Annotated in this window: 57 protein-coding genes and 1 pseudogene (2 of these 58 only partly in view); 31 read left to right on the top strand and 27 right to left on the bottom strand. The window is 54.0% G+C overall.

What is annotated here, in order from left to right; all coding sequences use genetic code 11:
• Together K0H80_RS17020 and K0H80_RS17015 are read right to left on the bottom strand one after the other, a co-directional pair.
• Window positions 1-144, bottom strand: partial view of a TOBE domain-containing protein gene (locus K0H80_RS17020; RefSeq protein ID WP_144202655.1) — the 5' portion only. It extends 66 nt beyond the left edge of the window; 144 of the gene's 210 nt are visible here — the first part of the coding sequence; its start codon is at window positions 142-144; its stop codon lies beyond the left edge, outside the window.
• A gap of 88 nt (window positions 145-232) precedes the next feature.
• Window positions 233-1129: a DMT family transporter gene (locus K0H80_RS17015; protein ID WP_220072362.1), complete on the bottom strand. Its 897-nt coding sequence runs from the start codon at window positions 1127-1129 to the stop codon at window positions 233-235.
• Between the two features lie 177 nt (window positions 1130-1306).
• Between K0H80_RS17015 and K0H80_RS17010 the strand changes: the two genes are divergently transcribed.
• From K0H80_RS17010 to K0H80_RS16985, 6 genes are all read left to right on the top strand, one after another.
• The gene (locus K0H80_RS17010) at window positions 1307-1807 is read left to right on the top strand and encodes a MarR family winged helix-turn-helix transcriptional regulator (protein WP_220072361.1); all 501 of its coding nucleotides are present in this window, start codon (window positions 1307-1309) and stop codon (window positions 1805-1807) included.
• A 407-nt stretch (window positions 1808-2214) separates the two neighbouring features.
• The gene (nirK, locus tag K0H80_RS17005) at window positions 2215-3393 is read left to right on the top strand and encodes a copper-containing nitrite reductase (RefSeq protein ID WP_220072360.1); all 1179 of its coding nucleotides are present in this window, start codon (window positions 2215-2217) and stop codon (window positions 3391-3393) included.
• Window positions 3394-3478: 85 nt separating this feature from the next.
• A complete protein-coding gene (locus K0H80_RS17000) occupies window positions 3479-4315 on the top strand; it encodes a hypothetical protein (RefSeq protein WP_220072359.1) in 837 nt (278 codons plus the stop codon).
• A 15-nt stretch (window positions 4316-4330) separates the two neighbouring features.
• The gene (locus tag K0H80_RS16995) at window positions 4331-4969 is read left to right on the top strand and encodes an SCO family protein (RefSeq protein WP_220072358.1); all 639 of its coding nucleotides are present in this window, start codon (window positions 4331-4333) and stop codon (window positions 4967-4969) included.
• Between the two features lie 20 nt (window positions 4970-4989).
• Window positions 4990-5442, top strand: coding sequence for a copper chaperone PCu(A)C (locus K0H80_RS16990; protein WP_220072357.1), 453 nt, complete (start codon window positions 4990-4992; stop codon window positions 5440-5442).
• A gap of 122 nt (window positions 5443-5564) precedes the next feature.
• Complete coding sequence (locus K0H80_RS16985; protein WP_011867127.1) at window positions 5565-6341, top strand: Crp/Fnr family transcriptional regulator; 777 nt, start codon at window positions 5565-5567, stop codon at window positions 6339-6341.
• On the opposite strand, the gene K0H80_RS16980 is transcribed toward K0H80_RS16985, so the two are convergent.
• The 3 genes from K0H80_RS16980 to K0H80_RS16970 form a co-directional block, all read right to left on the bottom strand.
• A complete protein-coding gene (locus K0H80_RS16980; RefSeq protein WP_220072356.1) occupies window positions 6325-7530 on the bottom strand; it encodes a GGDEF domain-containing protein in 1206 nt (401 codons plus the stop codon). The genes K0H80_RS16985 and K0H80_RS16980 overlap by 17 nt on opposite strands.
• Window positions 7531-7707: 177 nt before the next feature.
• The gene (locus K0H80_RS16975) at window positions 7708-9639 is read right to left on the bottom strand and encodes a bifunctional diguanylate cyclase/phosphodiesterase (RefSeq protein ID WP_220072355.1); all 1932 of its coding nucleotides are present in this window, start codon (window positions 9637-9639) and stop codon (window positions 7708-7710) included.
• 254 nt (window positions 9640-9893) lie between these two features.
• Window positions 9894-12542, bottom strand: a complete 2649-nt coding sequence (locus tag K0H80_RS16970) for a DUF6242 domain-containing protein (RefSeq protein WP_220072354.1) — start codon at window positions 12540-12542, stop codon at window positions 9894-9896.
• A 461-nt stretch (window positions 12543-13003) separates the two neighbouring features.
• Between K0H80_RS16970 and K0H80_RS16965 the strand changes: the two genes are divergently transcribed.
• Together K0H80_RS16965 and K0H80_RS16960 are read left to right on the top strand one after the other, a co-directional pair.
• Complete coding sequence (locus tag K0H80_RS16965) at window positions 13004-14449, top strand: MBL fold metallo-hydrolase RNA specificity domain-containing protein (protein ID WP_220072353.1); 1446 nt, start codon at window positions 13004-13006, stop codon at window positions 14447-14449.
• Between the two features lie 78 nt (window positions 14450-14527).
• The gene (locus K0H80_RS16960) at window positions 14528-15769 is read left to right on the top strand and encodes a cation:proton antiporter (RefSeq protein WP_220072352.1); all 1242 of its coding nucleotides are present in this window, start codon (window positions 14528-14530) and stop codon (window positions 15767-15769) included.
• Here the strand turns inward: K0H80_RS16960 and K0H80_RS16955 are convergent.
• The gene (locus tag K0H80_RS16955) at window positions 15766-16935 is read right to left on the bottom strand and encodes an MFS transporter (protein ID WP_220072351.1); all 1170 of its coding nucleotides are present in this window, start codon (window positions 16933-16935) and stop codon (window positions 15766-15768) included. The genes K0H80_RS16960 and K0H80_RS16955 overlap by 4 nt on opposite strands.
• Before the next feature lie 445 nt (window positions 16936-17380).
• Window positions 17381-18394, bottom strand: coding sequence for a class I SAM-dependent rRNA methyltransferase (locus tag K0H80_RS16950; RefSeq protein WP_220072350.1), 1014 nt, complete (start codon window positions 18392-18394; stop codon window positions 17381-17383).
• Window positions 18395-18499: 105 nt separating this feature from the next.
• On the opposite strand from K0H80_RS16950, the gene K0H80_RS16945 reads away from it, so the two are divergent.
• Window positions 18500-19135: an alpha/beta fold hydrolase gene (locus K0H80_RS16945; RefSeq protein ID WP_220072349.1), complete on the top strand. Its 636-nt coding sequence runs from the start codon at window positions 18500-18502 to the stop codon at window positions 19133-19135.
• Here K0H80_RS16945 and rarD read toward each other — a convergent pair.
• The gene (gene rarD / locus K0H80_RS16940) at window positions 19055-19981 is read right to left on the bottom strand and encodes an EamA family transporter RarD (protein ID WP_220072348.1); all 927 of its coding nucleotides are present in this window, start codon (window positions 19979-19981) and stop codon (window positions 19055-19057) included. The two genes, K0H80_RS16945 and rarD, sit on opposite strands and share 81 nt — an antisense overlap.
• Window positions 19982-20365: 384 nt before the next feature.
• On the opposite strand from rarD, the gene mnmC2 reads away from it, so the two are divergent.
• The 3 genes from mnmC2 to K0H80_RS16925 all read left to right on the top strand — a co-directional run bounded on the left by mnmC2 (window position 20366) and on the right by K0H80_RS16925 (window position 23273).
• On the top strand, window positions 20366-21076 hold the full coding sequence (mnmC2, locus tag K0H80_RS16935; protein WP_220072347.1) for a tRNA (5-methylaminomethyl-2-thiouridine)(34)-methyltransferase MnmC2: 711 nt from the start codon (window positions 20366-20368) through the stop codon (window positions 21074-21076).
• 163 nt (window positions 21077-21239) lie between these two features.
• Window positions 21240-22814, top strand: coding sequence for an FG-GAP repeat domain-containing protein (locus tag K0H80_RS16930; protein WP_220072346.1), 1575 nt, complete (start codon window positions 21240-21242; stop codon window positions 22812-22814).
• Between the two features lie 246 nt (window positions 22815-23060).
• Window positions 23061-23273: an intracellular growth attenuator family protein gene (locus K0H80_RS16925; protein WP_144202689.1), complete on the top strand. Its 213-nt coding sequence runs from the start codon at window positions 23061-23063 to the stop codon at window positions 23271-23273.
• Window positions 23274-23408: 135 nt separating this feature from the next.
• On the opposite strand, the gene K0H80_RS16920 is transcribed toward K0H80_RS16925, so the two are convergent.
• From K0H80_RS16920 to K0H80_RS16850, 15 genes are all read right to left on the bottom strand, one after another.
• Window positions 23409-23657: a hypothetical protein gene (locus K0H80_RS16920; protein WP_220043413.1), complete on the bottom strand. Its 249-nt coding sequence runs from the start codon at window positions 23655-23657 to the stop codon at window positions 23409-23411.
• A 119-nt stretch (window positions 23658-23776) separates the two neighbouring features.
• A complete protein-coding gene (locus K0H80_RS16915; protein ID WP_220043412.1) occupies window positions 23777-25039 on the bottom strand; it encodes a sensor histidine kinase in 1263 nt (420 codons plus the stop codon).
• Window positions 25040-25050: 11 nt separating this feature from the next.
• Window positions 25051-25734 carry a response regulator transcription factor gene (locus K0H80_RS16910; protein WP_011867113.1) on the bottom strand — a complete coding sequence of 228 codons (684 nt, stop codon included), beginning with the start codon at window positions 25732-25734 and terminating at the stop codon, window positions 25051-25053.
• Window positions 25735-25838: 104 nt separating this feature from the next.
• Window positions 25839-27206, bottom strand: a complete 1368-nt coding sequence (gene mgtE, locus K0H80_RS16905; RefSeq protein ID WP_220043411.1) for a magnesium transporter — start codon at window positions 27204-27206, stop codon at window positions 25839-25841.
• A 100-nt stretch (window positions 27207-27306) separates the two neighbouring features.
• Window positions 27307-27582, bottom strand: a complete 276-nt coding sequence (locus K0H80_RS16900; protein ID WP_011867111.1) for an HPr family phosphocarrier protein — start codon at window positions 27580-27582, stop codon at window positions 27307-27309.
• Window positions 27575-28423, bottom strand: coding sequence for an RNase adapter RapZ (rapZ, locus tag K0H80_RS16895; RefSeq protein ID WP_144202698.1), 849 nt, complete (start codon window positions 28421-28423; stop codon window positions 27575-27577). Before rapZ ends, K0H80_RS16900 begins: the two co-directional genes overlap by 8 nt.
• Complete coding sequence (ptsN, locus tag K0H80_RS16890; protein WP_011867109.1) at window positions 28420-28863, bottom strand: PTS IIA-like nitrogen regulatory protein PtsN; 444 nt, start codon at window positions 28861-28863, stop codon at window positions 28420-28422. The genes rapZ and ptsN overlap by 4 nt, the downstream gene beginning before the upstream one ends.
• 2 nt (window positions 28864-28865) lie before the next feature.
• Window positions 28866-29153, bottom strand: coding sequence for a ribosome hibernation promoting factor (gene hpf / locus K0H80_RS16885; protein WP_011867108.1), 288 nt, complete (start codon window positions 29151-29153; stop codon window positions 28866-28868).
• Window positions 29154-29183: 30 nt separating this feature from the next.
• The gene (locus K0H80_RS16880) at window positions 29184-30671 is read right to left on the bottom strand and encodes an RNA polymerase factor sigma-54 (RefSeq protein ID WP_220043409.1); all 1488 of its coding nucleotides are present in this window, start codon (window positions 30669-30671) and stop codon (window positions 29184-29186) included.
• 134 nt (window positions 30672-30805) lie between these two features.
• On the bottom strand, window positions 30806-31537 hold the full coding sequence (gene lptB, locus K0H80_RS16875; protein ID WP_011867106.1) for an LPS export ABC transporter ATP-binding protein: 732 nt from the start codon (window positions 31535-31537) through the stop codon (window positions 30806-30808).
• On the bottom strand, window positions 31534-32079 hold the full coding sequence (gene lptA / locus K0H80_RS16870) for a lipopolysaccharide transport periplasmic protein LptA (RefSeq protein ID WP_144202702.1): 546 nt from the start codon (window positions 32077-32079) through the stop codon (window positions 31534-31536). The genes lptB and lptA overlap by 4 nt, the downstream gene beginning before the upstream one ends.
• Window positions 32066-32623, bottom strand: coding sequence for an LPS export ABC transporter periplasmic protein LptC (gene lptC / locus K0H80_RS16865; RefSeq protein WP_220072345.1), 558 nt, complete (start codon window positions 32621-32623; stop codon window positions 32066-32068). Before lptC ends, lptA begins: the two co-directional genes overlap by 14 nt.
• Window positions 32620-33171, bottom strand: a complete 552-nt coding sequence (gene kdsC / locus K0H80_RS16860; RefSeq protein WP_220072344.1) for a 3-deoxy-manno-octulosonate-8-phosphatase KdsC — start codon at window positions 33169-33171, stop codon at window positions 32620-32622. The genes lptC and kdsC overlap by 4 nt, the downstream gene beginning before the upstream one ends.
• 1 nt (window position 33172) lies before the next feature.
• On the bottom strand, window positions 33173-34150 hold the full coding sequence (locus K0H80_RS16855; protein WP_220043407.1) for a KpsF/GutQ family sugar-phosphate isomerase: 978 nt from the start codon (window positions 34148-34150) through the stop codon (window positions 33173-33175).
• A 33-nt stretch (window positions 34151-34183) separates the two neighbouring features.
• Window positions 34184-35143 carry a calcium/sodium antiporter gene (locus K0H80_RS16850; RefSeq protein ID WP_220072343.1) on the bottom strand — a complete coding sequence of 320 codons (960 nt, stop codon included), beginning with the start codon at window positions 35141-35143 and terminating at the stop codon, window positions 34184-34186.
• A 234-nt stretch (window positions 35144-35377) separates the two neighbouring features.
• On the opposite strand from K0H80_RS16850, the gene K0H80_RS16845 reads away from it, so the two are divergent.
• From K0H80_RS16845 to K0H80_RS16810, 8 genes are all read left to right on the top strand, one after another.
• Complete coding sequence (locus tag K0H80_RS16845; protein WP_220074017.1) at window positions 35378-36187, top strand: ATP-binding cassette domain-containing protein; 810 nt, start codon at window positions 35378-35380, stop codon at window positions 36185-36187.
• The gene (gene mlaE / locus K0H80_RS16840) at window positions 36174-36959 is read left to right on the top strand and encodes a lipid asymmetry maintenance ABC transporter permease subunit MlaE (RefSeq protein ID WP_144202706.1); all 786 of its coding nucleotides are present in this window, start codon (window positions 36174-36176) and stop codon (window positions 36957-36959) included. Before K0H80_RS16845 ends, mlaE begins: the two co-directional genes overlap by 14 nt.
• Window positions 36960-37030: 71 nt before the next feature.
• Window positions 37031-37504, top strand: a complete 474-nt coding sequence (mlaD, locus tag K0H80_RS16835) for an outer membrane lipid asymmetry maintenance protein MlaD (RefSeq protein ID WP_011867098.1) — start codon at window positions 37031-37033, stop codon at window positions 37502-37504.
• Between the two features lie 11 nt (window positions 37505-37515).
• Window positions 37516-38169: an MlaC/ttg2D family ABC transporter substrate-binding protein gene (locus K0H80_RS16830; protein ID WP_220072342.1), complete on the top strand. Its 654-nt coding sequence runs from the start codon at window positions 37516-37518 to the stop codon at window positions 38167-38169.
• The gene (locus tag K0H80_RS16825) at window positions 38169-38462 is read left to right on the top strand and encodes an STAS domain-containing protein (protein WP_220072341.1); all 294 of its coding nucleotides are present in this window, start codon (window positions 38169-38171) and stop codon (window positions 38460-38462) included. Before K0H80_RS16830 ends, K0H80_RS16825 begins: the two co-directional genes overlap by 1 nt.
• A 15-nt stretch (window positions 38463-38477) precedes the next feature.
• Window positions 38478-38729 carry a BolA family protein gene (locus tag K0H80_RS16820; RefSeq protein ID WP_220072340.1) on the top strand — a complete coding sequence of 84 codons (252 nt, stop codon included), beginning with the start codon at window positions 38478-38480 and terminating at the stop codon, window positions 38727-38729.
• A gap of 15 nt (window positions 38730-38744) precedes the next feature.
• Window positions 38745-40004: a UDP-N-acetylglucosamine 1-carboxyvinyltransferase gene (gene murA, locus K0H80_RS16815; protein WP_220072339.1), complete on the top strand. Its 1260-nt coding sequence runs from the start codon at window positions 38745-38747 to the stop codon at window positions 40002-40004.
• A gap of 169 nt (window positions 40005-40173) precedes the next feature.
• Window positions 40174-40314, top strand: coding sequence for a hypothetical protein (locus K0H80_RS16810; protein ID WP_220074044.1), 141 nt, complete (start codon window positions 40174-40176; stop codon window positions 40312-40314).
• Window positions 40315-40419: 105 nt separating this feature from the next.
• Here the strand turns inward: K0H80_RS16810 and degS are convergent, their stop codons facing one another.
• Window positions 40420-41499 carry an outer membrane-stress sensor serine endopeptidase DegS gene (degS, locus tag K0H80_RS16805; RefSeq protein WP_220072338.1) on the bottom strand — a complete coding sequence of 360 codons (1080 nt, stop codon included), beginning with the start codon at window positions 41497-41499 and terminating at the stop codon, window positions 40420-40422.
• 137 nt (window positions 41500-41636) lie between these two features.
• Complete coding sequence (degQ, locus tag K0H80_RS16800) at window positions 41637-42989, bottom strand: Do family serine endopeptidase DegQ (RefSeq protein ID WP_144202716.1); 1353 nt, start codon at window positions 42987-42989, stop codon at window positions 41637-41639.
• 310 nt (window positions 42990-43299) lie between these two features.
• Here degQ and zapE point away from each other — a divergent pair, with 310 nt between their 5' ends.
• The 8 genes and pseudogenes from zapE to rlmB all read left to right on the top strand — a co-directional run bounded on the left by zapE (window position 43300) and on the right by rlmB (window position 51432).
• Entirely contained in the window at window positions 43300-44406 is a 1107-nt protein-coding gene (zapE, locus tag K0H80_RS16795) for a cell division protein ZapE (protein ID WP_220072337.1), read from the top strand.
• A gap of 273 nt (window positions 44407-44679) precedes the next feature.
• On the top strand, window positions 44680-45111 hold the full coding sequence (gene rplM / locus K0H80_RS16790; RefSeq protein ID WP_011867090.1) for a 50S ribosomal protein L13: 432 nt from the start codon (window positions 44680-44682) through the stop codon (window positions 45109-45111).
• Between the two features lie 15 nt (window positions 45112-45126).
• The gene (gene rpsI, locus K0H80_RS16785; protein ID WP_011867089.1) at window positions 45127-45519 is read left to right on the top strand and encodes a 30S ribosomal protein S9; all 393 of its coding nucleotides are present in this window, start codon (window positions 45127-45129) and stop codon (window positions 45517-45519) included.
• Between the two features lie 106 nt (window positions 45520-45625).
• Window positions 45626-45814, top strand: coding sequence for a DUF2065 domain-containing protein (locus K0H80_RS16780; RefSeq protein WP_011867088.1), 189 nt, complete (start codon window positions 45626-45628; stop codon window positions 45812-45814).
• Window positions 45815-45880: 66 nt separating this feature from the next.
• Window positions 45881-47176 carry an adenylosuccinate synthase gene (locus K0H80_RS16775; RefSeq protein ID WP_011867087.1) on the top strand — a complete coding sequence of 432 codons (1296 nt, stop codon included), beginning with the start codon at window positions 45881-45883 and terminating at the stop codon, window positions 47174-47176.
• Window positions 47177-47578: 402 nt separating this feature from the next.
• Window positions 47579-48145 (top strand): annotated as a pseudogene (locus K0H80_RS16770) (tetratricopeptide repeat protein); the annotation flags it as partial.
• 57 nt (window positions 48146-48202) lie between these two features.
• Window positions 48203-50677, top strand: a complete 2475-nt coding sequence (gene rnr / locus K0H80_RS16765) for a ribonuclease R (RefSeq protein WP_220072335.1) — start codon at window positions 48203-48205, stop codon at window positions 50675-50677.
• Between the two features lie 14 nt (window positions 50678-50691).
• Entirely contained in the window at window positions 50692-51432 is a 741-nt protein-coding gene (gene rlmB / locus K0H80_RS16760; protein ID WP_220072334.1) for a 23S rRNA (guanosine(2251)-2'-O)-methyltransferase RlmB, read from the top strand.
• 567 nt (window positions 51433-51999) lie between these two features.
• Here rlmB and K0H80_RS16755 read toward each other — a convergent pair.
• On the bottom strand, window positions 52000-53733 hold the full coding sequence (locus K0H80_RS16755; RefSeq protein WP_220072333.1) for a DUF262 domain-containing protein: 1734 nt from the start codon (window positions 53731-53733) through the stop codon (window positions 52000-52002).
• A 659-nt stretch (window positions 53734-54392) separates the two neighbouring features.
• Entirely contained in the window at window positions 54393-55136 is a 744-nt protein-coding gene (locus tag K0H80_RS16750) for a DUF481 domain-containing protein (protein ID WP_220043398.1), read from the bottom strand.
• Window positions 55137-55358: 222 nt separating this feature from the next.
• On the opposite strand from K0H80_RS16750, the gene rpsF reads away from it, so the two are divergent.
• The 3 genes in view from rpsF to rpsR are tightly spaced (at most 12 nt apart) and all read left to right on the top strand, a layout consistent with a single transcriptional unit that may run on beyond the window.
• On the top strand, window positions 55359-55766 hold the full coding sequence (rpsF, locus tag K0H80_RS16745) for a 30S ribosomal protein S6 (RefSeq protein ID WP_011867080.1): 408 nt from the start codon (window positions 55359-55361) through the stop codon (window positions 55764-55766).
• Between the two features lie 8 nt (window positions 55767-55774).
• Window positions 55775-56080, top strand: coding sequence for a primosomal replication protein N (gene priB / locus K0H80_RS16740; RefSeq protein ID WP_144202728.1), 306 nt, complete (start codon window positions 55775-55777; stop codon window positions 56078-56080).
• Between the two features lie 12 nt (window positions 56081-56092).
• Window positions 56093-56207 carry the 5' portion of a 30S ribosomal protein S18 gene (rpsR, locus tag K0H80_RS16735; protein ID WP_011867078.1) on the top strand. The gene runs 113 nt beyond the window's last position, so the window shows 115 of its 228 coding nt (coding positions 1-115); its start codon is at window positions 56093-56095; its stop codon lies off the right edge, out of view.

Raw genomic sequence — 56207 nt, 5'->3', positions numbered from 1 at the left:
ACCCAACTGCTCACATGATTTCTTGGTGACCACAGAGGTGATCTCAACGCCCGGAGCTAGCTCGATCACCACTTCGTTGTTTACCGAACCTTCTTCGATTGCCTTGATCTTACCGGTAAGGTTGTTGCGTGCGCTAATTTTCATATTAATTTATCTTCCTGTTAATTAATGAAAAAGCCATGGTAACCCTTAGTGTAAATTGGGGAAACTCAAACATAGATATTTGTGAAGCCTATTGGAGTTTAGCCTGAGCGACACGCCTGCGTTCACCTATCAAGCCTATGATTTGCGGCATCAATGAGGCGGCGATCATGGCCAACATCAGCAGGTACTGATGCGGCGTGAAAGATTCGCCCAGTAGTACCATGCCAGAGACGATACCCGCCACTGGGTTTGCGATGCCGCCAAAGGTAAAGTCCACCACGCTCATCCGCTGCAACAGCCAGACATACATGATATAGCCCAGTACGGTATTGAGCAGGATGATCCAGCCGATGCCGACAAGGTTGTTCGGGCTGAGTTGGCTAAGCGCATTGCCATAGCCTTGTGGTGCCAGCCAGGCATGCACGCCTGCCGCCAGGCTCAGCAGCACGCCGCCGATGATCAGCTGCCAGGTCAATACCGTCCACCAATGCATGCGATCCCCAAGGGCCTTAGTGATGCCGCTACCGACTATGATGCAGCTGATGGCCGCCAGCATGGCGAGCAGACCTATGGGGTTGAGGCTGATGGAGTTGGGGTTAAACAGTAGCCAGGCCAGGCCGATCAGCACCAGGCCGAAGAAACCCTGGGTCAGGCCGGGGCGCCGCCCATGAAACAGCCACTGGTAGAGCATGGCAAATACAGGCACAGAGATCATACCGACGCCCGAGATGGCCGAGGGCAGGGTGAGGGCCATGACGAAGATCAGGCTGAAGAAGGCGGCGATATTGATAAAGCCTAAGCGAATCAGCAGGCTCCACTCCTGACGCTTTGGCAGGCTGGGCCTGATCGCCAGCAGGATAAGGCCGGCCGGCAGCGCTCGCAAGGCACCAAGCAACAGAGGAGGCCAGTCCGGCAGCGTATATTGGGTCACCGCGTAGGTGGTGCCCCAGAAGAAGGCGGGGATCATGGCTAGCAGTACATTCATATTTATCTCAACAAAAAGTATCTTTACGTGAAGATATAAGTCTGCACCTTTTGATTCTGCTTGTAAAGTATCTAAGGATTAATTATCTTTACCTAAAGATAAATGCCTGTGGTTACCGTTTCCTCTATGGTCGTGACCATTGAGCCTGACACCACTCTATGTGTTCTCGGAGAGCAGATGAACTCAAATCAACTCGACGGCGTCGATCGCCTAAGGGCCCAATGGGCCAAGGAGAAGCCGCAACTGGATACCCTGCCGATGGCGATCCTCGGCCGCATGATGCGCATCTATAAACATCTGGAAACAGAGGTTAGTGCCTGTCACAAGCAGTTTGGCATCAGCATGGGGGAGTTCGATGTGCTGGCGACCCTGCGTCGCTCGGGGGAGCCCTATCGTCTGACGCCCTCGGATCTGCTGGCGGCCATGATGCTCACCTCGGGTGCCATGACCAACCGCGTCGATGGCCTGGAGAAGAAGGGGCTGGTGTCCCGCAGCCATTGTCAGGAAGACAGGCGTAGCGTCAGTGTCGGCCTGACCGAGGCGGGGCTCGCGTTGATCGATGAGGCGATAGAGGCCCACGTGGCGGCCCAGCAGGCCCTGACCAATCGTCTGTCGCCCGATGAGAAACAGCAGCTGGATGCGCTGTTTAAACATTGGCTGCAGGCATTCGAGTCTTAACTTTATCCTTCTTCTGTCGGTAGAGACCAACCTGAATCTGCCGACTTTTTCACCGTCTGGCTTTCTCATTTCTGTAAACTTATCATTACAAATGGTAAGGCTTGCTGGGGCTTTCCCGGTCACTTTGACAGCCTGAACCTCGCCGCCTATTGTCCTTTTAACCCCGCCGTCCCATCTGGGATAGCAGGGATTTTTTGCCTGTTTTTTAGCCTCATTTATCGCCTGAAATCCCCCGCTTTTCTCGGCTAATTTAGCCAATTTGAAATTTCTTGAGCGACTTGACCAAAGTCAATTTCAATCTGTGTCAAAGGCATAGTCTTAACTGCAACAAGGTAATAACACCTTCATCACAGTGGCTCTGGCAGTTTGAACCCCTTTGGTGAAATGCGCTAACAACGGAGTATTTTATGGAAAAGCAATCTTCTACCCCTGCAGTGAATGTCGATCAGCAACGTCGTAGCTTCTTGAGTGGTTCAGTCGGTTTGGGCCTGGTGGGCGCTGGTATGGCGGCCGGCTTGGTATCAACCAGTGCCTCGGCCACCACACAGACCAAGTCAGACCGTATGGCCAACTATAAGGCGGAGCAGCTTGAGCGCGTCACCTTAGACCTGGTGCCACCACCTATGGTGCCTAAGCATGATCAGGTCGCCAAGGGTAAGCCTAAGGTGGTGCAGGTGAAGCTGGTGGTAGAAGAGAAGCAGGTGGAGCTGGAAAACGGCACCAAGGCCTGGGTCTGCGCCTTCAACGGCAGCGTGCCTGGCCCGCTCATCGTCTGTCATCAACATGACTTCGTCGAGTTGACTCTGGTAAACCCTGCGACCAATGCCCTGGCCCACAACATCGACCTGCACGCCGCCACCGGCGCCCTGGGCGGCGGCGAGCTGACTCTGGTTTCTCCCGGCCAAGAGGTGACCTTCCGCTTCAAGGCGACCAAGGCGGGTACCTTCGTGTATCACTGTGCGCCGGGCGGGGTGATGATCCCTTGGCACGTAGCTATGGGCATGCACGGCGCCATCATGGTGCTGCCCCGTGACGGCCTGAAAGATGCCGAGGGCAAGCCAGTTAAATATGACAAGGCCTACTACATAGGCGAAGCCGACTTCTATGTGCCAAAGGATGCCAACGGCAAATACAAGGCCTATGACACTGTGATGGGTAGCATGAGTGAGGTGCTTGAGGTGATGAAGACGCTTACCCCATCTCACGTGGTGTTCAACGGAGCCGTGGGTGCCCTGACAGGTAAGAACGCCATGACCGCCAAGGTGGGTGAGTCAGTGCTCTTCGTACACTCTCAGGCGAACCGCGATACCCGTCCGCACATCATCGGCGGACACGGTGACTATGTCTGGCCAGCGGGTTCATTTACCGATGCGCCGCAGACCAACCTGGAAACCTGGATGGTCGCCGGGGGCAGTGCCTGCGCCGCCCTATACACCTTCCGCCAGCCAGGTCTCTATGCCTATGTGAACCACAACCTGATCGAGGCGATCATCAAGGGCGCAGCGGCTCACGTGAAGGTCGACGGCGAGTGGGATGACAACCTGATGGTGCAGCTCAAGAAGCCATCTAGCATAGCCACTGCCTAAGGGCTAAGCGCTAAGGGCTTAGGCAAAAGGGCTCGGGTCTAGGTGAGGCTCGAGCCAATTATCGTCGCAACGATGGGAGATGCAGATGCAAAGGTTACTCCTGATGGGATTGCTGATGATGCTGGGCGGGTTTGTTATGACCCCCAGCGCAGCGGCCGCCGAGGTGGACTACGGCCTGGAGGCAAATGTCTATCTCTGGTATGCCAACCTGGATATGGGCCAGACCGACAAGCGCTTGGCGCCAGAAAGCGATCTAGTGGACTACGCCGAGTATGCCGGCAGCCTACCAAGTCAAGGCGCTCATCACCTCATGTCCATCACCCCTATTGCCCGCAGTCAGGAGGGTGTCGAGGTAGAGGTGGAGACAGAGTTTCAGCTGGCCTCGCCAACCGAAGGTGAGAGCGAGGTGAAGGGGCAATATGTGGTGCAGCGCCTGAGCCTGGATAATCGAGGATTGGTGCGCAGCAGCGTCACTCTGGTCAACGAGTATGATGACTTTACTTCCCGCTATCGCCCCGCCGCCGAGATCAATCTGGTTCGCGTGGCGCTCTATCGCTGGACCGAGTCGCTAGACAGGCTTGGTGACGTGACTCTGCTCGGTCTGTTAGCTAAGAATGCAAGCTTTACCGGCCCCGAAGATGCTGGCCAGACCCCGAGCCAGTATCTCGCCTACTTGCACAGCCTGAATCACAGCGACAGCCGGCGGGTGATCAAGAACTACAGCCTGACGCCCGAGGCAGAGCAATACCGTTTGAGTTTCGAGTATCAGTGGACGGCCACCAACAGCGAGGGCGAGGTCGAGTTGGCGCGAATCGGCGTGACTATGCTGCTCGCCGTGACACCAGAGGGGGCTAAGGTAGTCCTGTACCGTGCCGAGTACCTGCCGCCGGTGACAGATCTTGGCGCCGAGGTGCGTTGTTAGGAGAAGGAATTGACTATGACACAAGTTAACCAAGGTAAGTTTCATCTGGCCCTGAGCCTCTGTGTGCTGCTGATCGGCAGCCTGATGAGCGCTGCTAGCATGGCGAACATGCCGATCCTCAAGGGGATTGGTGGCGATTTTAGCCTGCGCAGCAGCAAGGGGGGTGAGGTTCGTCTGTCTGACTTTCACGACAAGGTGGTGATGATGTTTTTTGGTTACACCAACTGCGCCGATATCTGCCCAACCACCATGGCCCACATTAGCCAGCTGATGAATCAGTTGCCGAGTGAGACCCGAGATCGCATTCAGGTGCTCTTTATCAGCATCGACAGCGATTACGACACGCCCAAGCACCTGAACAAATACCTCAGCTACTTCGACCCCAGCTTTATCGGCTTGGTGGATGAGCGGGAGAAGATAGATGAGGTCGCCGCGTTATTTAAGGCCGACTACACCAAGTTGGCCGAAGAGAAGGTGACTACTGAGTATAAGAAGCTGAGCCTGGAAGATAGCAAGGCGCCTAAGCGTCAGGGGTATCTCTATTCCCATACCGCCAAGATCTTCGTGCTCGATGGCAAACAGAGGGTGCGCGGTTTCTTCTACACAGGCACCCCTATAGACGAGATGCGTCAACAGATCGAGAGCCTGCTCTAATCATGAAAAAAGGAAATTATATGAAAGGTCGTTTCTGCTTATTTGTGTTGCTTTGTAGCTGTTTCGGTGCCGCCCAGGCCAGCGAGCTGATGGTACACGACGCCTGGATCCGCGGCATGCCGCCCACCTCTCGCGTAGTGCCCGTCTATCTCTCCCTACATAACCCGAGCGACAAGCCCTTGGTGCTCAAGGCGATCACTAGCCCACGCGGCGTGGTGGAGCTGCACCAGACGCTGATGGAGAATGAGGTGATGCGGATGCAAGGAGTGGAGGCGATACAGATCCCGCCCCATGGCATGGTGAAACTGGCGCCCGGCGGCTATCACGGCATGATGTCGGACTTTAAGACCGGCGTGCCGGCTTTGGGTGAAGAGGTGGCTTTGACACTTACCCTGGCGGATGGCGAGACCCTGTCGGTGATGGCCAAAGTCACGGCTCAGGGAGAGGCTCACGACCACAGCATGCACCACTAATTTAGCTTCACGCGCTTTTTGAATTTGATTCATCTTTAATACCTGTTCATTATGATCTAGATCACGACTTGTTATCAGGTTGTGATTTAGATTAACGGAGCGACAGGACTAAGGAAGGCGCGATGATAACAGATCCACAGATTAAGGCCTGCATTCACCAACACCACCTGTTTTCGGCACTGGGCGAAGAGGAGCTGTGTCGCCTGCTGGGGCAAGCCGCCAAGATCACCCTGGCCGCCCACGAAAATTTGTTCTATCAGGGCGATCTGGCCAAACGATTTTACCTGGTGATTCAGGGGCATCTGCAACTCTATCGCACCAGCCTGCAGGGTCAGGACAAGGTGATAGAGGTGGTGCGCGAGGGGCGCACCTTCGCCGAGGCGCTGATGTTTAGCCGTCAGGCCTCCTATCCTGTGTCGGCCCAGGCCGTGTCCCACTGCACCCTAGTCAGTTTCGACAGTGAAGGTTACCTCGCCATGCTCAGGGGCAATCCCGATGCCTGTATCGCCATCATGGCGGAGATGAGTGTCAGGTTACGCAAGGATATCAATGAGGTAGAGCTACTATCTGTGCAGAATGCCCAGTCGCGTCTGCTGCTTTTTCTGCTGCGCAACATGCAGAAGATCGGCGACAACCAGGGGCGGGTCGAGTTGGATATTCCTAAACGTGTGTTGGCATCGCGCCTGTCGATTCAGCCAGAAACTTTTTCCCGCCTGATGAAGAAGATGGTGACCGAAGGGATCATCGGCGAGTCTCGTGGTGCCATAGATATCAAAGATCTCGCTAAGCTCTATACCAGCGCCAACATGCCCCTTGCCAATCAGGCAATCCAGACCAGCGAGCCGCTCATTCGCTCGGGTAAGGCGCCCTGTCAGCAGATCGCTATTGAGATGGTGTAGCCTGAACCTGCTCTAGCCGTCGCTCTGCCGTGCAGCAGCGATCTCTGCCGGTCTCCTTGGCGCGGTACATCGCCTTGTCTGCCAGCGCCAATAGGCTGTCCGGTGTATCGCCGGTTGCCGTAGTGACTATGCCGAAGCTGGCGCTGATGGGGAGCAGGCTGCCCTGCCAGTTGAGGCTGGATTGTCTCAGGGCCTGCTGCAATTTCTGGGCGATGATCTCCGCCACCGCGCCATCTGTGCCGGGTAATACCAGCAGAAACTCCTCGCCGCCGAGTCGGCAGAAGATGTCCATGGCGCGGGTGACCTTACCTATCTGCTGCGCAGTCTTAACGAGCACGGCGTCCCCAGCAGAATGACCAAACTTGTCATTGATCTGTTTGAAGAAATCCAGGTCGAACAGGATCAGGCTATAGGCCTGTCCATCCCTGAGCCAACGCTGATGCAGCTGCTCCAGTTGCTGCTGCATGGCGCGCCGGTTCCATAGCCCTGTGAGGTAGTCCCTGTCTGCCTGTTGGCGCATCTTCTGCACCAGACGTGTGAGGGCGTTGCCCATCATGATCACGTTGATCCATAGGGTCATGACCACATACAGCCATAACATGGGGATGGCGTCGGCGCTCTGAATGCTGGCCAGGTGGGATTTTAGAGCAGGCTCGATGAGCAGCAACAGCGCCCTGAGGCCAAAAATGACGCCCATCAGGGCGATGGGACTCAATAGGATCACGGCGATGGGGCGTTTGACCGTGTGTTCCAGGGCGACCAGATTGTCCTTGGCCATCAGCAAGAAGGTGCTGGCGGCCATGAAGGAGAAGAAGATGCCCAGGGTATCGCTGGCTGCTATGCTAGGCGGCTGAGTTAGCATCAAGAGCCCCGTCAGGAGCAGTAAGGCGAGATCTATTTTGATGCTGCTTGGCAGGCGAAACAGGCGTTGGGTGCCGCTACGAAGCAGCACGAAACCGAGTAACAGCAGCATGTCTGCCCCCAACCAGTAGAGATAACTCGGCGTCTGATCCCTGAGTGTGGTGAGCAGCACTCCCATTAAGATCAACAGGTTGGCAAGGGAGAAATAGGTGCTGGCGCGGGGAGCGATGCGCAGCGGGTAGGCCATCAGGCCCCAGGCAAGGGTAGAGGTACTGGCGAGCAGGCAGATAAATAGCACCAAGAGCTCGGCAATGGGGTCAATATTCATAAGCGATCTTTTTATTTTTTTACACTATAAAGCAGCCGTGGCGTCGAGTGAAACTGTTTGTTACTAAATTGTTATGTTCGTCTTGTCCGTCAGCGGGCTCGCGCTTACCCGGCTTCTCGGCGCTGGGTGACTCGGTTTTGCCTTAATTGTTGGGTCTCAGCCGTGCTTAACTTAAATTTAGTCAGCGCTCAGATAGTCGCGTTCGAAGGTCTGCGCATCCACAGGCCTGCCATACAGATAACCTTGTCCGAAGTCGCACTCCTCCTGGCGGATAAAGGCATCCTGCGCCTGAGTCTCTACCCCTTCGGCGATCACGTTGAGTGTCAGCTTCTTGCCCATGGCGATGATCGCCCGGGTTAGCTCTCTGTCCTGTTCGTTCTTCTCTAGATTCGTGATGAAGCAGCGATCTATCTTCAGGGTATCGAAGGAGTATTTTTGCAGGTAGCTCAGGGAGGAGTAGCCGGTGCCGAAGTCGTCGAGGGAGATCCTCACCCCCAGGGCCTGCAATTGGCCAATGATATGCTGCGCCAGCTGCTCATCTTGCAGCAGCACGCCTTCGGTGATCTCCATTTCCAGGGAGGAGGCCGGCAGGCGGTAGAGGCTTAAGAGGTTGGCAATATAGTCGGCAAAATCGGTATCGCGAAACTGCAGCGGTGAGATGTTGATCGCCACCCTAAACGGCCTGCTGGGATCTTGGCTGCGCCACTTGGCGGCCTGTTCGATGGCGGTATGCAGCACGAAGTTACCGATGGCGATGATCTGACCATTGTGCTCAGCCAGGCTGATAAATTGATCCGGCGGTACATTACCCAGCTGTGGGCTGTGCCAGCGGAGCAGGGCCTCGGCACCGATAACCCGCTTGTGTTGCAGGCTAAACAGCGGCTGGTAATGCAGGCTCAGCTCCTGATGTTTGAGGGCATCCACCAGGTGCGACTCCAGCAGGCAGCGGCGCTCGATATTGGTTTGAGTGTGCTTGTTGAAGAAGCTGTAGGGCGTGGCCTCGGCCTTGCTGATGCTCATGGCTGCACCGGCTTTCTGCATCAGCTCAGAGGCCTCCTGGGCGTCCGTCGGCGCGACCGCGACCCCAATGCAACAGGGAATATTGATGCTGAACTCTGCCAGGGCGAAGGGAATATTGGCGGTCTGTATTATGCTGTCGATCAGGGGAAGCTCTAGGGGATTCTTGCCCCTGTGGGCGATGACGAACTCGGCGCCGGCGATGCGGGCAAACAGGGTATCCTTATCCAGGATGCGTTTGATGCGCTGGCTGAAGAGCTGCAGCACCTTGTCGCCGACCACATAGCCATAGCTCTCGTTGATCGACTTGAAGTTACGCAGGCCAAAGTAGATCACATAGGTAGACAGTTCATCGGGTTGGCTGAGTTGCTGTGAGAGCTGATTCACGAACCCCAGCCGATTGGCAAGGCCGGTCAATGGATCGTGATCCTTATGAAATTGCAGCGAATTCTCGATAACGGTACGTTGCTCTATCTCGCTCAATAGTTTCTTGTTAAGCCTGGTGAGTTCTAGGGTACGTTGCTGCACCTTGGTCTCTAAGACTTGGTTGAGATGGAAAAGTTTGGCGCTCTGATACAGGCTGGCGAGATTGGCATTGATGGCGTTTTGAAACCGCGCCAGCAGATGGCGAAAGGTGCGGCCGTAGTCCCTCTCCTTGTTATCCAGCATACACAGGGTGCCGAAGGGCTGGCCGTTGGGCCAGGTGAGCGGCAGGCCGCAGTAGGCGATCATCCCCAGCTTGATATCGGGATTGCGATCCCACTCCTTATCTTTTAGGGCGTTGGGCACGACCAGCTCGGCTTGGCGCTTGATCACTGTCTCGCAGTAGAGACCATGACCCAGGCTCTCTGTGTCATGGCGTTTATAGGGATTGTCTGGATGATGGCTGGTGGTGAAGACAGAGATATCTTTTTCCGTCACCCGCATGATCAGGATGGCCGGGGTGTCGACGATTTCCGACAGCAGATCTAAGGTTTGCTGCCAGCCGTTAAACATCTCATCCGGCACCGCAAGCTGGGCCGTGTTGACCTGAGTCTGGCTGAAGAGTGGGTCTTGCTCCAGCAATGAGAGAGCGTCTTGATAGGGCTTCATAGGGGATCCTGAAAAGCGCGTGTGCCATCCGTTTAACTAACTATAACCTAAAGATTTCATTCCTGTCTTTCGCTGGTTTGTTGTTTTTTTAATCAGCGGCAGGTTTAGGGCTATTTTTTGCTTTTCTTTTCGGTTTGCTTTAACGCAAAAGCTTACTTGGTTGGCGCGATGGCATAGGCTGAAAAATAAAAAAAAAGGCCCGATGAGTGGTTATCTCATCGAGCCTTTTCGTTCTTGCCGTTAGCCGCTTGGGCTTAGAAACTCAGCGTTTGCTGTAACGCTCGGCGCCATTCAGTGCCGTTAGTCGTCATCCAGACTTGGTTGGCGTTGATTTGAAGGTCTGGATCCTGAGGATGGGGCATCAATCCGCCTAAAATAATAAGTTGACCGCCGTGAACCATGGCGTGATAACCACGCTTAGCCTCGAAGGAAAAATTATCCATGGCCTTGGTCCAGCTGGTGCCATCTTGCGAATACCAGAGATCGGTTAAGGTTTGGTTAGCGCCATATCCGCCAAAGGCCCATAATTTACCGTCAAACTCGACGAGCTGGTGTATATGTCTCGCGCCTAATCCAGTGGTATCTGCCTGTTTTGTCCAGGTGATACCATCTGTGGTTGACCAGATATCACTGAGTTGAGCCGTTCGAGATAGGGTTTCGTGACCCGCTACCACCCATAGTTTTCCGCCAAAGCTGCTGATTTGGGTTACGGCGCGTGCGGGGAAATTATTGTTGCCTACATCTGTCCAGTTGATGCCATCTTCTGAGCGATATACGACGCCGTTTTGTGTGTCGATAGCCCATAATTTATTGTCGAATGGATAGACTGAGTATTGACCGTTTTGCGTGCCAACATTTGGTCCGGTGAGCGCCTCTTGGGTCCAGGTTTTACCATCGAGTGATGAGTAGCTACCACTTGCGTGCAAGGCCCAAATCTTACCTGAAAAAGTAAGTATCTTGCTGTCCGTTGGAAAGGGAAGCGTAGTGGAATCATCTAATGTCCAGCTGAAACCGTCAGTAGAGTGCCAACGAGTATTTACTTTCTCGAAATCTTCGTTGGTGCCAGAAAGCAGTTGTATCTCTCCCTGGTGACTGACTGCCTGAATGTCTGTCATGGCTGGTAGCTGAATATTGAGTGGCAGCCAATGCTTGCCGTCTGTCGTTTGCCAGTTGTCGTTGAGTATGATGCCATTCTCACTTCTGCCGCCAATAACGACCAGGGCATCATTATGTACCGCGGTGGTGAAGTATTTACGTACCCTATCTACCATGTAGGATTTTAATCCGAAGTTTGCGTCTGCAGTTGCTAACGTCCAAGAGGCACCGTCGGTGGAGGTCCATACATCATTTGGAAAGGCTGAACGATTTGGATCGAGCTGATCGATATAACCGCCTAGCAAAATTAATTGATTACCGATTTGCCTTACTTCATGGCGTTCTCTGCCCGAGAATCCGGCGTCATTTGATATTTTCGTCCAGTGAATACCGTCGTCTGAGTTCCAGATATCGGCTGTCTTCTGGATATCGTTTCTGCCACTAAATTGCCAAAGTTTATCTTTAAATTCGACAAAGGCTGCGCTTACTCTCTGGGTTGCATTTGAATCTGACGACTCCAGGTTCCAGGTTATACCATCGGTAGAGGAGTAGATCTCTTTGACATAGTCTCCGGCCTGAAAGTCATAACCGCCGTATATCCACATCTTGTCATTGAAAGTCGTCACCGAATAGCCGTTGCGCTCGCTAAAGCCAATATCGGCATTCACCTGCGTCCAATTGATGCCATCTGCTGAGTGCCATACATCGTTAAGCTTACTATTACTTCGTGTACCTACGAGCCAGATATGGTCTGCAAATGTATAAACTGCCATGGGGTGGCGTTCGCCAAAGGGAGCCTCATCAACCACTTTTTGCCAGATGTTGCCATCGCTCGATCGCCAGATACTGGCATCATTGCCTGTATAGTCATAGCCACCGATGAGCCAGAGATAGCCATCGAAAGAAACGGCCTTGGCCGAAGTTCGGCGAGTGAGGTTATTGTTGGCGACATAGGTTGCCTGACCAGCATGTTGGCCGTGGAAGACGTTATAGTAGGCATCACTCGTCGTGGTTAAGCTGCTGTCTATTAGCGGCTGTGTGGATAGCTTGTCTACCAGCCCGTTATCGCAGTTGCTGAAATTGTTAAAATCACAGTCGGCCTGAGTGGTACTGGCTAGTTGCAGAGGAGTATCTACATCAGTAAACACTTTTGTGTCATCGGTTCCTATCAGCAACTTGAGTGTTAGCGACTTTGGTGCGACAGAAGCAAAGAAACTGCTGCTGGCTTTAAGGTAGTTAGCGGTCTCGGCGATCTCGGCAAAGATCTGCGCCTCGCCTAGCGTATGCGCCGTCACCTGTCCACTGGTATCCACCGAGGCCACGGCAGGATCTTGGCTGCTAAAAGTGACGTTAGCAACATCGACATTGACGGGATTCAGATAAGTTTGATCGATAAAGAGCGCCACTGTGCCAGTGTTGTCAAAGGCGATAGCTCTCTCCGCCTTGGCGACATTGACTTGATAGGCGGCGGAGGCTGCCAGGTACTTGGCATCTTCGGCGATATGAGCGGTAATAGTGCTGGAACCCGCGGTTAATATCGCGACCAAACCATCATTGGAGACGGTGACGACTTCGGGGTTAGAGCTGGTATAACTTATGGCTCCAGTTCCTAAAAAACCTTGAAGCGAGTTGCTAAAGGCTTGGTCACCGTAGGTTTTCTCTATGGTGCCACTTTGACTAAAGCTGAGTGTTTGGTTGAGTTTGACCGCGGTTTTATCTGTTTCTGATGAGCCGCTTCCACCACCACAGGCGCTGAGTTGCGAGGCGAGTATAAGCAAGCAGCCTATACGCATTAATCCCTTAAGCATAGCGAATGTCCCTATCTTTTTGTTTGTTGTTATTTTGGGAAATGCCTGAGTGCATCCCCCTATCTTATCTCGTATTAGATTCGTTTTTACTTAATTAAGTCTTTGTACATCAATAAGATTTGTTGTCGATATGTTATTTGCTTGTTGTGTATTGGTCAATGATAAAGACACAAGAAAATAAGACTAAGGAATGAGAATATTCGCGTCTACTCGTAGTCAGGCTCATTAGCCTTTTTGGTGTGGGCAGAACCAGATTTATCGCTTCTGGGTTTGTGATTCTCTTTGAGACAACTGGTTGGAAGCTACTAAAAAGACTATCTTTTAACCATAAGCCGAATGATTTCTTTCATGCTCGTTTGGGCCAGGTATTCTCTTTGTCTTACCGCTTACGGGCACTCTAAGACCTTGTTACTCAAAGGATCTTATTATTCAAATGGCATTGTTATTCAAAGGACACTGTTATGCAGATGACGCTCTCTTTTCTCGGTGCGGCCCAGGAGGTGACGGGCTCCTGTCATCTTCTCGATATCTCGGGTCGTCAGGTGCTGCTCGACTGCGGCCTTATCCAGGGTGGTAAGCTCGATGCACTGCGCAATCACGAGCCCTTCCTCTTCGAGCCAACAGAGATTCATGCCGTGGTGCTCAGCCATGCCCATATCGATCACTCGGGGCGTCTCCCTCTGCTGGTCAAGTCTGGCTTTACTGGCCCTATCTATACCCATAAGGCGACGGTTGAGCTGTGTGAGGTGATGCTAAGGGATGCCGCCATGCTGCAGGTACGCGATGTGGAGCGCCTCAACAAGAAGCGGGTGAAGATGGAACTGCCGCCGCTGGAGCCCCTGTTCGACGAAGAAGATGTGGCGCTGGTGATCAAGCAGTTTGTTGCCCTGGATTATGGTCAGTCGGTACAGGTGGCGCCCCAGTTGACGGCTTGTTTAAGCGATGCCGGCCATATTCTAGGCTCGGCTGTGGTCGAGTTGTGGCTGGGTGAGGGAAGCGAGCGCAAGAAGCTGGTGTTTAGCGGCGATCTGGGGCGGGCGGGTATGCCGATCCTGGATGATCCTACGCTGATCGATGACGCGGATTTGGTGTTGATGGAGAGCACCTATGGCGATAGGTTACACCGCAGCTGGGACGATACCCTGGCGGAGCTCAGGGCGATCTTCGCCAAGACGATTAAGGAGAGCCGCGGCAATATTCTCCTACCCGCATTCTCCGTCGGGCGGGCTCAGGAGCTGCTCTATCTGTTTCACCTCTATGCCAAGGAGTGGGCGCTGTCCAACTGGCGTATCTGTCTCGACAGCCCCATGGCGATCAAGGCGACTCAGATCTATGTGGCCAACTATCAGCTGATGGATGAGGACTTTAAGCGCTTCACCCGTCTGTCGCCGGGCAAGCATCCGCTGCTCTCGAATGTGGATTTCATCGACAGCACCCAGGAGTCGATGGAGCTCAACGAGATCCATCAGGGCTTGATCATCATCGCCGGTAGCGGCATGTGCAACGGCGGCCGGATCCGCAGCCATCTAGAGCATAACCTGGCCAATCCCCAGTCGGATGTGATCATCTGTGGTTTCCAGGCCCTGGGTACGCCGGGACGCCTGCTGGTGGATGGCGCCGAGTCGCTTACCATACATGGTCGCGATATTCCGGTGAAGGCCAAGATACATACGGTCGGCGGGCTGTCGGCTCACGCGGATCAGGCCGAGCTTATCCATTGGTATCGACACTTTAAACACACGCCGCCGCTGATTCTGATCCATGGTGAGCGGGAGGCGCAGGAGCGGCTCAAGGCCGAGTTGGTACCAGAGGGAAGCCAGTCGCCCCATGTGGTGATCGCCGAGCGGGGCGATACCTTAGACCTTACCGCCTTGCCGGAGCTGGTTTGGCTGCTAGACCGAGATTAGTCCGTTTCAGCTAGAGCCATGGGGAATAATTTCTGCTAGCTTAAGCAGCAAGCCATCAGTCAGCCAAGGAAAGCCCCAATGGATGAACATATTGTCATACTTATCATTGCCTTAGTCGTGTTGCTCTACGGCTATATCTCTAAGTGGTTGGCGCGTTTCGACATCTCAGGCCCCATGGTATTTACCGCCTTCGGCCTGCTGTTGTCCCCCTTCGGCTTGGATGTGACTCAGGTGAAGGTGGATGCCGAATTTGTCACTATCATGGTGGAAATCGCCTTGGTATTGGTGTTGTTTAGCGACGCCGCCCTGCTGGATCTCAGGCTACTGAAGCAGTCATGGCAGCTACCGGCGCGCCTGCTGTTTATTGGCCTGCCGATCACGGTCGCGGCTGGCACCCTTGTGGCGGGATTCTTCTTTCCCGACCAACCCTTTCTCTATTTGCTGATGTTAGCCCTGCTGCTGACCCCGACGGATGCAGCCCTGGGTAAGGCGGTGGTCTCGGACCCTAAGGTGCCCAAGACGATACGCTCCACCATCAATGTGGAGAGCGGGCTGAACGACGGCATTATCTTCCCCGTGTTAATTACTGTGGTGGCCTTGATTATGAGCGGCCTGGAGCACGCCCAGGATCAACACTGGCTGGTCTATGTGATGCAGCAGATCCTGTTCGGCGCCCTGGTGGGCGGCGCCGTCGGCTATCTGGGCACCAAGTTGCAGATCTTCTGTTTCAAACGTGATGGCATGGTGGAGACCTACCTCAACCTGATCCCCATCGCCTTGGCGATATTGGCCTTTTATCTGGCGGAGGAGTTTTCGGGTAATGGGTTCATCGCCGCCTTCTTCGCCGGTCTCTATGCCGGTAATACCAGCGAGATGGCCAGGGGGCATATCGAAGACTTTGCCGAGAGCGAGGGGGAACTCTTGGTGTTGATAAGCTTCTTCATCTTCGGCCTGGCGTTTGTGCCAACCACGTTGCCCTATGTCACCATGGAGGTGATTATCTACGCCCTGCTCAGTCTGACCTTGCTGCGTATGTTGCCCGTGATGATCTCTCTGATAGGCACCAAGTTAGATCTGGCGACCCGTGCCTTTATCGCCTGGTTTGGCCCCAGGGGGATCGCTTCTATCCTCTATGTGCTGATCGTCGCCCATGAGATGGGCAGCATCAAGGGGTTCGAGACCCTCTATGCCGTGGTAACTGTGACCGTCTTGATGAGCATACTGGCCCATGGTCTATCGGCTCAGCCGCTAGCTAACTGGTATGCCAAACGCCATCGGCCTGCTGAGCCTGATACCGATGGCGAGGACAGTACTGCTTAGCTCTGCAGACGATCTGTCTGACCGTCGAGTTTCTGCAGGCTCTTGAGTAGCATGTAGAGGCAGGTGCTCAGCAGACAGATGGCCAGGTAGATCATCATGCCGTGGCGTTTATCGCTCAGGCTCAAGGCCAGCAGGGGGCCGGCCACAGAGCCCAGGCTATAGCAGAGCAACATCACCTCGGTCGCCGACACTATCTTGATGCTCGGCAGCCTGTCACAGGCCAGCGAGATGGCGATAGGGTAGAGGGCGAAACTGGCCGCCCCCAGGATGAAGTAGCTCAATCCCTTAAACATAAAGGCGCTGGTTTCTATGGCGCCGACCACACCGACCAAGCCCACCAGAGTGCACATGGCCATCAGCAGGCGCTTGTCCATCCGCGGCGAGAGATAGCTGATCAGTGGCTGCACCGCCATGCCACCTAAGATAATCGCCGCCATCAAGAGCCCCGTCTGGGTCGGCTCCTCTACCTGATTGTCGATATAGACGGGCATCAGGCCATAGATGGGGCCGAGCAGCAGGCCTGAGACCAGGCAGCCTATGATCGCCGGGCGACTCAGGTTGGCGCTCTCCTTGAGTGAGAGTCTCTGCTGCGCCTGGTGGGCCGGCTCTCCAGAGCGGATCAGCACTGGGGCCATTATGGCCAGCAGGAGCAGGACGATGACAAACAGATAGGGTAAGACACCTTGAGTGCCCAGTTCACCAATGGCCAGCTGACCGAGGGCGCTGCCGCCATAAAGCGCGGCCATGTAGATCCCCAGTCGTCTGGCACGCGCCTTGACGCTATCGGCCATCAGTAACCAGGATTCGATCACCACGAAGACGCCCGCGACGGCGAAACCCGCGAGCAGGCGCGCCGCGAGCCAGACGCCGGCACCAGGCAAGAGCAACATGGCTACTATGCTGGCGATTAGCAGGGAGAGAAATAGTACAAAGCCGCGTCTGTGGCCCATTTTGGCGATCAGGCGCTCTACCCTTAATGCGCCGAGCAGCAACCCCAGATAGAAGATGCTGGAAAGCCAAGGGGCGAGATCTGGCGACAGGCCGAAGTTGCCCAATGAAAGGGGGATCAGGCTCATCAGAAAACCAGAGGCGACGGCAAAGAAAGAGAGACCTATTACGGGTGCCGTAGGATTGTTCGATTTACAGTTATCGGCGACGTCTAACACCAATAATCTCCAAATTAAGTCGGGTAAATGGCGCCTTGGGAGGGAGTGTGTATTGGACTGCCATTTATTCACTGTTTAGCGGGAAGCGAAATGTAGTGCCAGTGAGGCGCTAAGTAAAGTGAATTTTAACGCTTGATGATTTTTTGATATAAAAGTCGCAGTAATAGCGCTAATTTTGCCCTAAAAAGTCATTCTGTGAATAATTAATTCACAGCTGTTCTTGTTGAGGGACTCTAGCGGTTAAGCCTAGCATGAGGCTTGTTTTAAACTTTTTGTGGCTGATATCCGGCGTTAATTGATAGTTTTTATGTTGCCAAATTGTTGTTTGTTGCCGTTATGTAGATAAAGGCCGTGAATTTTTAAGTTAACGGCCAAATTTTTACCACTTTTATCCTGTCTTTTCTAAACTGGCTAGGTTAACCAAGAACAGTTTGCAGGGATTCAGTTACTGATCTGCCAAGGTGAGCGCCACTATCTTAAGCGGATGATTGCCGTCGAAGGAGGGGAAGTCCTGGTGGCAGTGGATCCACTCGAAGCTGGCGACCTGCCGCCCTTGCTTCTCGACGCAGCGATTCAAGGCATCGAGCCATGCCTGACGCTCTACCTTGGCGACGTTGTTGCAGCAGACTATGGTGCCGCCCGCCTTGGTGGCCAGCATGGCGGGTTTGAACAGGCTCTGGTAGTCGTTGATCAGATCCACAGTGCCGAAGGGGCTCTTGGCGAAACGCGGCGGGTCGAGGAATACCAGGTCGAACTGACGCGACGTCAGTTTAGGGTAGCTGGGGAGTTTCTGGTTGCGGCGTCCACCCACCTTCATGCCCGCCAATTGGCGCATGGCGGGAAAGGCATCGCTCTGAATAAACTCACACCTGTCGCTTACCCCATTGAGTTCGGCGTTGCGACGGCCAGCGGCCAGGGCAAAGGAGGAGAAGTCGACGTTGGTGACAGATTCTGCACCGCCGACTGCGGCGGCTGTGCCTATGCCGCAGGTGTAGGAAAACAGGTTCAGCACAGACTTGCCTTGGCTGTTGGCCTTCACATATTCCCGGCCGACACGCATGTCGAGAAACAGCAGGGGATCTTGCCCTTCGTGGCGTAACTTACTGATGAAGCGGATGCCATTTTCCGTCATCTCCTGCTCGGCGCTGGCGAAGGCATCGAGCTCAGGCGTCAGCGGGTTGAGAATACGCGAGTTTTTATTGGATCTATCATTGTAGATGACGGGAAGATCTTGGGTCTGCTTGAGCACTTGGCCGAGGCTTTCCAGCTCCTCCTGGGTCAGACTCTGGTGAAACGATTGGATCAGCCAGGCGTCGCCATAGCGATCTATGGTGAGTCCGTGTATCCCCTCGACCGTGCCGTGAAACACGCGAAAACAGTTGGTGTTGGCGGCTTGTGCCGCGGCGAGTAGCTCGGTTCTTTGGCTGATCGCCTGGCGCAGCAGGTCGGCGTTCGACATGATCTTATGATCCCTAATCGGTGGTATGCTGGAGTGAGCGCGGATCATAGCAAATATTTGCCCCTTGGGGGCGATTAACTCAGACGTTAGCGAGAGGGCGAAGGAATGAAACTCGTGTTAGTCCATGGGATCTTTAATACCGGCCAGGTGATGGGATGGATGCGGCGCCAGTTTGAACGTCAGGGCTTTGAGTGCCTGACGCCGACCCTGGCTCCCTTCGATGGCAGGCGTGGGATAGCCTTTGCGGCGAAACAGCTGCAAAGCCATATCGAGGCAGCCCTGGCCGAGGATGAGACCATCTGCCTCATCGGTTTTAGCATGGGCGGCATAGTGGCCCGTTACTACCTACAGCATTTGGGGGGCGAAAAACGCACCAAGGCGCTGTTCTCTATTTCATCTCCTCATCACGGCAGTTATCTCGCCTGGCTGCCCTATCCGTCGCGGGCGATGCGTGAGCTGAGGCCAAAGAGTCAGTTGTTGTCTCAGCTCGCCGATTGCCAGGAGCGCCTGAAGGGGATTGCCCTCTACTCGTTTCGCACGCCCATCGATTTCACCATAGTGCCGAGTCGCAGCTCCCATTGGCCGGGGGCCGATAATCGGGTGATCTGGCGACCGCTACATCTGTCGATGATCTTCAGTCGCCGCGTGGTGGCAGAGATCCTAGCTGGGGTGGTGCAGTTGTCGCCGGGTGGCGAGACTGCGCCACAGACCGGGCAGGGCCTCCAGCGAGCAGAGGAGTAGCCCCACCCAGATCAGAGCGAAGCTCACCGCCTTGATGCTATCGAACGCCTCGTTAAACAGAAAGATCGCCAGCAGGAAGTGCATAGTCGGTTCTATGTACTGCAGCAGGCCGACCATGGAGAGGCTGGTGTGACGAATCGCCAGGGCGAAGAAGATCAGCGGTAGCAGGGTTACGGGCGCCGACCCCATGTAAAGCAGCAGTGTGCCCGTGCCACCCGAGAGCGCCTCACTTTGACCCGTGGCACTGAGCCAGAGTAGATAGCCGGCGGCGATGGGGGTGAGCAGCGCCGCCTCAATGGTGACTGAGGTGAGCGAATCGAAACGGATAAACTTCTTACACAGGCCGTAGAGGGCGAAGAAGCTGCCCATCAACAGTGCCAGCCAGGGGAGCTGACCATAGGCCATCACCATGTAGCCTATGCCCAGAGTGCCGAGCAGCACAGCCCATTTCTGGGCGACAGTTAGCCTGTCTTTTAGAAACAGCACCCCTAATCCGATGGCAAACAGCGGGTTGATGAAGAAACCCAGGCTCGCCGCCAACACCTGACCATGGGTCAGTGCCCAGGTAAAACTGTACCAGGAGACGCACATGATAAGCGAGGCCAGCGCGCACAGGGCGACCGAGGGAAGATTGGCCTTAAGCAGTGCCAGGCTGGGCAGAGGTTTGCCAAGCAGCAGAAAGACTAGCAGCATGAAGGGCACAGAGCAGAGCAGGCGAATCGCCAGCATCTCAGTGATATCCGCGCCCGGCAAAAACTGATAGTAGAGGGGCAGTAGCCCCCAAAGTAGAAAGGAGACGATCGCCAGGGCGTTACCTTTGGCGCTAACTTGGATGTGGCTGGGCATAGGGGCTCGTAAGTATTATTTGCTTATGTTGATATTGGGTCGCGTGCTGGCATTGTCTTGTCATCGCTCACTCGTCTGATGCTCTGACTCTTGGGCTTGGCCCTTAGTCTGATCTCGAAAAGCGCTAGCTGGTGAGGCACTAGCTGTTGACGCATTAGCAAGTGAGAAGCTGAGTCACATGGGTAAAATACCCGGCTCTCATCTAGATGACTGAAAGTGGAGCGGATTTTCCCATTCCTATGGCTTCTTGGCTGTGAGCTTGATCACTCGAGATGCTTTTTGTTTTTAGCGGGAGCCTGGTCAGGCGGTATGGGAAAGACTTGCATGTCGGGGCTGGGTCTAAGGTACAATCTGGCTGCAGCAAATATCGTTGATGAGCCGAGAATGAACAAGATCCATGTACAGATGACCAAGGATGGTTCCCACACCCTGATGAGCAGCCTGTTTGACGACAGTTATCATGCCCATAACGGCGCCATTAGCGAGTCTGAACATGTCTATATTCAGTCGGGTTTTGCCGATCTGGATCCCAGCTTCGAGCGGGTGAATATTCTCGAGTTGGGGTTTGGCTCGGGCATGAACGCCATGCTGACGCTAAAGCGGGTGCTGGGCAGCGATGGTAAGCCGGATAGGCTCATAAGGCCGATCCGTTTCGTGACGGTAGAGGCCTATCCTGTTCCTAGCGAGGTGATCGCTCAGCTGAACTACAAGGAGCATCTGCCGGCCGCGCTGCATGATCTGTTCGATCGCCTGCATAGCGCGCCCTGGGGCGAGGATGTCACCCTGTTTCCCGGCTTCGTGCTGCATAAGATCCACGCCACCTGGGATAGCCTGGCCTTGCCGGATGATTCCATCAACCTGGTGTTCTACGACGGCTTTGCGCCCAGCAAGCAGCCCGAGCTCTGGACCCAGGATAACTTCGATCGCCTCTTTCCTATGATGATGCCGGGCGGCATGCTGGTCAGCTACTGTGCCAACGGCCAGTTCAAGCGTAATCTGAAGGCCGCAGGTTTTAAGGTGAAGCCCCATCCGGGGGCCCTGGGTCGCCGGGAGATGACCCGCGCCTGGAAGCCTCAGCCGGGAAATGAAGAGTAAGCCGGGACAGGAAGAGTAAGCCAAAATCGTTAGGTGAGATCCGATTAAACTTGCCGGCTACCTCGAGCACTTTTTTGTTTGTAACAAGTCATTAACTGAACTTTCTTTTTCGCCGGGAATCGATAGATTAGAATCCAACTCGCTTCACATAGGGAAATGATCTGTGAAAATACCGGCAATTCGTGCCCTCGCCCCCTGGCTCACCGCCAGCCTGACTCTGCTCTGCTCCATGCAGGTCTTGGCCGATAAGGCGCCACTGGCCTTCGTCTCTCAAACCATAGATACCGGATTTAAGCTCACCCATCCGCTGGAGAGCCTCAACCTGGTGGGCGATGCCAACAAGGAGCTGCTAGCGATCGGTGTCGATGATCGCCAGACCAAATGGCTCGCCGTCTATGGCTTAGATGGCGAAAGCAGCCAGTATCGGCTGCTGCATAAGATGCCTCTGCCAGGCGATCTCTATCGATACGATGTCAGCGCTAAGCCAAAGCAGGGCAATTTACAGCAAGGCAATTTAAAGCAGGGCAAGCCACAGCAGGCAGATGCCCTGCAGTCTGCCTATTTCATGTCGCGCGCTCACCTCTCTGTGTTGACGGTTAGCGACCAGGGGCTGGCACTTCGAGAGCTGCTTGATGTGGCGCCGCTGGTGGTGAAGCCGCGCATTGAGTTTATTGCCCGCGGCGAGTTTGTGCAGGATCTCAACGGCGATGGCCGTGACGACTTTATCGTGGGCCAGTTTGAGCAGACCGAGCTCTTCCTCAGTCAGGGCGAAGGCTGGCAGACCCAGACCCTGGCGATTCAGCCCAAGGTGCTGCTCTATCGTGATGGCGCCCGCTACAGCGAGACCAAGCTCTATTTTGCCGACATGGATTTCGATGGTCACGACGACATCATCAAGGTGGGCGAGGGGGAGCTTGAGATCTATGCCCAGCATCAGGATGGCAAGTTCGAGAGCTACCCCAGATTCCAGCCCGTGAGTCAGGCGATCAGCGGCCTAGATTGGTGGGACAGACGTGATGCCTATGGCGAGGCGCTGGATCAGAGCGATCTCGTCTATCGCAAGGTCGAGGAGCTGCAGGATATCGATGGCGACGGCCTTGTGGATATGGTGGTGCGCTACACCAAGAGCTCAGGGGTGCTGGATCGGGTTAACGACTATGAGATCTATCTAGGGGTGAAGGGCGATAAGGGAGTGAGTTTTGCCAAGCAGCCCCAGAGCGTGATCCGCGGCGATGGTACCCTGACGGGCTTCGAGCTGGTGGATATCGACCTAGATGGTCGCAGCGAGGTGCTGGTGTCAGGGTTCGACATCGGCCTGTCGCAGATCATCGGCGCCCTGGTGTCGGGCAGTATAGATCAGGACGTGCACCTGTTTACCATGGACGATAAGCGGCGTTTCGCCGCTAGACCTAACGTGAGCAAGTCGGTGGAGCTGAGTTTCAGTCTGACCTCGGGCCAGAGCGGCGCGCCCGTGGTAAAGCTGGCGGATATCGATGGCGACAAGCGTCAGGATCTACTGCTGTCCGACGGCGACACAGAGCTGGATCTGTTTCTGGGTAGTGCCAAGGGCGCGCCCTTCGATCGCAAAGAAAGCCTCAAGCTTACCCTGCCTATCGATGGTGACATGCTCAGCAGCGAAGATCTTAATCTAGACGGTAAGGCGGATCTGCTTATCAAGTATGGCAGGCAGGATAAGGCCGAGTTGCAGAGCCAGTTTTTGGTGATCATGACCCAATAGCCCTTGGCTGTTTTGCCAGTTGTGTCGGTGACGGCAAGGTGGCTAGGACCTGGTGATACACTTTGTCGCAATTAAGCCGCGCTCGATTAGATGGTAATAACCCGCTCTGCTTCAGTGAGTTAGCTCTCACTAACACAAATCCCTCTCGAGGGGGCTAATTGGCTTAAGTTTTGTTTAATTTTTCATCGCTACCCTGAGGTCGAAGGTGACTCCTGGTCACCCAGAGACTAAGTGTAAGGGTTGTGTATGATAGGTTTTGGCAGCGCCAGCAGTTCTGCAGGAGCAGATGTCGCAGTAAATATCATCACCTACCTGGGAGCCGGATGCTTGTTGGTGGTGGTCATAGGGTTTGCAATTGCCCTGTTTCAGGAGTGGCAGATGGTGCGCCGCTTCGATGCCGAGAAGCAGAGGCAGAGATTCTTCGATAGCCTCTCCAATATTACCCCGCGTTCCCGTTAGCGGTTTACTATCCTAGCGCCTTTTCGCCGCGCTATCGATTCGCCGGTGGCCGAGCTTAGCACTCTACTTTAGAGATAACCTGGCTGCTTGAGCTTAAAAACTTGGTTGACCTTAAAAACTTAGCTGAGGTTAAAGCTAGTTGAGCGATAACCTGGCCTGTTCTGCGACCAGTGTCATGATTTCCCGATTCAGGCTGAGCTGCTGGCTCTGGCCTATCTCTTCCCGACCTAGCGCATTTAGCCGCGCATCTATCGCGCCCCGCTGTGGATGACCGCCTAGAGGGTGCGGGTAAGGCACTTCTTCATGGCTTGGTTCTCCGTCGAATTGAGGTTGCCAAAAGGCGTCAGTGTCATTGGTGTGCCATTGTGTCTTGAGTGAAAACAAGGGAAAGCCTCCTAGTGCGTGACCGCGCTAGGATAAGCGAAACTTATGCCAATTAGATGACAGGCGAAAAACTGGGTCTTGAGTGAGCGATTACTCGGCTCAGCGCCTATCTTGCACCATCAGGAGGCATGGGTTGATGCAGGAAAGTGCAACCTGGCGATGCAGCCCTTGTCGCAATTGCTGAGGCTAAAACGCCACTGATAACGCTGACACAGGGCCTCGACTATCTCCAGCCCTAAGCCATGGCCCTGGGGGCGAGTGTCGCTGCTGCTCATGCCGCGGCCCTGATCTTTCACCGAGATCCCCTCATCGTCGACGCTGATGGCGATACAGCCGCTGTCGCTGGCGTTGATGGCGTTATTGAGCAAGTTGATCAGTAACATGCGCAGTACCGCCTCGCTGGGGGCTATCTGCGGCGTGGCATCTAGGGTGAGGCCTAATTGGATCTGTTTCTGGCTCGCCAGCGGTTCGACCTCGGCAAGGATCTGCTTTAGCTCTTTCTCCTGTAGCGGCCTGAGGTCGGGTGAACTCAGCCCCTTCTCCTGTTTCACCAGGCTCAGCAGCGCGTCTATGATGTGCTGCATATTGCTTGCGGCCTTGGCGATACGGCTTCGCTGTCGTTGCATAAACTCTGGCTTGCCCTCCTGTTCCAGCAGACGGCTGGCGCCTTGAATAATGGTCAGCGGAGTTCTCAGTTCATGGCTGGCGTAGCGGGAGAAGGCTTGTTCCCGGCGGATCAGCTGGGCGATCTGCTGCTGATAATGGTTGAGGCTGGCGGTGAGGGCATGAAATTCCTGGGTGGCATCCTTGGAGACGCGAAAACTCTGGTCGCCCTCCGAGTCCTCGAGCTGCTCGCTGATGGCGCGAATGGGCGCGATAAGCCTGCGGGTGAGCAATGTGATGGCAAAGCCGAACAGGGCAAACAACATCAGGGTGACGGCCAGGATCACCAGGCTGATATTGTTCCATTCGTTACGGCTCAGCTCTACCTGCTCGGCATTCATCACCAGAATCAGGGGATGTGTCGCCTCGCCTTCGCCATATTGGCCGCGAAAGATGAAGATATCCTCCTTGAAGGTATCGTGCAGTTCATCGAGAAAACCGACGGGCAGATCGACAATGCCTTGATATTCATCGGGTAAGCTGGCTGCATCGTTATAGGCGACGATAGTGGTGCTCAACACCAGCGGCGACTCGGCGCCCTGCTCGAATGCCGCCTTAGCACTAGGCGCTATCTGCTCCAGACTGCGGCGGTTGAGCTCATCTTCGACCCAGTAGAGGATAAATATACTGAGCAGGTAGAGGATGGCGGCCACCAAGAGGGCGATCCCCCCGAAGTAGAAACTTAGCTTGCGAGTCAGACTCTTGGCGGTTTTTTGCACCTGTGGGGCCTCTATTGATTCACGTCTAACCGAAAGCCTATCTTAGGCACGGTGAGTATGATGGGGGTGTCGAAGGGTTTATCCACCTGATTTCTCAGCTGGTACATATGGCTGCGCAAGATGTCGCTGTTGGGCGGTTCTTCCCCCCACAGGTGCTGCACTATCTCCTCACGTTTTACCACGTTAGGCGCGCGGGAGATCAGCAGGTGGAGGATCTGATAGCAGCTTGGGGTCAGCTGTAGCTTCTTGCCATCACGATAGGCGGTGTGCTCGGCGATGTTGAGGGTGAGCGGCCCGCACTGCTGACAGCCCTGGGCGACGCGCCCGAGCTGACGCTTAATCAACGCCAGCAGGCGTACATGTAGCTCATCGAGATCGAAGGGTTTGGTCAGATAGTCGTCGGCGCCACTATGAAAGCCTTGCAGCAGATCTTGTTTGTCGTCCAGCGCCGTCAGCATCAATATGGGCACGCTGGAGCCCTGCTGACGTAGGGCCTTGGCCACGGCGTAGCCGTCCATCTTGGGCAGCATGAGATCCAGCACTATGGCGTCGAAGTGCCCTTCGGTGGCGAGGCGCAGGCCGAGCTCGCCATTGCTGGCATAATCCACCTGAGCTCCTTGGGATTCGAGATAGTCCCCCAGGACACCGGCGACATCGGCATTATCTTCTATGATGAGTATTTGAGTATTTTGCATGACAGTTCTCTGGCCGGATGACTCTACCTATCCTAGCGTGAAAAAGATGTCGATAACATTGAAATTCAAGCGCATCCGATTGAGCTTTGAGATGCGCCTAGGTGTCAATGCAGCAGGAACAGGGTCGCCAGGCCGAGGAAGGCGAACAGGCCGATCACATCAGTGACCGTGGTCAGCACCATGCCACCGGCCAGTGCGGGATCGACATTGAATTTCTTCAGCAGCAGTGGGATACAGGCGCCGGCCAGACCGGCCACCGTCATGTTGATCAGCATGGCGCCGCCGATCAGTCCGCCCAGGGCAATGTCGCCCTTCCACAGCCAGACGGCGGCAAATACCAGCATGGACCAGAGCAGGCCGTTGAGAAAGCCGATGGCCAGTTCCTTACCGATCAGCCAGCGGGAGTTACTCTGGCCTATCTGCCCCAGGGCGATACCGCGGATCACCAGCGCCAGGGTCTGGTTGCCGGCGACGCCACCCATGCTGGGGACTATGGTCATCAAGATGGCGATGGTGGCAAACTGCTCCAGGGTGTTCTCGAACATGTTGCTGACCGAGGCGGCCAGCAGGGCGGCAAACAGGTTGATGGTCAGCCAGAGGGAGCGCCTCAGGGTACTCTTGACCACTGGGCCGAAGGTATCTGTGTCGTCGTCCATCCCCGCCATCCCCATCATGGAGTGTTCGGCATCTTCACGGATCACGTCGACGATATCATCGATGGTGATACGCCCCAGCAGACGGTTGGTCTCCTCTTCGACCACGGGGGCCGAGACCCAGTCGTGACGCTCGAACAGCTGGGCGACTTCGCCGTCATCCATACCCACGGGGATCCCTTCGAGATCGTCGTTCATGATCTCCCGCACCGAGGCATTGGGGTCGCAGGTCAGCAGGTCGGTAATGCGCACACCGCCCAGCAGGCTGTCGCGCTTATCCACCACATAGAGGGTATCGGTGGCATCGGGCAGCTCGCCGCGGATCCTCAGGTAACGCAGGATCACGTCTATGGTGACATCGGGGCGCACGGTGACAGTATCCGTGTTCATGATACTGCCGGCAGTGTCTTCCGGGTAGGAAAGGGCTTGCTCCACCCTGGCTCTGTCTTGCGCCGTCATCGACTGCAACACCTGATTGAAGACGCTGTCGGGCAGACTACGCAGTATGTAGGCCAGATCGTCCGTGTCCATGCCTTCGGCTGCCTTGGCGACGCGCTCGGGGCTCATCTGGGTGATCAGGGTATCTTTGAGTTCTTCGCCCAGCTCGTCGAGGATCTCCCCCGTGTGCTGTTGATCGATTAGCTGCCAGAGCACCTGACGGGTGCGCGGCGGCGAAGATTCCAGGATAAAGGCGATATCAGAGGCGGCCATGTCGTGCAGCATGCTGCGCACATGGACAAACATGCCGCTGCCTAAGGCTTGAGTGAGCTGATTAAGGCGTTGATCTGTGGTTTCACTATCTAACACTTCGATCGGCATAGCTCCTCCTTTGGCAGTTGATTGAACGGCTTGGGTGGTAGGCTTGTAAGTCTATGATAAGTATAGGACGAAATTAAGCGGGCACCGCAAAGCGAGCCGATTATACGGCCTCATCGAATTTGGCGTCAATAAGGGCGCTGATGGCATCTAAGGCCGCCTGGGCATCTTTGCCTTCGCTGGTGATGGTGATGGTTTTACCCATGCCGGTTTCGAGCATCAGGAGGCCGAGTACACTGGCGGCGGAGGCCTGTTTATCGCCCTGGATCAGGGTGACCTCGGCGTCAAACTTAGCGGCGAGCACCGCCAGCTTGGTCGCCGCTCTGGCGTGCAGGCCCAACTTGTTGCAGATGGTCAGCTCGCGAGCCAACTTAGTCATGCTTTAGTTCTCTGTGGCGCGCCTGAACCTTATGCTTGCCCTTGTTGAACAGCTTGGCGAGCTGGTCGGTCACATAGACAGATCTGTGTTGGCCGCCGGTGCAGCCGATGGCGATGGTGAGGTAGCTGCGGTTGTTGCGCTCCAGGTGAGGCAACCAGGTTTCCAGCAGGTTTTCGATCTGCCAGATGAACTTGTTGACCAGTGGCTGCTGACTCAGAAACTGCTGCACTGGCTCATCCAGGCCGGTCAGAGGCCTTAGCTCAGGTTCCCAATGGGGATTGGGCAGGAAGCGCACGTCGAACATGAAGTCGGCTTCGGTCGGCATGCCATATTTAAAGCCGAAGGACTCGAAGTTGATCACCAGCTCCTTGTCGACCGTGCCCAGCAGGATCTCGCGCACCTTGTCGCTCAACTCATAGATGTTGAGGTTAGAGGTGTCGATATAGTGATCCACGAGTTTGGCGATGGGGTCGAGCAACTTGCCCTCGAGCTGAATTGCCTCCTTGAGGGAGACCTTAGAGCGTGACAGCGGGTGTAGTCTGCGGGTCTCGCTATAGCGCTTGAGCAGCACATTGTCGCTGGAGTTCAGGAAGAAACTTAAGATTTCGGTATCTTTGGGGAGCTTGGCCAGCTGTTTTTCCAGCTGGATCTCTTCGCTGGGCATGTTGCGCACATCGACGCTGATGGCCACGAGATCGCTGCGTCCCTTGAGCTGCTCCAGCAGGGACTCCATCATCTGCAAGGGCAGATTGTCGACACAGTAGTAGCCTAGATCTTCTAGGACCCTGAGTGCGACGGATTTTCCCGATCCTGAGCGTCCGGATACCAAAACCAATTTCATTGGGTGATCACCTGATAGAGTTCGGATTCATCTTGTGTCTTTCTTAGCTGCTTCATGATCGCCTTATCATTGAGCTTCTCGGCCATAGCGGCCAGGGTGCTAAGATGTTGCTCGCATTGATCTGCGGGCACCAATAACGCAAAAAGGATATCGACGGGCTGATTGTCAATGGCATCGAATGCGATTGGTTCAGCACATTTCACCAGTACGGCCACGGGTTGATCTATGTTAGTCAGCCGTCCGTGAGGAATCGCGATACCATTGCCTATACCTGTGCTGCCCATTTTCTCTCGAGCCAGAAGGCTTTCAAATATTTCTTGAGAGGAGAGGGTGGGGTACTGGACAGCGGCTAAGTCGCTGATAAGCTCCAGTACCTTTTTCTTACTGCCCGGAGTGGCGCAGGTGGTGCACTCCGGCCGCAGGATGGTACTCAGTTCCATCGTTAATGTTTAGTAAGCTTCTCTTTGTGTTTAATGACCTGACGATCGAGTTTGTCAATCAGGGAGTCTATCGCGGCATACATGTCCGCATGTTCGGATGTTGCGAACACTTCTCCGCCACGGAGATGTAACTTTGCCTCAACCTTCTGTTGCAACTTTTCGACATTTAATACAACGTGCACATTATTGATCTGATCGAAATGACGTTCAAGCTTTGTGAATTTCTCTTCGATGTAGCTTCGTAGAGATTGGGTGATCTCGATATGGTGCCCAGTCAGGTTTATTTGCATAAAGATAGTCCTCCAGTTTCCAGGTTTGTTTTATAAGCTCTTGCGCTGATTCGAGGGCGGTATAAGCATTGCCTCGCGATACTTGGCAATGGTGCGTCTAGCCACCTTAATACCCTGTTCGGCCAAGAGTTGAGCCATCTTGCTGTCGCTCAATGGCTTTTTCTGGTTTTCCGCAGCAACCAGCTTCTTAATGAAGGCACGTATTGCTGTTGAAGAGCACTCTCCGCCATCGTCGGTACCGACGTGACTGGAGAAGAAGTATTTAAGCTCGAAGATCCCTCTCGGGGTATGCATATATTTTTGCGTGGTCACACGCGAGATGGTGGATTCATGCATCTCCACCGCCTCGGCGATGTCGTTAAGTACCATGGGCTTCATCGCCTCTTCGCCAAATTCGAAGAAACCTTGCTGGAAGTCGACGATACAGTTGGTCACCTTGAGCAGGGTCTCGTTGCGACTCTCCAGGCTCTTGAGGAACCATTTGGCTTCCTGCAGGTGACCGCGAATAAACTGGCCATCCGCCTGACTCTTAGTGCTGCGGGCCATGGCGGCATACTGTTGGTTGACGTTGATCTTGGGCATGCTGTCTGGGTTGAGCTCGACTACCCAGCGTCCCTTCTTCTTGGTGACGGTCACATCCGGGATCACGTACTCGTCGCGGCTGGCGGTGATGGCGAGGCCGGGACGGGGATTCAGGGTCTGGATCAGGGCTATGGCATCCCTCAGCTCATCTTCCTTGAGCTTGGTTTTGCGCATCAGCAGACGGAAGTCGCGTCCGGCGATGAGATCCAGGTGCTCCTTGATCAGCATGCGGGCGTTGGCGATGTGCGGCGTGTCGTCGCTGTATTGGGCTAGCTGAATCGTCAGACATTCGCTGAGGTCGCGGGCCGCCACACCAATAGGGTCGAAGTGTTGTACCCGTTTGAGCACCGCCTCGACCTCGTCTAGTTCGATCTCTGGGTCGCCCATGGCCTCGAGAATATCTTCGCAGGTCTGGGTCAGGTAACCGCGCTCGTCGATGGCGTCGATGATGGCGGTGGCGATGGCCAGGTCGTTATCGGAAAAAGGGGTCAGGTTCTTCTGCCATTCCAGGTGTTCATACAGACCTTCGCTGGTCTCGCCCTGAAAAGGCATGTCGTCGTCGCGCATGGCGCCCGAGCTTGAGTTTGGCGAGGCAGTGTAGACCTCATCCCAGGTGGTATCCACCGGCAGCTCGTCTGGCATTGAGTCTTGAGTCAGGGCGTCTGAGGTCTCGACCCCTGAGTTATCCTGGCTCGAATCCAGCTCTATCTTGTCGTCGTACTTGTTGTCGAAGCTGTCGCTGACGCTATCGTCTTGCAGCTCGATGCTGGCGCTCTCCTGCTCTTCATCCAACTCCAGTAGCGGGTTGGATTCTAATGCCTGCTGGATCTCCTGCTGCAACTCTAATGACGACAACTGCAACAGACGTATGGCCTGTTGTAGCTGGGGCGTCATGGTGAGATGCTGACCCATTTTGAGCTGAAGTGACGCTTTCATCGTACTGCTATTCCCTTGTTTCTAATTATAAAATGAGAAAGCTCTGGCTATATGTGCCGGACAAATATATCGGATAGTGCCTAAGGCCACAATTAACGCATGGTATTTCCTCTGTGGCCCCATTATAAGATTAACTATAGCTTGAATTGTTCACCTAAGTACACTGCTCGTACTTGCTGGTTGTCTAAGATTTCGGCGGGTGTGCCCTCGGCGATCAGATTACCATGGCTGACGATATAGGCTTTCTCGCAGACGTCTAATGTTTCGCGCACGTTATGGTCGGTGATCAACACCCCCAGGCCGCGATTCTTAAGCTGCTCGATGATCTTCTTGATGTCGATGACCGAGATAGGATCGACACCGGCGAACGGCTCGTCGAGAAGAATAAACTTAGGGTTGGCAGCAAGCGCCCTGGCGATCTCCACCCGGCGACGTTCACCGCCCGAGAGCGCCATGCCGTGGCTGTCACGGATATGGGTGATGTGAAACTCTTCCAGCAGGTGTTCCAGCTCCTCTTCGCGGCCATCGTTATTAAGATCGCTGCGGGTCTGGAGCACGGCCATGATGTTGTCTCGCACCGAGAGCTTACGGAAGATGCTGGCTTCCTGGGGCAGGTAGCCTATGCCTTTGCGGGCGCGCAGGTGCATGGGGTCTAGCGTCAGGTCGTCATCGTCGATAAAGATGCGGCCCTTGTCGCTCTGTACCAGGCCGACGACCATGTAAAAGGTGGTGGTCTTGCCGGCGCCGTTTGGCCCCAGCAGGCCGACGATCTGCCCGGTCTTGACCGTGAGGCTCACGTCTTGGACAACGGCACGACTCTTATAGCTCTTGGCGAGGTTCTCCGCCTTCAAGATCAGGTCTGTCATTGTTTTTCCTGTTCTGGTTTCTTCTCGGGCTTCTGCTCTGGCTGGATCTGTTCCTGATAGTTTTCAGGCTGAATGATGGTGATCACTCTGTCTTTGCCTGTGCTCTCGGCGATCAGCTGTTGCTGCTCTATGTTGTAGCGGATCTGCGAACCCGTGACCTGGCTGCCTTCCTGTTCCAGGGTGGCGTCGCCGATCAGTGTCAGGGTGCGGCTGGAAAGCTCGTAACGTATCTCCTTGGCGCTGGCCGAGGCGGGACGGCCATCTTCCATCACCTGAGAGTAAGTGGCCGGGTTGCCGGTGGCGATCAGTATCTTGCCGCTGTTCTTCTCTTTGCTGAAGGCGCGTAGTTCACTGGCCAATATCTTGATTGAGCCTTGGGTGACCTCGACCGGACCGTGGAAGATGATCTGGTTGTTCTTAATGTCGGCTTCCTGGCTGGCGGCAGAGATCTTAACCTCTTGCAGCAGGTCGTTTACCTTGGCATGGGCGCCAATACTGACCAGGGGCAGCAGGCCCGCAAGAATAAGGCTATTTAGTTTCATATGTTCCTTCTACCTGACTCGTCAGTTTTATATTTTGGGCGTTGAGATCGGCATATAGGCCTTCCCCCGTGATGAGGAAATCACGCCCTGTGATCCGAATGCTTCTGTCGGATGTCATAATCATAGTATTGAGATCCAGCTCCAGATAGGTGGTCTCTATGGTCTGAATCGGTTCCTCTGGGCTAATGGCATCAATGATAACATTATTTTCCAGGGTGACCCGTCCGCTATTTTTGTCCAATGTGCCCTTGGTGGATCTCAGGCGCCACTGGGCATCGCCGTTGTCGGGGTAGACCAGATAGATGGGCTGGGTAAAGTAGGTCTGGTTGCGCTCGGCGTAGTGCTCCATGTGACTGGCCGATACCCGGCTGTTGATGCCACCCTCATCATTGTATTGCACGCTCTTGAGATCCCGAACTATGTAGTCGGGACGATCGACATTATCCAGGGCCAGATCTTCGCTGCCCTTTTTCGACTGAACCTGCCAATAGAGGATCAGTGCTGTGCCGAAGAAGGCGATGATCGCCAGCGTGACTCTGTTCATATGCTCATTCCGTGGGCTGAGGCAAACTTATCCTGGCTGAGCAGGATGAGATCCGTCAGTTCACGCAGCGCGCCGTGGCCGCCCTTGATATGGGTAACCATGTCGGCGTGTTGGCGCACAAAGGGATGACCGTCGGCCACGCACACAGACAGGCCCACCTTCTCCATTACGGGCAGATCCACCATGTCATCGCCGATATAGGCGACTTCCTCAGGCGTCACTTTATAGTGGTTAAGCAGCTCCTGATAAGGCTCGAGCTTGTTGTCGACGCCCTGGTAGATGTGGGTGATACCCAGGGCCGTCATGCGATCTTCCACTATCTGCGACTTACGCCCAGTGATGATGGCCACCGGAATATCGCTGGTTAGTAGCGAGCGTACGCCATAGCCGTCGCGGGTATGGAAGGTCTTGAGTTCGTCGCCCGAGTTGCTCATATAGACCAGACCGTCGGAGAAGACGCCGTCGACGTCGCAGATTAACAGTTTGATCTGTTTAGCCTTCTGCCAGACTACGTCGGTTATCGGGCCATAAAAACCTTGATGTGCCATGTTAGATCACCCCCGCCTTGACCATGTCCAGCATGTTGAGTGCACCAATCGGCTTCTGCTGCTCGTCGGTGACGATCAGGCCGTTGATCTCTTTCTCGTCCATCACCTTGAGGGCCTGGGCGGCTAAGATGCCTTCGCTGACGGTGACGCAGCCATGGGTCATCACCTCTGAGATGGAGGTCTTGCGCAGGTTGATCTCGGCGTCGATCACCCGGCGCAGATCGCCGTCGGTGAAGATGCCGACCAGCAGGCCCTGGCTGTTGACTACGCCAGTCATGCCCAGCCCCTTCTTGGAGATCTCATACAGGGCCTCAGTGATACAGATATCTTCGGCCACCAGAGGCAAGTCATCACCCTTGTGCATCACGTCGCTCACCTTGAGCAGCAGCTTGCGTCCCAGGCTACCGCCGGGGTGGGAGAGGGCAAAATCATCTTTGGTGAAGCCTCTGGCCTGCAGCAGGGCCACCGCCAGGGCATCGCCCATGACGAGCGTCGCCGTGGTGCTCGAAGTCGGCGCAAGCCCGAGCGGGCAGGCCTCTTCCGGTACCTCGATACACAGATGGACCACAGAATGCTTGGCCATGTTGGATTCGGGTTTGCCCGTCACCGCGATGACAGGCAATCCCATACGCTTGATAACAGGCATCAGGGTTAAAATTTCGCTGGCCTCACCCGAGTTGGAGATGGCGAGCACGATATCGTTCTCGCTAAGCACGCCCAGGTCGCCATGGCTGGCCTCGCCGGGATGGACGAAGAAGGCTGGGGTGCCTGTGCTGGCCAGGGTGGCCGAGATCTTGTTGCCTATGTGGCCGGACTTGCCCATGCCCATGACGATCACCTTGCCGGTGCAGGCGAGGATCAGTTGGCAGGCCTTGGCAAATTCACTCGAGTCGACATATTGATACAGGTTGTCCAGCGCATTGCGCTCGGTATCGATAACCTTGCGTCCCCATTGACGTAATTGATCTGCATCTACCATCTTGTTCTCTCTATTTTGTCGGCCTAAACGTTATTAGGATAGGAAAAGCGTGACTTGGTACGCGATAAAAGTCGCTAATAACACACCGCCATGCCAGGGGCGTAGTTGGCGGGCCTTGCCGGTTAATAAAATCAGTATGGCCAGGGCAACGCTGGTTGCCATCACCATGTAAAAGTCGCGACTGCTGGCGGCGGCATCTACCGCGCCTGGGGCGATAAGGGCAGGCAGCGCCAAAACCGCAAGAATGTTAAACAGGTTAGAGCCGACCACGTTACCTATGGCAAGGTCGTCCTCTTTCTTCAGCACGCCGGCCACACAGGCCGCCAGTTCAGGCAGGCTGGTACCGACGGCGATAATGGTCAGGCCTATGACTAAGTCTGACATATGGAAGGCCTTGGCGATACCCACGGCGCCCTGCACCATCCAGTCGGCAGACAGGGGCAGCAGCACTAGGCCTATCACCAGCCAGAGGATCGCCTTAGGCGTAGGCACATCTTTAGGCACCTCGCTCTCGGCCTCGTCGATCAGCGGATCCTTCTCCTTGTTGACGATCGCATGCCAGATCAGATACCCCATGAGGGCGAAGAAGAGTGCCATCAGCACCAAGCCCTCGACGCGGGTCAGCTGGCCATCGTGAAGGAAATAGCCCGCCATCGCCGTGGCGCCTAACATCATAGGGATTTCCCGCTTGAGTGTCTGTGAGCTTACCGAGATTGCGCCTAACAGAGCGGTGATCCCCAGGATCAGCGTGATGTTGGCGACGTTAGAGCCCAGCACATTCCCTATGGCCGTGTCTGTCATACCCTCGAGGGAGGCGGTGGCTGCCACAAACATTTCCGGGGCCGAGCTGCCCATGGCGACTATGGTGAGGCCAATTAACATGGGCGGCAGGCCGAGATTACGGGCGAATGCCGCGGCGCCGAAGACAAATTTGTCGGCACTCCAGACAAGAGCACCCAAACCAGCAATCAGTAAGAAAATATTAAATAGCATTGAAAATCTTTTTGTTTAAGAGTCTGCCGCGCATTTTCGCTGGAATTGAACAAAATTGAAAGTATTGCGCAAAGATAGTGTCGATTCAGTTGTGCACAATCCGTCAATTTCGTACAATTTGTCTCTTTTCCTGCCGCCTAACCATGGAACGCATTAGGTCCCGTTATGAGTCATCAATCGTTAAGTCATGACAGCCAAGCCAAGGGTGAGACTAAGCCAATGGAACAAGCGCCGATGGAACACGTGCAGCCATTGGTGGAGATCAGTCATCTGGGTTTCAGTCGTGGCACCCATGTTATCTATGACGACGTCAGCCTCACCATCCCCAGAGGGAAGGTGACCGCCATCATGGGACCCAGCGGCATAGGCAAGACGACCCTACTCAAGCTGATCGGTGGTCAGCTGCGGCCGGACTCTGGGGTCATCAAGGTCGATGGCATAGACGTGCATAAATGCAATCGCAGCGAGCTGTTTGCCCTGCGCAAACGCATGAGCATGCTGTTTCAGAGCGGTGCCCTGTTTACCGACATGAATGTGTTCGACAACGTGGCTTTTGCCCTGCGGGAACACTCGGAATTGCCAGAGGCGATTATTTGCCGCATCGTGCTGATGAAGCTCGAAGCAGTGGGGCTAAGAGGCGCGGCGCAGATGATGCCGAGCGAGCTCTCCGGCGGCATGCAGCGACGAGCGGCCCTGGCCCGCGCCATCGCCCTGGAGCCAGAGTTGGTGCTCTACGATGAACCCTTCGCCGGACAGGACCCCATCTCCATGGGGGTGCTGGTGAAGCTGATCCGTGAGCTGAGTGATGCGCTGAGCCTCACCTCTGTGGTGGTGTCCCACGACGTGCAAGAGGTGCTGGGGATAGCCGACTATGTCTATGTGCTCGCCGACAAGAAGGTGATCGCCCACGGCACGCCAGCCGAGCTGAAGGCGGCCGACAATCCTAAGTTGAAACAGTTTATCGGCGGCGAGCCCGACGGGCCCGTGCCGTTTCATTTTCCCGCCCAGGATTACCAGAAGGAGATGTTAGGTGAGCGTGATTGATCAAATCGCCCGCTTAGGTCGTGGTGCGATCGATAGCGTCACCGGCCTGGGACGCGCCGGACTCATGTTGTGGGGCGCCATCGCCAAGATGCCCAGGGTGCGCAAGGGCACGCCTCTGCTGATCAAGCAGCTGTACGTGATTGGCGTGCAGTCCATGGTGATCATCCTGGTCTCCGGCCTCTTCATCGGCATGGTGCTGGCGTTGCAGGGCTATAATATTTTGGTGGGTTTCGGCACAGAAGACAGCTTGGGGCCCATGGTGGCGCTCAGTCTGCTGCGTGAACTGGGGCCAGTGGTGACCGCGCTGCTGTTTGCCGGACGCGCCGGCTCGGCGCTCACCGCCGAGATAGGTTTGATGAAGAGCACCGAGCAGCTCTCCAGCCTGGAGATGATGGCTATCGATCCCCTGCGTCAGGTGATCGCGCCGCGCTTCTGGGCCGGGGTGATCAGCCTGCCGCTTCTGGCGCTGATGTTTACCGCCGTGGGCATCTATGGCGGCCATCTGGTCGGGGTGGAATGGAAGGGGATCGACAGCGGCAGCTTCTGGTCTATCCTGCAGGCCTCGGTAGAGTGGCGTCAGGACATAGTGAACTGTCTGATCAAGAGCCTGGTGTTCGCCGTAGTGGTGACCTGGATAGCCCTGTATCGCGGCTACCATGTGATCCCCAATCCCGAGGGGATCAGCCGGGCGACCACCCAAACCGTGGTGCAGTCCAGCCTGGCGGTGTTGGCGCTGGACTTCCTGTTGACGGCCATGATGTTTGGCCGCTGATTAAATTTTGTTTATGGATAAACCTATATATTTGCCGTCGTGGTATGTATAGAACTGAGTGGTAATTGAGTATGTTGACTCGAAAAATTGAACTATTAGTTGGCTTGTTTATTCTGTCGGGCCTGATGGCCTTTCTGGTATTGGTGTTCAACGTGGCCAATGTCGAGGTGAAGCCTGGCCAGAGCCACTACACCCTGTATGCCAAGTTCACCAACATAGGCGGCCTCAAGGTGCGCTCACCGGTCAAGGTGGGTGGCGTGGTGGTTGGCAGGGTGACGAACATCAGCCTGGATCCTGAGGAACTGGTGGCCGTGGTCGAGCTGGCCATGGACAATCAATACGATCAGTTTCCCGAGACCAGTAGCCTGTCGATCCTCACCTCGGGTCTGCTGGGCGAGCAGTTCTTGGGACTGACGCCAGGATTTGTGATGGACGATATCGGCATGCTCAAAGATGGCGATCGTATCGACGACACTCACTCGGCCTTAGTGCTCGAAGATCTCATCGGCCAGTTCTTATACAGTATGAAGTCTAAAGAAAATTAATAGGGACGAATATGAAACAGTTGTTGAAAGTACTCTTCTCCTCCATGGTATTGCTGATCGGCGGTGCGGTTAGCGCCGAGGAGATCTCGGTCAATACCAAGGACCCCTATGCCATGGTGGAGTCCGTGGCCAACAAGACTTTTGCCCGTTTTCATCAGGATATTGCCACAATTCAGGCCAATCCCGACCATCTTAAGGTGATAGTCTCTGACGAGTTGATGCCTTATATCGATTATAAGTATGCGTCTTATAAGGTGATGGGGCCCTACCTGCGTCAGAGTACGCCGGATCAGCGCGAGCGTTTCGCCGAGGCCTTTAAGACTTATCTGATTGCCACTTATGCCCAGGCCTTCACCGAGTATACCGACCAGCAGGTGGAGTTTGCCCCGGCTAAGGGGTTCGACGGTGAGAAGATGGTGGATGTCAACGTGCAGATCATCGAGCAGGGACGTCCGCCCATCAAGCTTATCTTCAGGGTGCGTCGCTTGAAGGACGATACCTGGAAGGCGTTCGATCTAGTAGCCGAGGGGGTGAGCCTGCTCTCCTCTAAGAGCGCGGAGATCACTAACCTGATCCGCCAAAATGGCATAGATGCGGTAATAAAAGAGCTGGAGACCCACACAGATAACCATATCAGCTTGGTTAACAAGGGGACTAAGCTATAATGCTGAGCTTTAACCAGGCGGCGAGTCACTGCCAGGTCAGCGGTGAGCTGTCTCAGGCGGCGGTGGTGGAGCTCTGGCCTAAGCTGGAGACGCTACTCAATGGTGCCTGTGACCGACTGGATCTTGCCGGCGTATCCTATAGCGACAGCGCCGGTGTCGCCCTGCTGCTGCATCTGGTGGCAGAGCAGCAGAAGAAGGGTCAGTCGTTGGTGCTCTGCAATCCGCCGACGCAACTGCAAAAGTTAATAGATTTATATGATTTACAAGACTTCTTCACCGAAGAAGCCAAATAAAAGGGTTATCCGTTTATGGAATGTAATGAGATTGAACAGCTGCTTACCCAAGCGCTGACACTGGATGAAGTACACGTGAGCCAGGATGGGACACACTATAAGATTGTTGCCGTCGGTGAGTGTTTCGACGGTGTGAGCCGCGTGAAGCAACAGCAGATGATCTACGGCCCTTTGATGGAACATGTGACCAGTGGGGCGCTGCATGCCATCACTATCAACGCCTTTACCCCTACGCAGTGGAAGCGTGAAAAAATCTTCAACATGTAAGGCTAGAGACTCATAGTGGATAAATTAACAATTCAGGCCAGTGGTGCACTGGCCGGTGACGTGGTGATTTCAGGCGCCAAGAACGCCGCCCTGCCGATCCTGATGGCCGGTGTACTGGCCGAGACAGACTTTGTGGTCAGCAATGTGCCTAACCTGAGGGACGTCAACACCAGCTGCGAGCTGCTGCGCTGTCTTGGTGCCGAGGTCAGCCGTAGCGACGAGGGTAAGATCACCATCTCTACCACCCATCTCAACGAGTTCTGCGCGCCCTATGAGCTGGTGAAGACCATGCGTGCCTCTATCTTGATCTTGGGGCCCTTGCTGGCCCGTTACGGCACCGCCGACGTCTCTCTGCCCGGTGGCTGCGCCATCGGCGCCCGCCCGGTTAACCTGCACCTGCATGGTCTGGAGCAGATGGGGGCTAAGATAGAGGTGAAAGAGGGCTATATCAAGGCCCGCGTCGATGGTCGTCTCAAGGGCGCCCATATCTTCATGGACATGATCAGCGTCGGCGCAACAGAGAACCTACTGATGGCGGCGGCCCTGGCCGATGGCGAGACGGTGATCGAGAACGCGGCCCGTGAGCCAGAAGTTATCGATCTCGCCAACTGCCTCAACGCCATGGGCGCCAAGATCAGCGGTGCCGGTAGCGATACCATTCGCATCCAGGGTGTCGAGTCGCTAAGTGGCTGCGAATATCGCGTGATGCCAGACCGTATCGAGACAGGTAGCTTCCTGGTGGCCGCGGCGGTAACCAAGGGCAAGATACGTTGTGTCGATGCCGATCCTAAGACCCTTGAGGCCGTGCTCGCCAAGCTCGAAGATGCCGGCGCCAGCATCACCACGGGCGAAGATTGGATCGAGCTGGATATGCAGGGGCAACGCCCCAAGGCGGTCAACATCAAGACCATGCCATATCCGGGTTTCCCGACAGACATGCAGGCGCAGTTCTGTGTACTCAACGCCCTGGCGGAAGGTACGGCGACCATTACAGAGACCATCTTCGAGAACCGTTTCATGCATGTGCCCGAGCTTATCCGTATGGGCGCCAACATGGAGCTGGAAGGCAACACCTGTATCATCAAGGGTTGTGAGCTGCTTAACGGCGCTCAGGTGATGGCGACGGATCTGCGCGCCTCGGCGAGCCTGGTGATCGCCGGCCTGGTGGCCGATGGGGTGACCACGGTCGATCGTATCTATCACCTCGACAGAGGCTACGAGCATATCGAAGAGAAGTTTAAGGGGCTGGGCGGCGAAGTCGTGCGGGTCAGCTAAGCCTAGCTTCATCTTACAAAGCCACCTTAGGGTGGCTTTTTTGTGCCAGATGCATGGATGACGCAATTGGTCACAAAATAATGCAGGTAATTTACATAGGCTAAGCTTATGATTGGTGGGTAGGCCAATTTGAATATGCTAAGGAGAGTATATGGCACATGGCAAAAGGATGGCGTTATTAGTAGGGCTGTTGATCGGCGCCCTGATCTGTTATGGCGTGGGCATGCACCTGGGGGCCTTGAGCCTGCTGGTGGTCGGCGCGCTGCTCGAATGTGGTTTTTGGTTGCGGCTATTTAAGAGCCCAAGCTAAGGGCTTAAGCAAGTACCTAGAGATCACGAGAGAATAGATAAAAGAAAAGCCAGCGATTGCTGGCTTTTTTGTCTGCGGGCTTGAGTCGCTATTCTTCAGAACTCGTTATTCCGTACCCAGGTTTTCCCCTATGGTGACAGGTACCTCATAGTACTTGCCGCTGCGGATAATGGTCATGGTCACCTGGGTGCCAGGTGGCGTCTCGGCAATCCTATCCATCAGCATCTCGACGCCGGGAACGGTCTCGTCGTTAAACTTAGTGATCACGTCTCTGGGTCTCAGCTTGGCTTGGGCGGCCGGCCCCTGATGATCTACGCCAGTGACCATGACACCGGTCAGATCCGGCAGGTTAAGGATCTGCGCCATCACAGGGTTGATCGCCTCGCCTGTGATGCCTAGTGCACCACGTATCACCCGGCCATCTTTGATCAGCTTACCCATAATGCTGTGGGCCAGCTTGATGGGGATGGCGAAGTTAATCCCATGGCCACCACCTTCGCCACCAATCTGGAAGGCGGCGGTGTTGATGCCGATCAGGCGGCCGCTGGTGTCGATAAGCGCGCCGCCCGAGTTGCCCGCGTTGATGGCGGCATCTGTCTGCAGGAAGTCCAGATAACCCGAGCTCAGGCCGTTACGCCCCGTGGCGCTGATGATGCCTTGGGTGATGGTTTGCCCCAGGTTATAGGGGTTGCCGATGGCCAGTACTACGTCGCCGACTTGGGCGGGGACGTCTAAGTTGATAGGCACCACGGGCAGGGTATCGCCCTCTATTTTAAGTACCGCCAGGTCGGTGACAGAGTCTGAACCCACCACCTCTGAGGTAAACTTGCGGCCATCTTGCAGGGCGACCACTATCTCGTCCGCCTTCTTGACCACGTGATAGTTGGTGAGTATGTAGCCCTCTTTGCTCATGATCACGCCTGAACCTAGGCCTTGCAGGGAGCCCGAATTAAGCGGGCGGCTCTGATCTATGCTCAGACTATAGATGTTGACCACTGCGGGTGCCGCGCGGCGCACCGCCTGAGAGAAGGAGAGTTCTATCCCGTTTTGTCCCCGGCTCTGGAAGAAGTTACCGTGATTGGCAGTGCCTGTTATCCATGGGGTGATGACCAGAAAGACGGCGGCCATGATGAGGCCGAATAAAACTGCTTTCGCGATGTAAATTACCGTGTCTTTAAGCGTCATGATTTAAGGTGTTATGGGATAAGTAGCGTTAGATTAACATGTTTATTTATAGGGCACTATTGGCCTAAGTGCATAAGCAGGAAATAAAAGAGGCCACAACGTGGGTAGGTGAACCCTGTCATGGCCTCTAGTGCGCCTTATCTCAGAACCAGATAGAGGCTGTTGTCACCGCGCAGCAGTTTCAGGGCCACGGCGCCGTGTTGCTCCTTAAGTTCAGCCTTGAGCTCCTTAAGATCTTCGATACGGGTACGGTTGACCCCGACTATGATATCGCCCTTAAGCAGGCCACTGGCCGCCGCCGGAGAACCTTGGGCGATCTCGGTGATCTCGACACCCTTCTTGTTGTTCTCCAGGGTGGCACCCGCCAGCATTGGATGTACGGCGCCCGCCGCGGTTTCTGTCTGCTGGCTCGCCTCGCCTAATACTGCGGTGACCGTCTTCTCATCGCCGTCGCGGATCAGGCCGAGTTTCACCTTGGCGCCGGCGCCCATGGTACCTATCTTGGCTCTCAGCTCCTGGAAGGACTTGATCGGCTTATCGTTGACGCTGACTATGATATCGCCGGCCTTGATGCCCGCCTTGTCGGCGGCGCTGTCTGGCATCACCTCGTTGACGAAGCCGCCGTGCTGCGAATCCAAGCCGAAGCCCTGAGCCAGCTCGCTATCTAAGTCACGACCACTGACCCCCAGCACGCCGCGGCGCACCTCGCCGTGTTCGATCAGCTGATCCACCAGGTTGTTGACCATGTTGGCGGGGATCGCGAAGCCGATACCCACGTTGCCGCCGCCCGGGGCGACGATGGCGGTGTTGATACCAATAAGCTCTCCGTTGAGATTTACCAAGGCGCCGCCCGAGTTACCGCTGTTGATGGCCGCGTCAGTCTGAATGAAGTTCTCCAGCATCTCGATACCTAGGCCGCTGCGGCCCATGGCGCTGACGATACCCGAGGTGACCGTCTGGCCTAAACCGAATGGGTTACCGATAGCCACGGCAAAGTCGCCGACCTTGAGCTCATCCGAGTCGGCGCGCTTGAGGGCCACCAGGTTCTTGGCTTCAATCTGAAGCAGGGCCACGTCTGACTCGGCATCGGTACCGATAAGTTTGGCCTCGATCTCACGACCATCGTGCAGGCCAATCAAGATCTCGTCGGCGCCTTCGATCACATGGTTGTTGGTGACGATATAGCCTTTCTTAGCATCTATGATGACGCCAGAACCCAGCCCCTTGAAGGGACGTTCCTGCACCTGCTCTCTCGGGGCATTAGGGCCGAAGAAGTAGCGGAAGGCGTCGGGCAGACGCTGCTTAGAAACATGGGTACCAGAGACGGCGACGGCAACCACGGCTGGGGTGGTTTTCTCCAGCATGGGGGCCAGGCTGGGCAGCGCTTGCCCGTCGACGGCCAGTGGAATGGCGGCTTGAGAAACGGCAGGCATAACCATCAGGCTCGCGCCGAGCAGTGCGGCGGAAAGTAGTGATAATTTCGTTTTCATCTATTCATGACTCCAATGTTGCAATTATGAACTTATGACTCTGTAGATATAAGGCTACTCGGACGTAAATCAAGTGATTAAATAATGCTGTGTTACTCAATCCGACTATCGCCTTCTCGATAAAGTTCAGGTGATTAACAAAGGTTAATTTTTCGTTAGTCTTCATCGACTAGCGAGCGATAAAGCCCTGGTCGTCCCATTAAGGCTTGTCTGTGCCAGCTTAGGTTTTAGCTTGGCCCACATATACCCTGAGATCGATTGTCGTGATACCATTTGGCGGTTGAATTAAGGATAGAAGAGAATAATTTCAGTGTCGCATCTCACCCCCTGGCAGCATTATCAAGCCGATCTACAACGTGATGACTTTTCCTATGACCCAGCTCAGGAGCAGGCGGTCAAGGCCCTGCAACGTGTCTATGATGAGTTGCTCTCGGCGCAGCAAAAGCCCTCGGGGATGGCGAAACTATTGGGTTTCCTGACTAAGCCAGCGCCTCAGGTGCAGGGCCTGTACCTCTGGGGCGGGGTAGGGCGCGGCAAGACCTATCTGATGGACACCTTCTATGATGCCCTGCCGGGCGAGCGTAAGCTCAGGGCGCACTTTCACCGCTTCATGCATCAGATCCATCTGGATCTCGACGGCCTTAAGGGACAACGAGATCCCCTGTTGGTGATCGCCAAGCGGATGGCCGAGCGTTATCAGGTGATCTGTTTCGACGAGTTTTTCGTCTCCGACATCACAGACGCCATGTTGCTGGGCACCCTGTTTCAGGCGCTATTTGCCGAAGGTGTGGCCCTGGTCGCCACCTCAAACATCATTCCTGATGAGCTCTATCGTAACGGCCTACAGCGGGCACGCTTCCTGCCGGCGATTGCGCTGATCAACAAACACTGCCAGGTGCTGAATGTCGACAGCGGCATAGATTATCGTCTGCGCACCCTGGAGCAGGCGGAGATCTATCATTATCCGCTGGATTCTCAGGCCGATAAAAACCTGCTGAGTTATTTCCAGCAGCTGGCGCCCGAGTCAGAGGTCTCCCGTGAGGCGATAGATGTCGATGGCCGCGAGATCGCCATACGTCAACAGGCCCAAGGCGTGTTGCTGATCGATTTTCGTGACTTGTGCGACGGCCCTCGCAGTCAGCGCGACTATATGGAGCTGGCCTGTCTCTATCACACCGTACTACTTAGCGGTGTCGAGCAGATGGGTAGCCAGAGCACGGGAGATGACATCGCCCGCCGTTTCCTGGCTATGGTGGATGAGTTCTACGAGCGCCATGTGAAGCTGATCATCTCGGCCGAGGTAGCACTGGAGGAGATCTACACCCAGGGGCTGCTGAGTTTCGAATTCAGACGCTGCCGCTCGCGCCTGACCGAGATGCAGTCTCACGATTATCTGGCACTAGAACACCTGCCATAGGGCGAGTTTCAACCGATAAAGGGCGCTTTTTGCCCTTTCGCCGCCAAATCGATCCTAAGCTGAGTAAATCATTTAAATTAGCTGAAAAAATTAGGTGATTTTTAACTCAGCTTTGTCTATAATTCGCGACCTGCCCTCGTTACTCCGCCAAAACGGCGGAAGTTGTAAAGCCTTATTCTTTGCTCGAAGGGGCGGAGAATGGCATTTTTTGTGTTGTTATTTATTAAAAAATAATGGCATTTGAGACAGAATTTAAACATTGGGTTTTTGTAAATGAAGACTACATATACTGCTACACCAGAAACAGTGACGCGCGAATGGTTCGTTGTTGACGCTGAAGGTAAAACTTTAGGTCGTATCGCGACTGAAATCGCTCGTCGTCTACGTGGCAAGCATAAGGCAGAATACACTCCTCACGTTGATACTGGCGATTACATCATCGTTATCAATGCTGAGAAAGTAACTGTAACTGGTAACAAAGCAGCAGCTAAGACTTACTACTCTCATTCTGGTTTCCCAGGTGGTATCAAGCAGATTACTTTCGATAAGCTGCAAGATCATAAGCCAGAAATGATTATCGAGAAAGCAGTAAAAGGTATGTTGCCAAAAGGTCCTCTAGGACGTGCCATGTACCGTAAACTGAAAGTTTACGCTGGCGCAGAGCACAACCACGCTGCACAACAACCACAAGTTCTTGATATCTAATCCGGGAGTAAGCTAATGTCTGCAACTCAGTACTACGGCACTGGCCGTCGCAAAACATCTACTGCTCGCGTATTCGCTAAAGTAGGTAGTGGTAACATCGTCGTGAACCAACGTCCACTTGACGAATATTTTGGTCGTGAGACTGCTCGTATGGTTGTTCGTCAACCTCTAGAGCTAGTTGAAATGACTGAAAAGCTAGACATCTATGTAACTGTTAAGGGCGGTGGTATCACTGGCCAAGCAGGTGCAATCCGTCACGGTATCACTCGTGCCCTGATGGAGCTTGATGAAGCTCTACGTCCATCTCTACGTGCCGCTGGTTTCGTTACCCGTGATGCTCGTAAAGTTGAGCGTAAGAAAGTCGGTCTACGTAAAGCACGTCGTAAGCCACAATTCTCAAAGCGTTAATATTACGCTGCGAAGATTGGAAAAACCCAGCCTTGTGCTGGGTTTTTTTATGGCTGTTTTCTGCTATTTTTAAACCCTAATTGTTCGCTACAGGAAACACACCTAGATGACATTCCAACTCCTGATGCTGGTTTTGGCCATAGTGCTGATTATCGAAGGGATAGGTCCGCTTTTATTTCCGAATCGTTGGCGGGCATATTTGCAGGAAATTTCCAGCCAAAATCAACGGGTTTTACAAAGGTTGGGTGGTGCTTTAGTGACCGCGGGCGTGGTCATATTGATTATTTTTTCATAAATTACTTGCCACTTCCCCCCCAAGATCTGCTAAAATCCCGTTTTAACCACTACCTTGCAGCAAATAATGGGCAAAAACGTTGTAGTTCTCGGCACCCAATGGGGTGACGAAGGAAAGGGTAAGATAGTCGATCTACTTACCGAACAGGCCAAATATGTCGTTCGTTATCAAGGTGGCCACAATGCTGGTCATACACTTGTTATCGATGGTGACAAAACCGTTCTTCATCTTATTCCATCAGGGATTTTACGCGATAATGTAAAATGCATTATCGGTAATGGTGTTGTGCTTGCGCCCGACGCACTGATGAAAGAGATCAACATGCTTAAAGAGCGTGGCGTCCCTGTAGAGGAGCGTCTGCTTATCTCCGAAGCGTGTCCGTTAATCCTTCCTTTCCATTGTGCCTTAGATATCGCACGTGAAAAAGCACGCGGTAACAAAGCTATTGGTACAACGGGTCGTGGTATCGGTCCTGCTTATGAAGATAAGATCTCTCGTCGCGGTCTTCGTGTTGGCGATCTGTTTAATGCAGAACTGTTCGCCGAGAAACTGAAGGAAGTGATGGCATATCACAACTTCATGTTGACCGAATACTATGGTTGCGAAGCGGTTGATTACGAGACCACGCTAAAAGATGCGTTGGCTATCGCCGACTATCTGAAGAGCATGTGTACCGATGTTACTGAGCTACTGGATCAGGCTCGTAAGAATGGCGACAACATTTTGTTCGAAGGCGCTCAGGGCACGCTACTGGATATCGACCACGGTACTTATCCATTCGTAACCTCTTCAAACACGACTGCCGGTGGTGTAGCAACAGGTTCAGGTTTCGGTCCACGTCATCTGGATTATGTTTGCGGTATCATCAAGGCATACACCACACGTGTGGGTGCGGGTCCTTTCCCAACTGAACTGCGTGACGAGATCGGCGATCACTTAGGTACTAAGGGTCAAGAGTTCGGTGCGACCACAGGTCGTAAGCGTCGTCCAGGTTGGTTAGATATCGTTGCCATGAAGCGCGCGGTTCAGATCAACAGCATCAGCGGTTTCTGTCTGACCAAGCTTGACGTACTCGACGGCTTGAAAGAAGTGAAGCTATGTGTGGGTTATCAGTACCCAGATGGCAGCATCTCTACCGTAACTCCGCTGGCAGCCGAAGGCTACGAGCAGGTAACGCCTGTGCTCGAGACTATGCCTGGTTGGAGCGAAAGCACCTTCGGTGCGACCTCTATCGATCAACTGCCACAGGCAGCGCTCGACTATATCAAGCGAATCGAAGAGTTACTGGAAACGCCAGTCGACATTATCTCAACGGGTCCCGACAGAAACGAGACCATGATTCTAGTGAATCCGTTCAGTTAATCATAAGGGCCGCGTTAAGCGGCCTTTTTATTTTTAGGGTCTAGCCTAAGTAGAGTAGCGAAAGCGAGCCTGGTTAGCATAAGCTCAGCCAAATAGGCTAGGTTGGCGATAAGGTTACAATCACTTTTTAAGCTAACGCCGCAGCGGCCGATAAGATAAGGTATACTGCCTAAGTCTGTCATAGAGATAAGGCGTGAGATTAACCTAGAGACCTTAACTAACGTAACAGTTAATGCAAGAGTTAAGGTAGGAGTTAAGGCAAGAGTGATGACGAGATTAGTATGCGTTATTTTGCTGGCCTGTCTATCGACGCTGGCCCAGGCCCAGGCCCAAACACAAGCACAAGCACAAGCCGAGGCACAAGCCGTTAAGGCTAGCGATAACACGTCTGCCGATAAGAAGGCGGAGCTCAAGGCGGTCAACATCTACAGCCAGGAGCAGCTTGTCGAGATGATCCGCGACAAGTCTTACCTGACCCGCGTCAAGGGAGACGACTGTCAGCTGGTGCAAGATATCGAGGCCCGCGCCGAAGTATTGAAGCAGCCGCTGTACCAATATTTATGGGCGGAGATGCTGAACTATGGCATCTGCGTCAAGGCCAATCCGCCACGGGGGATCTCCATGCTACGCGACGCCGCAGAGCAGGGGAGCGCCGAGGCCATGGTCAGGATCGCCGAGTATTACCATGACGGTAAGTTCGTGATCCAAGATAAGGAGCGTGCGGTGCAATACACACTGCCCGCTGCCGCCAGTGGCGATCTGCCTGCGCGCATGATGCTGGTCAGATTGTTTGGCGAAGGCTATGGTAGCCCCAGAGACTATGAGATGGGTTACCACTGGCTATACAACGATGTATTTAGTGATGAGGCGACCAAACAGGAAGCCCTGAAATTATTGATGGTGCTGGAAGCAAAGATGCCCGCAAGTGCAGTTGAGAGGGCTAAGCAGGCGCACCTGAGATCCCGGTAAACGCCCTAAGCCCCTTAGCAACAGCAGGAGAGCCTGGGCAAAATTTATGGATAATGAATGATCAAAGATCCGCATTTAAAGCGTGAACAAGAGAAGTACGACAACCCCATTCCTAGTCGTGAGTATATTTTAGATTACTTACGCTCACAGCAATCACCCCTCAATCGCGAGAAAATCGCCCAGGCGCTGAAGATCAGCGACGAAGAGCAGCTCGAAGCCTTGCGCCGTCGCCTCAGAGCCATGGAGCGAGACGGTGAGCTGGTCTTTACCCGTGGCCAGGCCTATGGTCTGCCCGAGCGTATGGATCTGCTCAGCGGCACCGTTCTGGGGCACAAGGATGGCTTCGGCTTCCTCAAACTCGATGAGGGCGGCGACGACCTCTTCATCAACAACCGTGACATGCTGATGTATTTTCACGGCGACAAGGTATTGGCCCAGAAGGCTGGCGTCGATCGCAAGGGGCGCCGCGAGGCTCGTATCGTCCGTCTGACCCATGAGCGCACCGCGCCTCTGGTGGGGCGTTTCCACCTGGATTCAGGTATGGCCTTTGTCATCGCCGACGACAAGCGCATCACCCAGGAGATCCTGATCCCCGACGACGATCGCAACGGCGCCCGTCAGGGCGATGTGGTGGTGGTCGAGCTGACACGCCGCCCCGGTCGCTACATGAAGGCAGCGGGTAAGGTCACCGAGGTACTGGGTAAAGAGATGGCGCCTGGCATGGAGATAGAGATTGCCCTGCGCAACTATGATCTGCCCCATACCTGGTCAAGCCTGATCGAGAAGAAACTGCGTAAGATCCCCGATGAGGTGACCGAAGAGGATAAGCAAGGCAGAGTCGATCTGCGCAAACTGCCTCTGGTTACCATAGACGGTGAAGATGCGCGCGACTTCGACGATGCCGTGTACGCCGAGACCAAGAAGAGCGGCGGCTGGCGCCTGTGGGTCGCCATCGCCGACGTGAGTCATTATGTACGCACCGAGTCGGCGCTGGACAAAGAGGCCCGCGCCCGCGGTAACTCCGTCTATTTCCCGTCTCAGGTGATCCCCATGTTGCCGGAGAAGCTGTCTAACGGCCTCTGCTCCCTCAACCCTGGGGTCGATCGCCTCTGCATGGTGGCCGAGATGACCATCTCGGCGGCGGGTAAGCTGTCGGGTTATAAGTTCTACCCGGCCGTGATGCACTCCCACGCGCGCCTCACCTATACCCAGGTGGCGGAGATGCTCGAGGGCGGCGAGGTGAGCGATGAGCTCAAGCCAATCTTCCCGCATCTACAGACCCTGCAGTCGCTCTACCTGACCTTGGATGATACCCGTGCCCAGCGCGGCGCTATCGCCTTCGAGACCACGGAAACCCAGTTTATCTTCAACGCCGATCGTAAGATCGAGCGCATCGAGCCGCGCACCCGTAACCAGGCCCATAAGATCATCGAAGAGTGCATGATCCTGGCCAACGTGGCGGCGGCCAAGTTTGTGAAGAAGCATAAGGGCGAGGTGCTCTACCGGGTGCATGAGGCGCCGTCTGAGCAGAAGCTGACTAACTTCAAGGACTTCCTCAAAGAGCGCGGCCTGTCCATGGGCGGCGGCCTAGAGCCTGAGCCGGCCGACTATCAGGCCTTGATGGAGCAGGTGGTCGACCGGCCCGACGCCGAGCTGATCCAGGTGATGTTGCTGCGCTCCATGCGTCAGGCCACCTACACCCCGGATAACGAGGGCCACTTCGGCCTGGCGCTGGAGGAGTACTCGCACTTTACCTCGCCGATTCGTCGCTACCCGGACCTCATCCTTCACAGGGTGATCCGTTACCTGTTGTCGAAAGAGCGCGGCGAAGCCAACGACAAGTGGACGCCAGATGGCGGTTATCATTATCAGATCGAAGAGCTGGATCTGCTGGGCGAGGAGTGTTCCAACACTGAGCGACGCGCCGACGAGGCGACCCGCGACGTCAGCGACTGGCTCAAGTGTGAGTTTATGCGTGACCATGTGGGCGACACCTTCGAGGCGGTGATCGCCTCTGTGACTCACTTTGGCATGTTTGTCCGCCTGAGCGATCTCTTCATCGACGGCCTGGTGCATATCTCCACCCTGGGTGGCGACTATTATCACTATGATAATATGCGTCAGCGCCTGGTGGGCGAGGCCTCGGGCCAGGTGTATCAGATAGGCGACCCAGTCACCGTCAAGGTGGCCGCGGTCAACCTGGATGATCGCCAGATCGATCTCATGATGGTGGGCGATGATGGTAAGACATCACGCCCCCGCCGTGCCAAGAAGCCTCTGACCGCCCGCGAGCGGGTCAATCTCGAGGGCGCCAAGATGGCGCGCAAGGGTAAAGAAGATGACAAGCCGAGCGGTAAGCGCCGCTCCGCTAGACGCAGTGACGCTAAACCTGGGACAAGTAAGCCCGGAGCAGGTAAGTCGGGAGCCGGTAAGGCTGGCGCGAGTAAGTCAAAGGCCGGGGCAAAGAAGTCATCGGCCAAGCCGGGCGCCAAGAAACGTAAGAGCGTGAAGAAGCGCAGCAGTAAGAAATAAGAGACTCAAATTAGATGAAGAAACAAGATTTCACCTTCGGCATCCACGCCGTTGAGGCCTTGCTAAAAAACAGCCCTGAGCGGGTGATCGAGATGTGGGTGTTGCAGGGACGCGACGATCAGCGCCTGATGCCGCTGATCAATATGGCCGCCGAATACGGTGTGTCAGTGCAGCAGGCCTCACGCAAGGCGCTGGACGACAAGGCCGGCAGTAGTCAGCACCAGGGAGTGCTGGTACGCGCCAAGCCTGCCAAGCAGCTCAATGACAACGATCTGCAGGCGCTACTGGATAAGACAGAGACGCCGTTTCTGTTGATCCTCGATGGCGTGACCGACCCTCACAACCTGGGCGCCTGTCTGCGTAACGCCGACGCCGCCGGGGTACATGGGGTGATTGTGCCGCGCGACAACTCGGTTGGCCTCACGCCAACCGTTAGCAAGGTTGCCTGCGGCGCCGCCGAAGTGGTGCCCCTGTTTCAGGTGACTAACCTGGCGCGTACCATGAAGTCCCTGCAGGACAAGGGCGTGTGGATCGTCGGCGCCGCCGGCGAAGCCGAGCACGACCTCTACAAGGCCGACCTTAAAGGCCCCATCGCCATCGCCATGGGCGCCGAAGACAAGGGGCTACGTCGACTGACTCGCGAGAGCTGCGATTCGCTGGCCTCTATCCCTATGGCGGGTAGCGTCTCTAGCCTCAACGTCTCTGTGGCCACAGGAATCTGTTTGTTCGAGGCGGTTCGCCAAAGGTTGGGGTGATCGGGAATTCGATCTTTCAATTTTGGATTTAGCCTATTGGGTTTCCATAGGTGGTAGGAATGCCGATGAGGTGTAGACTTCATCGGCATTTTTGTATCTGCTTTACATCGGGGGTCAGCTAACCAGTTAGCCAATCTCTAGGTGTAATGCGTACCGTCATTTAGGTTTATAACCTGTTGTTTAGCGTTAACCGTCGATTTTATCTATCGCCTGCCCGGCGGGGGATGTGCAAGCACTCTTTTGGCACGCTGTGAATATATCCCTATACGCTTCACGGCGGCGTCCATGCCGCCGAGAGCCAAAAGCGTGCTTACACCCGTATCTAAACGTCTCTTCGATTTGACTGTGTTTGGTGTGAAGTGGGGGGTCATAAGCTAACTTGGTTTTGCCCCACAATTGAGTTAACAAGTTGTCGGTGGATCAGTTACGGACTATAAATAGGGTTGTTCTAAAGCACATGGATAGCTACTAATAAACAATACGTTTGAAATTTGGGGGAAAGACGAGTTGCGTTAAAGTCGTAAACGTAACTCGTTTTTTCCGTAATACTAGACAATGGATGGTATACTAATTAGCCCAAACAGTGTTGTAAGCATGAGTCGCAAGATCTTCTGTGCGAGCTATTATGTCATCTTCCGTCCATGTGTCTTGAGTAGCTGCTGCTAAGAAGTCAGAGACAACACGATAGTCTGATTGTTGATAAATGAGTTTTTTTGCGGGAAAGTCTCTCACATTGGCATTGCCATTCAACTCTTGACCTAATGGTAACAAATTACCGATCGAGCCAATAATATCGGGGCTGACTCCGGTCGTTGACTGGCTCATAATGTGTTCAAGTGATAGATCGCTTGGTTCGAACTCGTTGCTATTCCTTAAAGAGCGCTCCAGCTTGAAAAATATGTATTGAATAAGCTTTTTATGAGCAGTATTTCCATTTACAAACTGCAATTTGGAAAATTTATCTGTGAAGTTTTCTTGAGTCGGTTTCTTTATATCTAACTTGGTAAGCAGATCATTAATTATATCTCTTGCGTCTCTGGCGTTTTGTGCATTTGATAAGCTTCTAGCCGACTTAGCGTACAAGCCTTCTATGCCTGATGGGCGCAAGCTACATACAGAGTTAAACATGAAATGGAAATTTTCTATCTTCTCTAAGGTATCAATTAATTGGCTTTGTCTTATCACACCTCTTGCGCGAGTTTTAAATAGAGAAAGGAGGAAAGAGCGCATAATACTAACGTTGAATGTTCTTAATGCAGACAGAGAATTATAAATTGCAGCTTGATCTGATTGAGGCCAGTCAGTAGCTAGAGGCGAAATAATCTTGATGTAGCTTTGACTATCATCATATAGCTCGTCTAGATAACCTTCAGCAGTTAGATTTCCAGCATCCCATTGTTTCTTAAATGCTTTGTATAGATTTCGCTTACTGGTATATGCAAAGTTTGTTGTCCAATGATGGATCGTATATTCTTCGAGTCCTACAGATACATCCCTAGATGATAGGTTTTTAACAATTCCATTCCATTTATCTTTCGCAAAATCAATAGGGTAAGTGGTTCCCCATTCTTGAAGAACCTTGTTTTTTATTAGATCAACCGGGCTTAAGTTAATTCCACGAGCATTTAGAATTTCGAAAATTGTGTAAGCGTCATCGCTGTTAAGTACGTTTACTCTGATCACTTTTAAGTGATCTACGATTAAGTCAATTAAAACGTTGATTAGTTCGATGTATTTTTCATTGCTTACATTGCCAGTTAGACTGAAAACTTTTTTTAATGAAGCTTTACCTACCAGCCTATTTATTTGATCAAAACCGCTTTTTACGAGATTATCTTCCTCAGATTGCGGGCTACAGTCGTGTAGCTCAAGATCTTGAACTAACAGTTGGAAGAAGTTCGTGGTTGAACGTTTATCTAATTTCGCAAACTTTTCACCTCTACGGTCTGAGCCTTTGATATAGGTGTCAAAAGTTGATTGAGCAGCGCGAACGCCACCTGCACCATTCAGAGCTCTACACAACGCAGATATAAACATTGTGATTACAGTTAGGCGTTGTTGTCCGTCTACAACTTCTACCTCGAAACTATCATCTCGACCAGCTAAAACTAAAGTACCGATAAAATACTCTTCGCACTGATATCCTTCATCAGTAGTGGTGATTGAGTTAACTAGATCTGACCATAGTTCATCTATATTTTCTTTCGTCCAAGAAAACTCTCTTTGATATCGAGGAATGAAATACTGTTTGCTCACTGACAAGAGCGCATTTATGGTCACGGGCTCAGCTTGGAAGTTCATCGAATGCCTTTTATTCACAATGAGTTTGTAGTTGAATATATCAGGTAAGTTACTTCCAATAAATCATAAGGGTAGAGATTTTTAAGGTACTAAGGGCAACTTGATTTCGATTGCGTTTTAGGTACTTGAGACCCAGAACGAGCATACCAGTTCATAGTACTTGTGGATGTATCTCAGTGTGCTATATCAAGCCTCTTCTTTATATATACTCTGGGTTGTTCAGCATCGCTTGTTAACGAGATGACCTGCGTACCGCTTTCCTTTGAATTGCCATCGACTAAGTAGCCAGTTTTGAACCGTTTTGGGTAGCCCAAACTCACCATATCCGAAATGACAGGTTTAGAGCATAGGTTCAACTCGTTTGTGTCCAAAATTACTTATCTTTTGATTGTTAGGGTCATGACAAGAACGTTAAATCGAAGAGGCGTTGGATAACTAGTGTAGATACGCCGGTGAGCTTCCGAAACAGGGATGTTTCGGCAGAGCCTATAGGGATATATTCACGGCGTCTCACAGGCGTATCTGCACATGAGCCCACCGCAGGTGATAAGTAGACCATGAAGCTATGGTCTGAACTCACAGAGCAAATATCAAAGCGGTTAGCCGCCACGACTGGCAAGTCAGATTAATTGCCCCATCATTTGGGGGCACTCAAACCTTTATTTAAAGGTGTACAGCAGATTAAAGGTAGTGACGGTATCTGTCTGCTTCGACCCTTCTGGTACCACTTCCGTGTACTTGATGTTCATGCCTATTTTAAACGCCCAGTCCTGGAATAGGGTGTTCTTGTAACTCATGTCTAGGGTGACGGTGTTGTTTGCCTCGCCGGTCTCTGCGGTGAGGTCGGCGTTGAAGCTGGTGTATTCGTGGATTTTTTGCTCGAATTTGGCGGCGGTACGCAGAATGATCTCGCGGTCGGCCTCGGGGTCGGGTACCGACTCGCTCACCTGGGGCAGGTTGTATCGATAACCTGGGCCGACTTCGAGACTCAGCTTAGTGCTGTCGTCGCTGATGGCGTCGAAACCATAACCGGTCGACACGGTCGAGATGCGGGTATAACTACCAAATCTGTCTTCGGTGAAATCACCGCGGGCGAAGATATAGCCTGAGTAGATCTTGTAGCTCGACTGGAGCTGAACGTCGTACTTCTCCGAGGTGGTCTTTTCCGAGTCGGAGGCGAAGTAGGCCTTGAAGACTCCTTCCTGACGAAACTTGTCTGTGTCGTAGACGAGTTTGGTGCGGCCGTTGAAGCTGCTGGATTCTGTGTTACCCGTGTTGATCTGCAGCCCGGCCTCTATCTCGGCAGAGAAGTCGCTGGGGGGTTCCTGATAGTCCGGGGGCACCAATGCCCAGGCGCTGTGGCTGAGGCCGAGTGTGATAAATAAACTTGTTGCTCTTAACATTATTTTTATTTTTTGCACGCGTCTAGAACACAAAAATGACAGCGGACTATCATACCGTTTCACCGGGCGATGGGCAAAGTGAATCACGAAAGATATTGCTTGAGTTTTGAGGTGTGACCATGTACTATTCCGCGGCTTAATTCAGTCACTTTATTTAGTTCCTTGCCTCCATTTGGTCTGACTGAGCCAACAACGAGGCTAGATAACCGTAAGGAGCAAAAAATGCGTCATTATGAAATCGTATTTTTAGTTCACCCTGATCAGAGTGAACAAGTGCCAGGTATGATCGAACGTTACACGGGTATCCTTACCCAAGCTGGCGGTCAAATCCACCGTTTAGAAGATTGGGGCCGTCGTCAACTGGCTTACCCAATCATCGAATTGCATAAAGCTCACTATGTTCTGATGAACGTAGAAGCGACTGCAGAATCGGTTGAAGAGCTAGAAACAGCTTTCCGTTTCAACGACGCTGTTCTTCGTAGCATGGTTATGCGTACCAAGGGTGCCATCACCGAAGCTTCTCCAATGGCTAAAGCGAAAGACGAGCGTGAAGCACGTCGTTCTAGCGAAGAGCGTTCAGCTGTAGAAGCTGAAGTATCTGAAGAAGCCGCTGAAAACGCAGCAGAGTAAGTTTATTTGTGGCCACCAATCACTTGGTGTTATCTGGAACCATAACCCGGTCCAGAAGCTTTAGTAGCCCGGCAGGTATCCCACATTGTGTGATCATGCTGGAACACAAATCGCAGGTTTATGAAGCAGAGATGCTGAGAAACGTATACTGCCAGATGCAAGTGATATTAAGTGGCGAACGCTTTAACAGCATCACAGACAAACTGAAAACCGGTGTGGATATTGAGGTCAAAGGTTTCATCGCCCTCCAGAGAGGACGCAATGGTCAAAACCGCCTGGTATTACACGCTGAAAATGTCGAATTGAAAACTTAGGAGACTGTCAAAATGGCACGTTATTTCCGTCGTCGCAAGTTCTGCCGTTTCACTGCAGAAGGCGTTACTGAGATCGATTACAAAGATATCGCTACTCTAAAGAACTACATCACTGAAAGTGGTAAAA

It is taken from the genome of Shewanella aegiceratis (assembly GCF_019457495.1).
Lineage (GTDB): Bacteria > Pseudomonadota > Gammaproteobacteria > Enterobacterales > Shewanellaceae > Shewanella > Shewanella loihica.
Note: the sequence above shows the minus strand (reverse complement) of the source record. Positions and strands in the feature narration are given on the sequence as shown.

What these genes read in the sequence shown, in the direction of transcription:
- K0H80_RS17015 (WP_220072362.1), bottom strand. Translation starts at nt 1,129, where the DNA reads ATGAATGTACTGCTAGCCATGATCCCCGCCTTCTTCTGGGGCACCACC.
- K0H80_RS17010 (WP_220072361.1), top strand. Translation starts at nt 1,307, where the DNA reads ATGAACTCAAATCAACTCGACGGCGTCGATCGCCTAAGGGCCCAATGG.
- nirK (WP_220072360.1), top strand. Translation starts at nt 2,215, where the DNA reads ATGGAAAAGCAATCTTCTACCCCTGCAGTGAATGTCGATCAGCAACGT.
- K0H80_RS17000 (WP_220072359.1), top strand. Translation starts at nt 3,479, where the DNA reads ATGCAAAGGTTACTCCTGATGGGATTGCTGATGATGCTGGGCGGGTTT.
- K0H80_RS16995 (WP_220072358.1), top strand. Translation starts at nt 4,331, where the DNA reads ATGACACAAGTTAACCAAGGTAAGTTTCATCTGGCCCTGAGCCTCTGT.
- K0H80_RS16990 (WP_220072357.1), top strand. Translation starts at nt 4,990, where the DNA reads ATGAAAGGTCGTTTCTGCTTATTTGTGTTGCTTTGTAGCTGTTTCGGT.
- K0H80_RS16985 (WP_011867127.1), top strand. Translation starts at nt 5,565, where the DNA reads ATGATAACAGATCCACAGATTAAGGCCTGCATTCACCAACACCACCTG.
- K0H80_RS16980 (WP_220072356.1), bottom strand. Translation starts at nt 7,530, where the DNA reads ATGAATATTGACCCCATTGCCGAGCTCTTGGTGCTATTTATCTGCCTG.
- K0H80_RS16975 (WP_220072355.1), bottom strand. Translation starts at nt 9,639, where the DNA reads ATGAAGCCCTATCAAGACGCTCTCTCATTGCTGGAGCAAGACCCACTC.
- K0H80_RS16970 (WP_220072354.1), bottom strand. Translation starts at nt 12,542, where the DNA reads ATGCTTAAGGGATTAATGCGTATAGGCTGCTTGCTTATACTCGCCTCG.
- K0H80_RS16965 (WP_220072353.1), top strand. Translation starts at nt 13,004, where the DNA reads ATGCAGATGACGCTCTCTTTTCTCGGTGCGGCCCAGGAGGTGACGGGC.
- K0H80_RS16960 (WP_220072352.1), top strand. Translation starts at nt 14,528, where the DNA reads ATGGATGAACATATTGTCATACTTATCATTGCCTTAGTCGTGTTGCTC.
- K0H80_RS16950 (WP_220072350.1), bottom strand. Translation starts at nt 18,394, where the DNA reads ATGTCGAACGCCGACCTGCTGCGCCAGGCGATCAGCCAAAGAACCGAG.
- K0H80_RS16945 (WP_220072349.1), top strand. Translation starts at nt 18,500, where the DNA reads ATGAAACTCGTGTTAGTCCATGGGATCTTTAATACCGGCCAGGTGATG.
- rarD (WP_220072348.1), bottom strand. Translation starts at nt 19,981, where the DNA reads ATGCCCAGCCACATCCAAGTTAGCGCCAAAGGTAACGCCCTGGCGATC.
- mnmC2 (WP_220072347.1), top strand. Translation starts at nt 20,366, where the DNA reads ATGAACAAGATCCATGTACAGATGACCAAGGATGGTTCCCACACCCTG.
- K0H80_RS16925 (WP_144202689.1), top strand. Translation starts at nt 23,061, where the DNA reads ATGATAGGTTTTGGCAGCGCCAGCAGTTCTGCAGGAGCAGATGTCGCA.
- K0H80_RS16910 (WP_011867113.1), bottom strand. Translation starts at nt 25,734, where the DNA reads ATGCAAAATACTCAAATACTCATCATAGAAGATAATGCCGATGTCGCC.
- mgtE (WP_220043411.1), bottom strand. Translation starts at nt 27,206, where the DNA reads ATGCCGATCGAAGTGTTAGATAGTGAAACCACAGATCAACGCCTTAAT.
- K0H80_RS16900 (WP_011867111.1), bottom strand. Translation starts at nt 27,582, where the DNA reads ATGACTAAGTTGGCTCGCGAGCTGACCATCTGCAACAAGTTGGGCCTG.
- rapZ (WP_144202698.1), bottom strand. Translation starts at nt 28,423, where the DNA reads ATGAAATTGGTTTTGGTATCCGGACGCTCAGGATCGGGAAAATCCGTC.
- ptsN (WP_011867109.1), bottom strand. Translation starts at nt 28,863, where the DNA reads ATGGAACTGAGTACCATCCTGCGGCCGGAGTGCACCACCTGCGCCACT.
- hpf (WP_011867108.1), bottom strand. Translation starts at nt 29,153, where the DNA reads ATGCAAATAAACCTGACTGGGCACCATATCGAGATCACCCAATCTCTA.
- K0H80_RS16880 (WP_220043409.1), bottom strand. Translation starts at nt 30,671, where the DNA reads ATGAAAGCGTCACTTCAGCTCAAAATGGGTCAGCATCTCACCATGACG.
- lptB (WP_011867106.1), bottom strand. Translation starts at nt 31,537, where the DNA reads ATGACAGACCTGATCTTGAAGGCGGAGAACCTCGCCAAGAGCTATAAG.
- lptA (WP_144202702.1), bottom strand. Translation starts at nt 32,079, where the DNA reads ATGAAACTAAATAGCCTTATTCTTGCGGGCCTGCTGCCCCTGGTCAGT.
- lptC (WP_220072345.1), bottom strand. Translation starts at nt 32,623, where the DNA reads ATGAACAGAGTCACGCTGGCGATCATCGCCTTCTTCGGCACAGCACTG.
- kdsC (WP_220072344.1), bottom strand. Translation starts at nt 33,171, where the DNA reads ATGGCACATCAAGGTTTTTATGGCCCGATAACCGACGTAGTCTGGCAG.
- K0H80_RS16855 (WP_220043407.1), bottom strand. Translation starts at nt 34,150, where the DNA reads ATGGTAGATGCAGATCAATTACGTCAATGGGGACGCAAGGTTATCGAT.
- K0H80_RS16850 (WP_220072343.1), bottom strand. Translation starts at nt 35,143, where the DNA reads ATGCTATTTAATATTTTCTTACTGATTGCTGGTTTGGGTGCTCTTGTC.
- K0H80_RS16845 (WP_220074017.1), top strand. Translation starts at nt 35,378, where the DNA reads ATGGAACACGTGCAGCCATTGGTGGAGATCAGTCATCTGGGTTTCAGT.
- mlaD (WP_011867098.1), top strand. Translation starts at nt 37,031, where the DNA reads ATGTTGACTCGAAAAATTGAACTATTAGTTGGCTTGTTTATTCTGTCG.
- K0H80_RS16830 (WP_220072342.1), top strand. Translation starts at nt 37,516, where the DNA reads ATGAAACAGTTGTTGAAAGTACTCTTCTCCTCCATGGTATTGCTGATC.
- K0H80_RS16825 (WP_220072341.1), top strand. Translation starts at nt 38,169, where the DNA reads ATGCTGAGCTTTAACCAGGCGGCGAGTCACTGCCAGGTCAGCGGTGAG.
- K0H80_RS16820 (WP_220072340.1), top strand. Translation starts at nt 38,478, where the DNA reads ATGGAATGTAATGAGATTGAACAGCTGCTTACCCAAGCGCTGACACTG.
- K0H80_RS16810 (WP_220074044.1), top strand. Translation starts at nt 40,174, where the DNA reads ATGGCGTTATTAGTAGGGCTGTTGATCGGCGCCCTGATCTGTTATGGC.
- degS (WP_220072338.1), bottom strand. Translation starts at nt 41,499, where the DNA reads ATGACGCTTAAAGACACGGTAATTTACATCGCGAAAGCAGTTTTATTC.
- degQ (WP_144202716.1), bottom strand. Translation starts at nt 42,989, where the DNA reads ATGAAAACGAAATTATCACTACTTTCCGCCGCACTGCTCGGCGCGAGC.
- rplM (WP_011867090.1), top strand. Translation starts at nt 44,680, where the DNA reads ATGAAGACTACATATACTGCTACACCAGAAACAGTGACGCGCGAATGG.
- rpsI (WP_011867089.1), top strand. Translation starts at nt 45,127, where the DNA reads ATGTCTGCAACTCAGTACTACGGCACTGGCCGTCGCAAAACATCTACT.
- K0H80_RS16780 (WP_011867088.1), top strand. Translation starts at nt 45,626, where the DNA reads ATGACATTCCAACTCCTGATGCTGGTTTTGGCCATAGTGCTGATTATC.
- K0H80_RS16775 (WP_011867087.1), top strand. Translation starts at nt 45,881, where the DNA reads ATGGGCAAAAACGTTGTAGTTCTCGGCACCCAATGGGGTGACGAAGGA.
- rnr (WP_220072335.1), top strand. Translation starts at nt 48,203, where the DNA reads ATGATCAAAGATCCGCATTTAAAGCGTGAACAAGAGAAGTACGACAAC.
- rlmB (WP_220072334.1), top strand. Translation starts at nt 50,692, where the DNA reads ATGAAGAAACAAGATTTCACCTTCGGCATCCACGCCGTTGAGGCCTTG.
- K0H80_RS16755 (WP_220072333.1), bottom strand. Translation starts at nt 53,733, where the DNA reads ATGAACTTCCAAGCTGAGCCCGTGACCATAAATGCGCTCTTGTCAGTG.
- K0H80_RS16750 (WP_220043398.1), bottom strand. Translation starts at nt 55,136, where the DNA reads ATGTTAAGAGCAACAAGTTTATTTATCACACTCGGCCTCAGCCACAGC.
- rpsF (WP_011867080.1), top strand. Translation starts at nt 55,359, where the DNA reads ATGCGTCATTATGAAATCGTATTTTTAGTTCACCCTGATCAGAGTGAA.